This is a genomic window from Bartonella sp. AC535YNZD (assembly GCF_042196625.1).
Taxonomy (GTDB): Bacteria; Pseudomonadota; Alphaproteobacteria; order Rhizobiales; family Rhizobiaceae; genus Bartonella.
The window spans coordinates 176,582-222,670 of record NZ_JBHIQP010000003.1; the positions used below are offsets into that span (position 1 = coordinate 176,582).

Sequence of the window (46,089 nt, forward strand, 5' to 3'; positions counted from 1 at the left end):
ACTGAAAAAATGTGTTATTTCAAACTCATAAGCAAGAAAAAATAACTGATATCCCTCTTAAAATTAAGAAAAATTTGATCTTTTTTCTTCAAATACCCACGCTTCTGAAAACATTTCACCAAATTATTTCCTTTTAAAAACACTTTTTAAATATACAACTTAAATATACAATGCATTGATTTATAATGATAATGCTTCTTTCTTCATACTGAATACTCCCCAACATCGTAAGATTCTCTCATTTCAAATCCTTTGATCAAAATCATTCTCTTGCTCCATTACAAGTAAGGAAGATGGATAAAATGATTAAAGAAAAAACATCTCTTATAAACGCTCTCAAGGACTAAGAGCTTTCGTAAGATTAAGAGCTAAAATAATATAATGGTGCCAACCAGTACTTTATAAAATAAAGGTGGCACTCCCTAACAGCTTCTGCATTCATGAAAGCCCTTACATTATATTATTCACGGATAACATCGTAAAATGAATTCGAGCGTACTGAGAAACATTTACTTAAACAAGAAATGTAACAATACAATAATATTCTGTTTTGGTTTCTCTGCTTCGCATGAAAAACGCAACCCCATTAAAAAATGAGGGTAATAAAAGCGTGAAGAACTGGAACAGCTCCATGATAAAAAATATTGCTATGAACGCTTTTAAAAACGATAAAATCAAATAAAAAGATGGTAACGATAGACGCTCATTTTTACCTTTACGCTCCAAAATGAATCTGTGTTCTCATCAAAGATAAATAAAGCAGATATAATATTTTTCACTCTAATTGGGTATAACATCAAAACGACTCGTACAGTACAAAAACATTTTATTTTCTGTTACATGCTGCTGTATGAGATTTGACTGTCAAACAACATCAAAAACACGATCTTCTTAAATCCACACCCTTCATTTTAATATTGCGCAGACTTTAGAAAAAGCTTTATGGATCGATATCAATTTGAACCAGAATAGAACTGAGCATTTTGGAGTATACCGCTAAGCATTGCCCCCTTATACAAAGAATATTGCCCCTAAAATAAAAAAAGCAGCAAAAACTGAAAACGATAACGCCCCCGAACCAGAGCCAAAGGCGCTTCTGCTGGTCCCATAACAGAGATATTTTTTCCCGTGGCGCTGCTTAATGCAATGTACATATATCATATTTTGCTGCTTGGATGCTTATTCTGAATAATAAGAAGAGTTCAAGTAAAGCACCTTAAGCAAAGAGACCTTCGCTTTATGCGATACTGGTTTTAGAAAAAGCTTTGCGGATCAATATCAATTTGAACCCGAACGGAACTGGGCATTTTGGGTATACTACTAAGCATTACACGTATAAACCCTTGTATATCAAAAGAGCGCTGTCCTTTCAGCAAAAGCCGAAAACGATAACGCCCCCGAACCAAAGCCAAAGGCGCTTCTGCTGGTCCCATAACAAAGATATTTTTTTCCCGTGGTGCTGCTTGACGCAATGCGCGCGCATAATGTTCTGCTGCTTGGCGCTGTTGTGCCGACACAATCAAAGAGGCAAGCCGCCCATAGGGGGGCAAATGATAATGCTGACGTGCTGCAATCTCACGTGTGTAAAAATCTTCTGGCTGGCATGCAAGTAAGGCTTTGATGACCGGATGATCTGGTTGATAGGTTTGCAATAATCCTAAACTCTTCAATCCCACACGCCCTGCTCTTCCGGTAACTTGAGAAAGCAGCTGATAGGTACGTTCACTTGCGCGTAAATCGCCATTGGCAAGACCAAGATCAGCATCAATAACGCCAACCAAAGAGAGCTTGGGAAAATGATGTCCTTTAGCGACCAACTGTGTTCCAATAATAATGTCCACATCGCCATTGGCAATGGCTTGCAATTCGCTTCGCAACTGCCCAATTCCCCCTTTAAGATCTGTTGAAAGAATCAATGATCGTGCCTGTGGAAAAAGCATTTTTGTTTCTTCTGCAATTCTTTCCACACCCGGTCCACAAGCTACAAGATGATCTAAAGTTCCACATTCAGGACAGGCTTCAGGAAGCGGTTGATGATATCCACAATGATGACATTTCAGTTGCCCTTGCGCGCGATGTTCTACCAACCAACTTGAACAATCGTTACAATGAAAACGATGTCCGCAAATTCGGCATAAAGTTAAAGGTGCATAACCACGGCGATTAAGAAAAAGAAGAGCTTGTTCACCCTTATCAAGCGTTTGTTTTAAAGCTCTTTCAAGAGCAAAAGAAATAAAGCGCCCCTTTTGCACCCCTCCTTGACGCATATCAACCACCCGCAACTGTGGAAGTGCGACTTCTTTAAAACGGGATGGTAAATGCACCTTTTGATAACGCCCTTTTAAAACATTGGCTTGGCTTTCAATCGACGGTGTGGCTGAGGATAAAATAACAGGAAAATGCTCAAAAGAGCCCCGAGCAACTGCCATATCACGCGCATGATAAAAAATGCGCTCTTCTTGTTTATAAGCGCTATCATGTTCTTCATCGACAACAATCAAGCCAAGCTTAGGAAAGGGAAGAAAAAGCGCCGAACGAGCCCCAGCCACAACACGCACCCGCCCTTCTGCGACTTGCCGCCAGACGCGTTCTCTACGACGTGGCGTCAAATCAGAATGCCATTCTGCTGCCGCAGCGCCAAAGCGCGCATAAAAACGATCTAAAAACTGCTGAGTTAAAGCAATTTCCGGCAATAAAATTAAAACCTGCTTATCGCCTTTGAAGGCTTGAGAAACCGCCTCAAAATAAACTTCTGTCTTTCCAGATCCAGTCACACCATCAAGCAAAAAAACTTGAAACTGAGAAGATAAAACACCTTCCCGTAATACTGTTGCTGCTTCATTTTGCGCTCCCTGCAACTGAGGAGGACAAAAATCAGGATCAGGCATTTCCACAAGGTCAGGAGCAGGAACCATAACATCTTCGAAAACCCCTAGAGCTTTTAAACCTTCAACAACAGAAACCGAAGTTCCAGCCGCATGTGCCAGACCAGAACGTGTCCATATCTTCTCATTACGCACCAATTCCAAAACCCGCGATCGCGCTGGTGTGAGACGTTCTACATTTCCACCACAATATCGCAACCCCAGCATCTGCGCTTCCGGCTCTAAAGCAGCCGGTACAGACAAAACCAATCGCGCTACAAGACCAAAAGGTGCCATTGTATAGCGACTAACAAAACGCAAAAATGTGATCATTTCTGTCTTTAATGGGGGGCAATCAAAAACATGAAGAAGAAAGCGTAATTTTTCACGCGCCACAGGTGCAGCCCCTTGCCCATCGGCTCTCTTTTCTTCAACGTCCACAACAAAACCGCAAACTTCGCGTCCCATCACCGGAACCCGAACAAAAGACCCAACGTTCACCTCCATAGAAGATGGAACTTTATAACTATAAGGGTGAGCAACAGGAAGAGGAACCAATACGGATACAATCTTTTCCTCCATCATGTTTGAATTCATCTTTTTAACCAATCTACAACCCCTCTAGCACCAACAGGTCTATACGTTATCTTTAAATACTCTTAATTAAAATTCATTGCGGGATTCAATCTTTCCCTCCTATCACAGCACTTTTCTCACAAAAATTCTTTTAAACACTCATCCCATCATCAAAGCACCAACAAAAAACCAATCTCATCCTCTATAGCAAAAAAAACAGCGCCATTCTCCAGTGCAAATAAAGCCCATCACTATAAACATTCAACATGATATCGTAAGTATCCCCCTCCACAACACTATCCCATAGTGCAACTTATTCTTAACACAAAAACTTTTATTTTTTTTGCGCCTCATGTTTCAATTTAATCCTCAATAAACTGATTCATAAAGATAATTCACTTTTTGTATGTTGAATGAAAACCCCTCAATACGATAAATTTTTCTCATTTCAAACCCATCGAGGAACATTTGTAAATCTTTATTAATGAGAGAGAGTACGCCATGTTTTTGAGTACCGGTGGGATAATAGTGCGCAAAACCATCGCAATATTTGTCTTGGCAATATTTGTCTTGCTTCATGCCAAAGCGTGGAAACAATGCGTACATTTTTCAACCTAGTTGAAACTACGCAACAACAATACAAGCAATAAGCCGGTACCAACACACACCTTACCAGCTCGTGGATGTTGCCAACAAGCCCCTTGGCACTTAAAATGATTCATAAAAGGTATCTTCTCTTCTTTCTTGGACAGTTTCACTCTCCACGGCTTTTCCCGTTTGTCACCTGCAAGAAAATGATTTTTATTGATTCAACATCAAACAGGTTTAGAATGAGAGAATCTACGATATTCGGCGTTCTCATTCAACATACAAAAAGTGAATTATCTTTATGAATCAATGCAATGCAGTACAAAAGTATAGGGTTAAAAAATTGTTTATACAGATTTTTATTGTCAAAAGATCTTTCCAATGAAATTTCTAAGACATTAAACGCTATTTTAGCCCATTTTTCTCATCATCTTATGGAACTTCCAATGATCATAAATCAATTGAGGGTCCTCGCCACATTTCAAAAATGAAGATTCTTAACCCCGCCGATCTATAAATAATGTCCTGTACATAATGTTTTGTAAATAATCCTGCTTCCTAAACGGACTTACAACTTCTTTATGTGATTCATATCTCCCTCCTAAAGTAAGCTAATTTATAAGATACAGCTCCTTTCTCTAAATATTTATCAAACTCTCATACAAATCCACGCCCTTTTCGCAACGCAAACCATGAATGGTATAATGATAAATCCACTGATCACCACCATCTTTACGCTTCACAAAGGAGTAAACCAGCACCCATCACATACCTTGCCAGCTCATGAATGTTGCCCCCCCCTTAGCACTTGAAACAATTCATAAGAAGCATCTTGAGTACTTTCTGAAATACTTATTCCCCACATTCCTGCCCCTCTTATGACGTGCAAACAAGTGATTTTAATTGATTCAATATAAAGCAAAATACGTGATGAGAAAATCTTTCTGTCTTTGGCGTTATAATTCAAGTTAAACAATTATTTATCATTATAAATCAATATGTTGACCATATAAAATACTTCATGCGTAAAATTTTACATGCCTTCTTCAATGGTGTTTTATTACGACACAATGAATCCATTCGTTTTCATCAAAAATAAGGTTAAACGTACCGAAGGTATCTTATGATGCACACTCAAATATCAAGAGCAATCGCAAATAAGAAATGAGCAAAGTGTGTGATAATGCTAGCCTATTTTCATAAGTATAAAAATACCGCTACGCAAAAATGTTGGTACGCAATGAATTCTATACCTTATTACGAGCAACACTATGAAATGGGTGTGAAAACGATAAATCGTATTTCTTTACCGAAAACGAGTATATGATTAACATCATAGCATTCTTGTTCTTTACACAGATATTAATTCTTTCTCTTGCTTTTGCCGTCAACAATAGCGCATAACAAAAAATAGGATAAAAGCTAAAAAGAAGAGGTTAGATATGAAGTTTTTTGTGGATAGCGCCAATATCGAAGAAATTCAAGAGTTACAGAATTTAAGCCTTGTTGATGGTGTTACCACCAATCCCTCTCTTATCCTAAAATCAGGACGCAATATTCTTGATGTTACAAAAGAAATTTGTGCTCTCGTTAGCGGACCTGTTTCTGCTGAAGTTGCAGCAACTCAATTTGAAGACATGATGAAAGAAGCGGCTGTTTTAGCAAAGATTGCCGACAATATTTGTATCAAGCTTCCTTTAACACTTGATGGATTAAAAGCCTGTAAAGCCCTCACAGCAGCAGGACTAAAAACAAATCTCACCCTTTGTTTTTCTGCCAATCAAGCCTTATTAGCAGCAAAAGCAGGCGCGACATTCGTTTCACCTTTTATTGGGAGACTTGATGATTGCGGAAATAATGGAAGTGAACTGCTTCATGAAATACGCACAATTTATGATAACTATAACTTTGAAACACAAATCTTAGCCGCTTCAATCCGCACCGTTAATCATGTCAAAGAAGCAGCACTAAGCGGTGCTGACGTTGCAACAGTTCCACCAACAGTCTTAAAAGCCCTGGTCAAACATCCTCTCACCGATAAAGGATTGCAAATATTCCTCGACGACTGGAAAAAAACAGGACAAAATATTGTTTAATGGCTAGAAATTTTATTGGAAAGATCTTTTGAAAGTAACAAAAAGATCTGTTCAGCCAACTCTTCCGCGACACGTTTTTTTGCATCTTCTTCTGCTTGCAGCGTTGCATATTCTTGACGAAGGCGTTCAAAAGATGCATTCATCATTGCTGTTCCTTTTGCAACAGGCATATTTTTCATATCCTGCAAAGTATAAGAAGCTCTGCTCATAACAGTTCCAACAGAAGGTCGTCCCTCTCTCTTTCTATCATAATCAACCTCTATCTGCATCGATTCTCTTGTAAATACGGATGTCTGCAATGCTAATCGATAAGCCGGTAGAGAAGATTTACCCCCATTCCCATACAAAAGAAACAGTAAATGATTGCGCACCATTTGACCAAAACGATCTGAAGGTTCTTCCACAACAATAGAGGCGAGCTTTTGCGCAAGCCCCAAAGAAGCTTGCCCAGAAGAAGAATTCCCATAAGAAGCAGAATTCATCGCCATTGAACTCTGCGACTCCTGACGGTAAAGCGGCTCAACTTTGCATCCACACAACAGTGTGAATACACCAGCTAAAACGACAAGCAGAAAACTTTTAAAGAACGACATTCACAATCCTTTTTGGAACAACAATGATTTTTTTCACGGGCTTTTCAATCAGCTGCGCCTGTACGAAATCTAAAGCTAAAACCGCTTCTTTAATCATCGTCTCACTCGCTGTTGCTGCAACAGTCACCTCACCACGTTTTTTACCATTAATTTGCACCGGCAAAGTATAGCTTTCTTCAACGATTAATGCAGGATCATAAACAGGCCAAGCAAGCGTAGACATTAAAGTCTCTTCCCCTAAAGCCGCATGACATTCCTCTGCTAAATGAGGCATCATTGGTGCAATCATGGCAAGAAAAAAATCCATAGCTTGACGTAAAGAAGCTTTCATTTCATCGTCAACACTTTCTATCCTATTTAACAACGGTGCCATAATATTCAAGAATTCATAAAGGCGTGCAATAGCCCGATTAAAAGCGAATTTTTCCAAATCATCTTCTACAGCATAGAGCGTACGATGGGCTGCTTTTGAGAGTTCCAAAGCCGCTCCCTGATGCCCTGCACAAGGGGATATATCCTTTAAAACAGAAGCACTCAAAGCCACATGGCGCCAAACACGCTGGACAAAGCGATGAGCCCCTTCAACACCAGATTCTGTCCAGATAACATCCCGCTCGGGGGGAGAATCTGACAACACAAACCAGCGCACAGTATCAGCACCATAAGATGCAATAATATCGTCAGGATCAACAACATTCTTTTTTGATTTAGACATCTTCTCAATCAAACCAATCGTCACTTCACTTTGATCGGTTAATTTATAAGCCTGACGCTTTCCATCTTTTTCAACAATCGAAATTTCTGCTGGAGAAACCCAACCCTGTTCATCCCTATAGGTTTCATGCACCACCATCCCTTGCGTAAAAAGCCCCTTAAAAGGCTCATCAACCGTCACATAACCTAACAATTTCATGGCACGCATAAAAAAGCGCGCATAAAGAAGATGCAAAATCGCGTGCTCAATTCCACCAATATATTGTTGCACAGGCAACCATTCAGCGGTTGCGTGTTTGTCAACCGGTTCTGATGCAAAAGGAGCCGTAAAGCGTGCATAATACCAAGAAGAGTCAACAAATGTATCCATGGTATCGGTTTCACGTTTGGCAGGTTGACCACAGATCGGGCAAGCAACATTCTGCCATGTTTCATGCCGCGCAAGAGGATTTCCTGGTTGATCAAAAGTAATATCATCAGGTAATACAACCGGCAAATCAGCACGCGGAACAGGAACAACCCCACAAGTTGTACAATGGATCATGGGAATGGGGCACCCCCAATAACGTTGCCGTGAAATCCCCCAATCACGCAAACGAAATTGCACTGTTTTCTTCCCTTGCGGTTGCCCATTGAACATTTGTTTCTCAAGCCTTTTGGCTGCTTCTTCAAAGGCTTGTTGGGGTGTTAAACCATCCAAAAATCTAGAATTAATCATCACCCCATCACCAACATAAGGCGCTTCAGGTGTGACAAAATCTTCTTTCTCAACTCCTAAAGGCAAAACCACCGGTTTTATTGGAAGGTCATATTTACACGCAAAATCGAAATCTCTCTGATCATGAGCAGGACAACCAAAAACAACCCCTGTTCCATAGTCCATAAGCACAAAATTAGCGATATAAACGGGAATATGCACCGTTGAATCGAAAGGATGAACAGCCAAAAGGGGCGTGAGAAACCCTTGTTTTTCAGCTGTTTCAAGAGCTGCCGTTGTCGTTCCACCACACCGACAATTTTCAATAAAATCACTCAACGCTTTGTCTTTTTTTGCCAAAGCTTGTGCAATAGGATGATCAACAGACAGCGCTAAAAAGGAAGCACCAAAAAGTGTATCAGGGCGCGTTGAATAACAAACAACCTCATCAAATTTTTCACAAACATCACCAGCATCACCTGTCGACTTTAAAGCCCAACGAATCAGCAAACCTTGTGATTTTCCAATCCAATTTTTTTGCATGGTGCGAACTTTTTCAGGCCATTGGTTCAGCTCTTCAAGCCCAGCCAAGAGATCTTCACTAAAGTCGCTAATTTTGAAAAACCACTGGGTCAACTCACGTTGTTCCACCAACGCACCAGAACGCCATCCCCGTCCATCAACAACCTGTTCATTGGCCAAAACAGTATGATCAACAGGGTCCCAATTCACCTTAGCCACTTTACGCGCCACCAATCCCTTTTGATAAAAATCCAGGAACAACATTTGTTGGCGGTGGTAATATTCCACATCACAAGTTGCAAATTCACGCGCCCAATCGAGTGAGAGCCCTAATTGTTTTAATTGCCCGCGCATGACCGCAATATTTTGATAAGTCCAAGTTTTAGGATGCACTTTATTTTGCATAGCAGCATTTTCAGCCGGCATCCCAAAAGCGTCCCACCCCATGGGATGAAGCACATTAAACCCCTTTGCGCGTTTATAGCGTGCAACCACATCTCCCATGGCATAATTGCGCACATGCCCCATGTGAATACGGCCAGAAGGGTAAGGAAACATCTCTAAAACATAATATTTTTCACGAGCATCTTCTTGGACAGTCTGAAAAATTTTCTTTTCATCCCAAATTTCTTGCCATTTTTTTTCTCTCGCACGTGGATTATAGCGTTCGCCTATCTTATAATGCTCAATCGTCATTCCCATTATACTCTTTTAATAAAACAGAACCAAAAACTTGTTTTATTATGCTTGATCATGGATTAACCTCATCGTCAACATTTTCGTGAAATATTTCCCTAAGTATTTTATAAAACTTTAAAAAAAACGACCAACTCTTGAACAACAACGATAAAGCACAAACATATGAAGATACAAACTCCCCTTGATGCCCCTTCCATTGAATCATGGCAAAACCTTCAAAAAGATATTGCAGCAATATGCCAAGAGTTACAACGCCCTGTAGAAGAAATTGAACTTATCGCTGTTTCAAAAACTGTTTCTGCTATTGATATACGACCCCTTTTGCAAGCAGGACAATCTTTGTTTGCAGAAAACCGTGTACAAGAAGCAGCACAAAAATGGCCTGCTTTACGTCAACAATTTGAAAATATTAAACTTCATCTCATCGGCCCCCTACAGTCCAATAAAGCTGCTGAAGCCGTAAAGATTTTTGATGTCATTCAAACGGTTGATCGTGCAAAAATAGCCAAAGTTTTGATGGAGGAAATGCAAAAGCAAAAAAGGCATCTTCCCTGCTATGTTCAGGTTAACATTGGCTTAGAACCGCAAAAAAGTGGTATCGCACCACAAGAAGCTATATCTTTTGTCAACCAATGCAAAAACAACTATGGACTTGATATCATCGGACTTATGGGCATTCCCCCTGTCGATGAAAACCCCGGCCCCTATTTCGCGCTCTTAGCAAAATTAGCAAAACAAGCAGGTCTTCCAAAGCTTTCCATGGGTATGTCCAGTGACTTCAAAACCGCTCTACAGTTTGACTCTAACGTCCTTCGCATTGGCTCTGCTTTATTTGGAAAACGCCCTGTGTAAAGCAATTCCCTCTCATATAAATTCACTCCCCCTTCATATAAATTCCCATTGAAAATTCTACGAACAAGCCCAAAACAGCAGAAATGAGAAAAAATATTTCCTTCAATATCAATAAAAGAGCAATTCTAGCAAAAAAGATTCCAGTCCCTCTTTCATCCTGTTAGCAAAATAAGCAAAAAAGCTGGTCTTCTCAAATTTCTTACCGGCACATCCACAACACATACAATAGCTTCAAGATAGCGTTACAATTTGGCTCTCATATTCTCGCACATTAGCTCTACTTTACTCCCCTCTGACCGCCTCTCCAGCAAAAGCAACGTAAAAAATAAATCCTTATATAAAGGCAAAATGATAAGAGGGGCGTTGCGCATGAATGAAAAAACTGTCGCGAAATAAATAATTACAAAAGAATATTTAATAAGATCATCGCAATGATCTCCATTAAAAACCACGAATTCTCTTAACTTCCCCAACACGCGCACACAATTTCCCCATATGCCAATGGCGTAAAGTAGATAAAAAAAGCTTATGGCTGCATAATACAGTAACAAAACTCTTTCATGTAAGCCACTTGAGCAAAATAAACATCTCAAATACCCAATAGAGCACCAAGAACCGCGCTAAACAACATGATAGCAATCTATAAGGTCCAACGATAGCATAGAGACTTTCTATGCTCTACAAAGCGTAAAATACGGTCAATATCCGCCTGAAAAATAAAAGAACGAATCCCACGCATGTGCGCATAATACATGCAAGAAAAACAATAGCAACAAAGCAGATTTCAATAACGATATCTCTTTATATTTCTCGTAAACAAATAGAAAAAATTCAACTTTTCATATGCGCAATTTTTCTGATTTTAAACTTTAATTAAGGAAAAACAGGGAATATTTCTTATATTTTAAAATATTGTAAATAATATTATTATCTTCTTAAGAAGAAGATTTCATGTATACATATTATAGTTATTATTTATACAGTATTTTTATTGTTATTTTTAAAGTTTATCTTTGACATTTCTCTAAAAATACGCGATAGCCATTTGAAATGTATCATTGTGATACTACTTTTAATGTAGATAATTAAGAAGAATTAATATGTTTGGTTCATTCAACACATTCGGTCATATGGCGACAAAGCCTTCTTTTGGTCATTCGCACAATTCAAGACCTACTCATGGAAATGCATGTAGTCCTGGTGCTTTTATGTCTCACATGAATGCACGTGGCAGCGAAGTAGGATTTCCGGCAGGAGTAGTTGGTGCAATTCAAGGTGGTATAACTGGGGGACCAGTAGGTGCATTTACAGGTGGAATGGGAGCTTTGTCATTGGGATACATAGGAGGTGCTGCTTGGGGCTTTATAGAAAAAGGTCGTGAGTGTTGGTTCTAATTTATAGAGAATAGCGACAAAGATATCTCTGAAATTAATAGTTTTGTAAGTATACTTGAAAGAATATACCAAAGTTAAATATCTACATCTATGGATAAAATATTTTTCAGGGATATCTATTGCGGATCACCTCTTATAATCAGGATTTTGTTATAATGAATATTCTTTATGAAATCATAAGACTGTTTTGCATTCTCATTGTCGTTATCCCTATATATGCTATTGGTTTAAAAAAAATTGGTGGCTACAGTTGGAAACTATCTATAAAAATAGCCTCATTGTCAGTTATTGTGTTTTTTATTCTTGATAGTTTGTGTAGATATTTCGGTTTATATTAATATTTATTGGATGAGTTCCAAGTACACTGAAAAAATAATTTTCAGAGGTATCTATTGATATCACATACTATAACTAGGATTTTGTTATAATGGATATTCACTATGAAATTGTAAGAATGTTTTGCATGTTAATTATAATTACTCCTATAATTGCCATTTCTTTTAAAATATTCAATGGCGTAGGTTGGAGATTGTCTATTATAATGGCATTATCGTCATTTATTATGTTCTTTATTTCTAATTTTTTGCGTAGATATTTTGGTTTATATTAATATTTAGTAAATTTATTCTTTTAAAAAGCATTCTCATTCCCTCTCCTTTATAGGGGTATGTTTTTAATATCTTTATGCTTTTATAAAAAGCTCTATACCGCAATAGCCTTTGCCATATTTGAATATCCTAAAAGCATAAAATACTCTCTTAAAGACAAACGTATCAGATTTAAAAATTGACTATTCTAATCTTTGTCATTTAGTCTAACCTCATAATGAAAAGCTTTTGGGAAAACTCTGCCAAAATATAACCATACAAAAATACAGAGGCAGATTTTTCTAAACAATAAAATGAGGGAAACATGACCGAAAAAATTTATCCAATATCAGAAGAGATCAAAAAAAATACTTTACTCGATGAGGAAACTTATCAACAATGGTATCGAGAAAGCATCGATGATCCAGAAAGCTTCTGGGCAAAACATGGTCAACGCATTGAATGGTTTAAAGCTTTTACAAAAGTAAAAAACACTTCTTTTAACGGAGATGTATCGATTCAATGGTATGAAGATGGGATAACAAATGTAGCTTATAATTGCATTGATCGCCACCTGAAAACCCATGGAGACAAAATCGCGCTCATTTGGGAAGGGGATAATCCTTATCATGATAAAAAAATAACCTATAACGAACTTTATGAACATGTTTGTCGTTTTGCTAATCTTTTGAAAAGTCGTGGCATTAAGAAAGGCGATAAAGTAACCATTTATCTCCCCATGATACCCGAAGCAGCCTATGCCATGCTTGCCTGCGCCCGCATTGGAGCCATTCATTCGGTTATCTTTGCAGGCTTTTCTGCTGAAGCAATAGCAGGACGCCTTGTTGACTGTGAATCAACCTTTATGATTACCGCTGATCACGGCTTGCGTGGCGGCAAACGGATTAACTTAAAAGACAACGTTGACCATGCCATTGAGATAGCCGCGCGCCAAAATGTGCATGTGGACCAAGTCATGGTTATACGGCGAACTTGTGGCCCCATTCAATGGGTAGAGGGGCGTGATTTTTGGTACCACGAAGAGATAGCTCATACCCAAAGAGACTGTCCAGCAGAACCCATGAATGCTGAAGATCCACTTTTTATTCTTTATACTTCAGGCTCAACCGGCAAACCCAAAGGTGTTTTGCATACCACAGCAGGCTATCTTATTTTTGCCTCGATAACTCACCAATATGTTTTTGATTACCACCCCGATGAAGTTTACTGGTGCACAGCTGATATTGGTTGGATAACCGGTCATTCTTACTTGGTTTATGGACCTTTATGCAATGGTGCGACCACTTTAATGTTTGAAGGCACACCAACCTTTCCTGACAAAGGCAGATTCTGGGAAATTGTCGACAAGCATCAAGTCAATACACTCTATACCGCACCAACAGCTATCCGCGCCTTAATGGGAGCAGGAAATTCGTTTGTTGAACACTCAGACAGAACATCGTTGCGTCTTTTAGGCACAGTAGGAGAACCTATTAACCCAGAAGCATGGGAATGGTTTTATCATATAATTGGAAATGACCGTTGTCCGATTCTCGATACATGGTGGCAAACAGAAACAGGGGGGCATATGATCACGCCCCTGCCCGGTGCAACCCCCCTCAAAGCAGGATCGGCCACACGTCCTTTCTTTGGTGTTCAACCCCAAATTGTTGATGCCCAAGGCAATGTTTTAGAAGGTGAAGCAGAAGGCAATCTTTGTATCAGTGATTCATGGCCCGGACAAATGCGCACACTTTATAAGAATCATGAACGCTTTATTCAAACTTATTTTTCCTCCTATAAAGGAAAATATTTTTCAGGCGATAGCTGTAAGCGCGATAGTGACGGCTATTATTGGATCACAGGACGGGTTGATGACATACTCAATGTCTCGGGGCACAGGTTAGGAACCGCTGAAATTGAATCAGCCCTTGTTTCTCATCCCTCTGTATCAGAAGCAGCTATTGTGGGTTACCCGCATCCCATTAAAGGACAAGGAATTTATAGTTTTGTGACCCTCATGGAAGGAACAGCGCCAAGTGAAGAATTGCAAAAAGACCTTATCAAGCATGTGAGACAAGAAATAGGTTCTATTGCCATATTGGATAAAATTCAGTTTGCTCCGCAGCTTCCCAAAACACGATCAGGGAAAATTATGAGACGTATTTTACGAAAAATCGCTGAAAACGATTTTGATACTCTCGGAGATATTTCAACCCTTGCCGAACCACAAGTTGTTGAAGATCTGATTGCCAACCGACAAAACTAAAAAACACGACGAAATACAACATACGGTGGTTTTTGTTTTTTGCTAAAATTATCTCAGCATTATTACGAAAACCACCGAGGATAATAAAAAACAAAACAATTCATGAAAAGCTCAATCATTCTAACAACAAACGCTTTTCTTCATGAGAGGTAAGAAATAATTTAAGCCAAAACCTGAGGATTGGGATACGAACAAGAATAAGAAAGTAAGATAAAAAGAGCAATATAGCTTTTTAAAATCACCCAATGTCCACTCAGTGCAAAAAAACCTCTGAGTAAGAAGGAAAAATAGTTCTGATGTTTATGCTAGAATCACTTTGAAATTCCTGCTAAAATCATAAACAAAGCTAAAAAAAGAAAGTATAAGTGATAATATTCTTGAGCAAAAATATTTATCTATAACGAGGGTGTATAAAAAATATTAAAAACCATGAAATCTAAAATAAGCAAGCTTACAACAAAAATCTAAAGCAATGAAAGTAAGAGTTCTTAGAATAAATGATGCAATATAAAATCAGGAGTAATAATAAAAAGTGATTCATTTTGAAAATGTCGGCCTACGCTATGGAATGGGCCCTGAGGTCCTTCGTGATATTAGCTTTCATATTCCTCCTGGATCATTTCAATTTCTCACAGGTGCCTCTGGAGCAGGGAAAACGTCGCTGATGCGTCTTATGTTTTTGGCACTCAAACCCACCCGCGGTCATATTGATCTCTTTGGAACAGACACAGCATTGCTCAAACGACAAGAGCTCCCTGCGCTACGACAACGTATCGGTGTAGTTTTTCAAGATTTTCGTCTCCTTGATCACATGACCACTTATGAAAATGTTTCCTTGCCTTTACGCATAAAAGGACAAGAAGAAGCAACCTATCGCAGTGAAGTGGAAGATCTTCTCTGTTGGGTAGGTCTGGGAGATCACATTCATGTTTTACCACCGGTTCTTTCCGGCGGAGAAAAACAAAGGGTAGCCATTGCACGCGCGCTCATTGACCAGCCTGAAATCCTCCTTGCGGATGAACCAACAGGAAATGTCGACCCCCCCTTGGCAAAACGCCTACTCCGTTTGTTTATTGAATTAAATCGTTTTGGAACAGCTGTTATCATTGCCACCCATGATATTGCCTTAATGGAACAAGTTGCAGCACGGCGTATGCTTCTCCATAATGGACGGATGACGATTCATGAATAAGTCTTTCCCCATTTTTACAAGTAATAAAAAAAACACAACAGCGATTATTCCCAGTAGCAATATTTCTGGAAAAGCGCTGGTTGCAGTGATTGCAATTATGACATTTCTCTCAAGTCTCACCTTAATCGGTGTTGATTTAGTCCAACATGCCGCCCAAAATTGGAGTAATCAGATTAGCTATGAAGCAACAATACAAATACGCCCCGTTGACAATGTTGATATCAACAAAGCACTCCGTGATGCCGTACAATTGGTTAAAACATTTTCTGGTGTACAAGATGCAAAAATTGTTGACCAAAAAGCTACAGAAAAATTACTAGAGCCATGGCTTGGAACAGGCTTCAATATCAATGAACTTCCCCTTCCCCGCCTCATCATTGTGACTCTGAAAAGAGATGAAAAAATCAATTTTGCTGCCATCAATCATGCCATTAAAACTCAAATTCCAGGCGGTCAATTTGATGATCACCGTGTTTGGGTCCATCGTTTTGCGACCATGGCATACACCACGGTTTTTATCGGTTTTTCAATTTTAGCATTGGTTCTAGGCTCTCTAATCCTCACCATCATTTTTGCCACCCGCAATGCATTGGCAGAAAATACCCATATTATTAATGTGCTATATTTTCTTGGCACTGAAACCCTTTTCATTGCGCGTCAATTTGATTGGCATTTTTTTAAAACGGCACTGCGCGGTGCTTTATATGGTGGTTTCACAAGCATCTTTCTGTTTTCAGCCTTTTGTCTCTGGACAAATTATAACTTGGGAAGAGCAGAAGCCAGCCAAATAACGGCTTTATTAGGACATATTTCCATAAGTTCCGTTCCTTATGGCAAAATCACTCTGCTTATTATTTTCGTTTCTTTTCTCACCACCCTTACAAATCGCATGACTATTTTAGCGCAACTGAAAAAAATCGATCAATGTGAAAACGGTTTATTTTAATTTATGACTCACAACACTTTCAACTCATTGACGCAAAACAATTTAGAACGTCCTCTTCCAAAACGGCCCCACTATAATAGTTGGTCTCCATGGCTTTTATTTCGCTATTTTCCACCAACAACCCTTACTCTTGCAATCACTGTTTTCATTTTCTGGGGCGGTTTTATTATTTTTTCTGAAAAAACCGAACGACTTGTCCCCCCAACGCCTCTCCCCAAAGCGGATGCCATTATCGTGCTTACAGGCGGAGAAAACCGAATAGAGACAGGACTTCATCTCTTACAAAAGGGGCTTGGTTCACGACTCCTCATCAGTGGTGTAAACACCACAACCAACCTGAAGAGTTTCATGCATAACATGCATATTACCCCACGGCTTATCTCCTGTTGTATTGACATTGGGCATCAAGCGATTAACACCAGAGGAAACGCCGAAGAAAGCGCCGCTTGGATCAAAAAGCATCACTATAAAACCCTTTATATCGTCACCCATGATTACCATGTGTGGCGCTCGATGCGTGAACTTAAATATCTCATGCCTGATATCCATTTCATTGCTTATCCTGTGAAGAAGAGCAAAGCTGAAAGCACAATACAACAGATCAGGCAAGCCCGCATTCTCATATTCCAATATATTAAAACACTGCAAGTCTATATCAGAACCGCCTTCTGACCTTTATTCTTGTGACTTTAAACCTTGCCACCCTCTGACTGCTTTACCCTTCTCTCCATACCTTTCCACACGAATTACCGCCATAAAAGCACGCCAGAACTTCTCCCCATACAAAGCACAACGCCCCGATACACGTGTCACTGTCTTGCACATTCACCAAAAAACATCTCTTACATCCCAAACTTGATCTCACAACACGTGATCTATCTAATGCCATCCCCAATATAGAAGACAGCTCTTGTAAATAGAGCCCCTAGACAGCCATAGGATCTACAGACTTGTCATAAAAATCTATTTATACCACTGTCTTACCCTTCATAAAAAATGCAAACCGCCCCACCCTATATTTTGCCGCCTCTCAAGTATTACGATTGCTCTTAAACCTCTTGGGATGATTGGTAAGAGGCATACATTACGCCTTTCTTAAACACGAACATACCAACCTCATATGACATGCAAGGCAGTCATTTTAAAAGCCTAAAAGTAAGAAAATTTATGATCCTTAGAATTCTTGTTCAAGAGAGAGAACGTTAAACAGTCATTATAAATCAATATATTAAAAACAATCTCTTCATTCTACAAAGCGTCTTCATAAAAGCATTTTAGATCACAGATAGGAATAAGTTCAAAACGAACACTGCCACGAACATCCCACACTTTTTATAGCAATATATTTTGCATAAATCATTTCGCTCTCTAAGATCACTTTTTGTCTGGTTTCCTCCCCAAAAAAGAACGAAAATTTTTAAACTCTATCGATCTGTAAACAATAACAATCCAGATTCTTGTCTAACGCGTTCTCCCTGCTCACTTCAATATCAGAACACCTCAAAGGACAGATTTCATGAAAATTGTCATGTCCTCTCAACATCTCAAAGGACGATGATTCCTATCAGCAACGATTTGTAAACAATCCACTTTCTCTGGACAAGTTCCTCTCAGCGTCCCCATTTATATGGTTTACTCACATAAAGCTCGACAAGAAAACCCTGCCTGAGAATATTCATCACTGCCGCTAAAGCTCATGCGTCATAATTTTAGCGACCTCACTGCCTAAGGTGCTTTATCACATATAACATATTGATTTATAATGAAAATTTATTACACTACAACTTGAATGAGAGCTCTCAATATCATCAGATTCTCTCATTTCAAATCTGCTCTCTATTGAATCAATCAAAACCATTTTCTTGCACATCACACAGGACTTGAACATCACAAAGGAAGAGAGCCTGCGCAGCGTAAAACTGTAAAAGAAAGACATGCCTCTTATGGACTTGTCTCAAGTGCCAAGGGCTATCGCAATACCCACGAGCTGCTAAGGCGTGTAAGAGAGCCAGTTTGTGACAACTCAACACTTTTTTACCGCACAATGGATAATTTAACCTTTTCAGTTTCTCTCACTTCCAATTTTGGAAGGCTGCGCACAATTTTCATAGTTTCTAAACTTACCGTAATAACCCGCTGAAACAATTCCAATGGATAAGCTGGATTACCCACCGTTTCAACAGCATAGCGATTGGCATCATTAATAAGTCCGCTCGCTTTATCCGTTTTGACAACCTGCCGCTCCATAACCCATTCAAGAGCAGGCCTGCCATTGACCACATACTCATAAGCTTCAAGAGGAATATTCTGCATCGTGATATGCGCATTATAAACCACAGTGCTTTTATCAATAGCACCACGCTTACCAGCAAATTTCATCGCCTCAACACGATAAAAACTCTTCTCATCAGAAATCACCCAAGTTCTTGGATCACCCTGTTTATAGGTAACGGAATAGGGTTCAACCTCTTCATAATTCATATGCAAATTACCAAGCTTGCACCCCGCTGTCACAAAAGCCCAAAAATCCTCTACCTTTTTAACTGTTGGAATACGCGGCAATTGTTTAGATAAATTATGCGCATAACGAGCACGATAATCTTCAGAATGCAAAATCCCATAAACATAATAAAACAAATCATCCTTTGTTATCATTTCACCAGGATAAGCTGCCTTAAAATAAGCCAATCCTTCATCCGTAAGAGCATCACGCCGCTGCAGACCAGCTTTTTTGCTTTCCTCTACAAAATTTGCAAACAAATGAACCTGATTCTCCTCCTTTCTCAAGGATGCAATATCTTCATAAACATACCGTGGAAAACATTGACCAGTATCCATTGCATGAAGATTAGATAAATTCTTAGTCATTAGAACAGAAAATCCACTGCTTGCTCCAATTCCCGTAACTTGTATCACCTTATTTTCAGCCGCTTGTTCCAGAGGAAAAATACGTGGCATTTGTAAAACTCTATGGTTAAAAACACGATTGTAATAGAGCCACTGTTGTGTAAAAGGACGATAAAGGCTCTGAGTAATATACGTATCTTTAAATTTAAAAGCCTTTCCCCTTATTAATTCTTCTTTAAGGCTACTACTCCAACTAATCTTTCTAGAATCTGTATTGACAAAATCGTTCACAGCATTTGCACGTGCTTTGCGATCAGAATATAGATACGCAGCATTAAAACGCTCTACTTCACTGTTATAAAAAGCAATCATATTGCTCATATTCTTTGCTAAAGCTTCACGACTTGAGTTATATGTCCAAGCATCACGACTAGTTTGTATACCGCCAGAAAAATTTTCAAAGAGCCTTTTATCACTGCCTTTCTTGTCACCTAAGGCTAGAAATTTTTCAAAATCATTATTGCGCTGATTCAGCCAATCGCCATGCTCATCAGGTGTAATCATCTGCCAGCTGTGTTCACGTGTGACACCACCAATACTCCCCAACCTCTGAAGTTCACGGAGCTTTTCTTTTGCTGTGAGATAATCTCCAATATCACGAAAATATATTTTCCCATGCTGTTGTGCATCTGGATTTTTAACCAAAATGGAAATCGCAATAGGTGCGCGAGACCCAGAACCAAAAATCTTTCCCCCCTCCTTTCGAGAGAGTTCTCCAGAAGTTCTTTGATTCCCCCGCAAATGGAAAATATAAAGGCTGCTAAATTCCTCGATTAAACATTTTCGTAAACCATCCGTAGAGTGACTACTGATAAAACCTGCATTTGTTACAAAGCCAATAACACCACAGTCTTTTATGCGATCACTTGCCCACCGAATGGCACGAATATAACTGTCATAAAGCCCATTAACATTGCTCGCTTTGGATTGAGCGGTATAGGTTTCACGAATGCGACGATCCAATTTAGGATAGCCAATATTCTGCGCATTGTCGTTTTCACTTTTTTGTCCAGAAGAATAAGGGGGATTGCCAACAATAACACGAATATCCAGTTCCTTCTGGTGCGCCCGACGTGTACTGTTATCCACCAGCAAATCACTGATCAGGTCTTTTTCTTGCTCATAAAGCTGGAATGTATCGGTTAAACAAATTCCCTCAAAAGGAATATAATCGCCCCCCATCAGACCATGATAAGTTGTCTCAATATTAATGGCTGCAATATAATAGGCTAAAAGAACGATTTCATTGGCATGAATTTCATGACAAAATTTATGCTTCATCTCTTCTGGTTTTATCAAACCCGATTGTAAAAGCCGCGTGATAAAAGTACCCGTTCCAGTAAAAGGATCCATGATGTGCACACCCGATGAGCCAAGCGTTTGCCCAAATTCTTGCTCTAAGACATCATTGACAGAGTGCAAAATAAAATCCACAACCTCGACGGGGGTATAAACAATGCCTAGTTTTTCTACAGTGCGTGGAAAAGCATAACGAAAAAACTTATCATAAAGCTCTACAATCAACCTCTGTTTTGCTTTTGGATCCGTAATGCCACTGGCTCGTAATTTTACACTTGCATAAAATTTCTCAAGATCTTTAGATTCCTTATCAAGATTCGCCTCATCAAGCACATCAAGCATACGCTGCATAGCACACGAGACAGGGTTCTCACGTGTGAACTGATACCCCTCAAATAACACCTGAAAGACAGGACGCGTAATAATATGCTGTGCCAACATCTCAATCGCATCAGCTTCTGTAACAGCATTATTTAAATCATCACGCAGTTCTGCCACAAACCTGTCAAAGGCTTGACGCGCCTCAGTATCTGGCTTTGCCAGAATACCTGTTAAGCGTGCAATATGATTCTTAGCAATTTCCGCAATATTGCTCGCCCAATCCTCCCAATAATCTCGTGTCCCACACTTTTTGACAATCTTTGCCATGATGGCACGCGAAATCTCATCCACAGGGAAAGCAAGCTCCCCTTGTTCATCTGTAAAAAGGACATCACGCTCCGCTGTACCAATGCCCAATCGTGCTGGTTGTGCGCGTAGTGGAAGATTGTCTACAACAGCCGTAATAGCCTTTAATTCAGTGCTCTGTGTGACACCAATAATCTCAATCACATTGCTAATATCTTGCCCGAGGGATGCCTTATTAATCGTTGCATCAAAACGATCATCATGTGCACGCAAAGCATTTAAAATTTGCCAGATAACCCGATATTTATCATTGTTGTTCAAAGCCTGTTCCGCTGGAGTATCAAGAGGAATACCAATTGGCAAAATGACATATCCCATCTTTTTACCCTCAGAGCGACGCATCACCCGCCCAACCGCTTGCACAACATCAATCTGGCTCTTGCGTGGATTTAAAAACATGATCGCATCAAGAGCCGGAACATCCACCCCCTCAGACAAACACCTTGCATTGGTTAAAATACGACAAATATCATCCCCACTATCAGCTTTCAGCCAATCAAGTAATGCACCACGATCCTTTGCATTGAAAGTGCCATCAACATGCTCAATTTCACACTTCAGAAAATGTTCATTTTCTGTATCCTCTTTCGTATAATCAAGATATTCTCTAACAACCGCAGAAAACTCATCACGAACGAGTTTAGAACTTTGAATAGTTTTACAAAACGCTAAAGCACGATGCATAGGATATGAATCCGTACCAACATCGGCCTTCATATTTTGTTTTGTCAAAGCCTTATAACAGCCAATAATCTTCGTTGCATCATCAAGAATAAGCTCAGAATCGCTATCACTAAGGCGCTTCTGAACAGCGGAACTGACCAATTTTTCGTCCATTGCTAAGACAATAACCTTATAATCTGTTAAAAGATCATTTTGTACTGCCCATGAAAAACCCCGATAAAAAAGTGTTTTACCAAAAAGCTTTTCATCATCCATCGAAGCAAGAACAGCATTAACTTCATTCGCGCGACTTTTTGCGTTATCACCAAAAATACGTGGTGTCGCTGTCATATAAAGGCGCTTCTTGGCGCGAATAACATCATTGGAATGCACCTTAACAAAATTGGATTCATCCTCTCCCACCAGCGTTGCCCCTGTTGTACGGTGCGCTTCATCACAAATGATAAGATCAAATGTTGGCAAACCATAGTTTTTCTGAGCATCAGCAATCACCTGAATGGATTGATAGGTTGCAAACACAACGGTCATCTTATCTGCAACACTCTTCCCCACCTGATCTGCAAGTTTAGCCGCATTAGTTGTCGCCGGAAAAGCAAGATCAAACACATCAATTTCAGCAACATCATCACTATTTTTACGACGCTTTCCCACTTGTGTATCAGAACAGACAGCAAAGGATCTCAATCCAATTCCTGCATCCGTTGTCCATTCACGCACCGTCTGTGACATCAGCGCCAAAGAAGGAACAAGAAACAAAACAAACTTGCCTTCACCTGCCAAATCCTCAGCAATTTTAAGACTGGTAAATGTCTTACCAGTCCCACAAGCCATAATGAGCTTACCCCGATCTGCTTGAGCAAGCCCAGCACGCACATCACGCAATGCCTCCAGCTGATGTGGACGCAGCTTCTTTTTATCCTCCAAAACAACTTTGCCCTGGGCTGCAAAAGTTTCCCAACGGATCGGACTTTGTTGTATATCGGAAAGATTAATCCGTATAACAGGAATATCCTGCCCCCGTATCATTATTTCAGCGTTATCACTCCAAGCACGTTCAGTACTATCTATAATAACACGCCGCTTGAACGGAGCTTTTCCTGATGCCGAAATAAAACTATCAATATCTGCTTTTCTAATTCGATATGCTGCATCATAAAATTTACATTGGATTGCTGCAAACCCCTCTTCATCACGCATCTTTGCCACAAGATCAATACCAGTATCCCGACCATCCCAACCATTTTCATGCGCCCAATCTTTAAAGGTTTGAACTTTTTCATAACACCCAAACTGAAGAGGATCATGTGTCAGATAAGCAAGAGCAAAACGCTCAAAATACGTTCCTTTATCTCGTTCGGTACGCGCTTGATCACGATAGGTCTGTAAAAGCGATTGCAGCGTCATGCTTCCACCCCAATGAAAAATACCTTCAACTATCGAATCTAAACCAATTCGTCAATGCCTCTTGTTCTACCCAAAAAACTTAAAAAAAGCTTAAAATTGCTTGATTTTAAAACATTTCTTCTATGTTTAATTAAACCAACAAGAGAAAATCTTTTGATCCTTTTGAGTATCCCCCAAATCATATGATGCATTTACTGATGTCTATATCCCTATGGAAATAAACGGTAAGGCGTGATGATTTTGAAAATATTTTTTGCCTTTTGTAAGAATACAAAATAAAGTGCACAATAATTTTAGGATTTAGCTTAAGAATGAGAGGGGGGAAATGGATACGACACCTGCGAACACACAAGACACCAAGGAAGAAACTCCACACACAAAACAGCGCATTTTACGAACGATCATGCATATAATTTCCCTATAATATGCAAAATATTAGTCGTGATATTCAAAATATTGATTTTTGAAATATTTCTTTGTCTTTTGTTCTTTCGTAGACTAATTATTCGCTTCTTATACTTTATAGCGGGTGGTTTTAGAATTCTTTTTTATCTGTATCGGACTTGTAGCAGGAGGAAGAATACCATACCAACTAGACATACCATTGCTCATCACTAGCGCCATTATGTTCTTTAGCAACATAACTGCAGCTTGGTATTACGATGTTCTCTTACTTCATCTCACACCTGCTGAATATGAGCTTATTCTTTTTCAATAAATGAAAGCCCCTTTCATTCATACATCATTCAACATAAGAAGCCATCCGCCTCTCAAACTTTTTGTCGTCCTCACCAAACTCATGAAATCAAACCCGCATCTCACGGTATTAGTTCTTAAGATCACGCCCCCTACCGAGTATCTGACGGCATCCTTACCCTAGAAACTCAAATGGCTTGTTTATCCTTCAGCTCCAAAATCATGAGATATGGCAGAAAAAAGCGATGCCTTAAACAAAATATTCTAAAGAAGCTAAGCTACTCGTATAAAGGAACAGAAAATGGCTGTATCTTAGATCACATTTTAAAACTTAAGCACGATCATAATTTATTTGCATAAACCTAAACACCTATAATTTGCACCACCCTCTGCAAAACTAGAAGTGAGAAATCCTCATAACCTCTTTTCCGAAAATCTTAAAAATACTAAACGAAACCTCTTAAACTGCTCAGCTATCTCGATACCAGTTCATTTTTTTGGAAGAACGGAGGTTTAAGCTGTTTTTGGCATCAACCTTCTTTTTTGTTCTTTTGTTTGTTAGCAGATATACTATTCATTTCCCCCGCCTCTTTTTAAATTAAATCTTAAGAATCGTCGCACCATATATTTCATTTGTCCTCCTCTTCACATTTCAGAAGAGGAGGGTTTTTAACAAAATTCAGTCTGCAAGCAATCTCGTTTTAACGGGTTCCATTTAACTTCTCCTTAATAGGATTTACTTCCATAAGACTCGACAAGAAAGATTTAAAATATTCATCATGCATTCTCAAAACATTTAATGCCTCAAGAAGGCTTATATGCCTACCATATCTCACATGATGTGGTGCGCTATAAAACGCTTACCTCTAGTGATACGCTCCACTTAATGAACAAAGCGTTTTCTAAAATAGAGCAGCAAATAATACTAAACTTTTCCCATTCATTTTTTGCTTCATAAACGCTTCATCTAAGTATAAAGCATCTCCACAAACATGCCCAAATTAATAAAGCTTAATCGCGTGAAAGAGCGACAACAGGGTCAAGCCGTGAAGCTTGCCGCGCTGGAGAAAAGCCAAAACATATTCCTATGAGGGTTGAAAAAGTAAGAGACATAATGATCGATTCAATAGTATAAACCAAATGGATAGGTGCCTTAAACAGAAGAAACAAGCCACCGATAGAAAGTCCAAGCAAGATTCCCAAACCACCACCAATCACACAAACCAAAATCGCCTCAATGAGAAATTGCTGTAAAATATCACTTTGTCGTGCACCAACTGCCATACGCACGCCGATTTCATTGATCCGCTCAGAAACAGTGACCAACATAATATTCATCACCCCTATACCCCCCACAACCAGGGAAATAGCTGCAATTGAAGAAATTAAAAGTGTTAAAATATTTGTACTCTCCATGATACGTTCACGGAAAAATTCAGAATTTCTAATGAAAAAATCCTCCCCGCCATGCCGCATAATGAGAAAACGTTTTATCATAGTCTCCGCTAAATGTGAATCAATATCATCAGCAATCCTAACGGTAATTGCACGAACTTCTGTTGTACCAAGAAAACGCGTCTGCACTGTTGTATAGGGTAAATAAAGCTGTAAGGTATTTGATGTATCTCCACTTGCATTATTTTGCGAATCAACAACACCAATAATACGCGCTGGAACATTACCCACATGCACCACCTTTCCAAGGGGGCTTTCATGGCTATGGGGGAAAAGAACAGACAACGCTTCTTTCTCGATCACGAGATCAACCGCCCGATCATGGACACTCTTGTGATCAAAAAACTGTCCTTTGAAAACTTTGAGCCCCTGTGTCTGAAAAAATTGTTCTCCCACCCCCGCAATGACAGCATTGACTTCAACTGCACCAAAACGTACTTTCGAGCTTGCTGAAATCTGTGGTGTTACACCAGAAACATAAGGTAATCCAGATAAAGCTTCTGCATCAGCTTCAACCAAACTGGTTATTTTTTCTGCTTGTGGATCAGAAAAACTTTTGCCAGGAAAAATGGTTAATGTATTAGCACCTAAACTTTTAAAATTTTCCAGAATTTTCTCTCGTGTACCATTCCCTAAAGCTACCATAGCAATAATCGCCCCAATACCGATAATCACCCCAAGCATTGTTAGAAAAGTCCGCATGCGATGTGCATTCATGGCCAACAAAGCCATCACAAACGCCTCACGGAATCGCTCAACAAAAGAACGAAAAAAGCCCAGTTTTTGTTGGCCTTTTAGATTTTGTTGTTCCTGAAGAGATTTTCTACCAACTTTTGTTTTTCCAACCCTTGACCGCTTATCAGCAATAATTTCCCCATCACTGATTTCGATAATACGCTCTGCTCTTTCAGCTACCTGCATATCATGGGTTACAATGATAATAGTACGCCCTTCTTGATGAAGTTCATCCAAAATATGCAATACTTCTTGCCCACTCTTTTTGTCCAATGCACCAGTTGGTTCATCTGCAAGAATGACCTCCGCATTATTCATGAGCGCCCGAGCAATAGAAACACGTTGTTGCTGACCACCAGAAAGCTGATTTGGACGATGATTTATCCGATCACCCATGCCCAAACGCGTTAAAAGATCCTGTGCCCGCTGTTTCCTTGCTTCCACAGCACATCCTGCATAAATAGCCGGAATTTCAACATTACCAAGAGCTGTCAGTTCATTCAACAAATGGTAACGCTGAAAAATAAAACCAAAATGATTACGTCGCAAAGCCGACAATTCATCCGCAGAAAGGGAAGCTGTTTCTTTACCAGAGATCCAATAACGGCCAGAAGTTGGACGGTCAAGACAGCCTAAAATATTCATCAAGGTAGATTTACCTGAACCGGAAGCACCTACAATTGCCACCATTTCACCACGTTTAATGGTAAGATTGATGTTTTTCAAAACGGTAACAAACGCTTCGCCGGCAGGAAATTTGCGCACAATATTTTCCAAGACGAAGACGGCATCTGCTTGATTTGTGCTCATGCTTTAACTCTCGTCTTCGCTATGCATGTTAGAAGACTCTGGCATCACTCCATCAGACGAACTGGTGACGACGACATCACCCTCGTTAAGTCCTGAAACAATCTCTGCCATAACCTTATTATTCAACCCAACGCTCACCTGTTTAGTAACCACCTTATTTTCCCCCACTAAAACAGAAACCCATGCTTTACGCTCTCTTGTCTCATCGCGTAAAGCATCACTTGGAACCAACAAGACATTCTGCGCGCGCCCTAAGATAATATGAACTTGAGCAGTCATATAGGTTCGCAAAAAATTATCCGCATTATCAACATGTAGAATTCCATTGTAATAGATCGCCGATGATATTAAAGCACTAGAACCACTCACCATACCAGGATTAATACTCACATCAGCACGAATTGCTTCAGGAGCCGGCTCTACTTTTTCTAAAACGCCTTCATAACGACGCTGTGAATTACCTAAAACTGTAAAATAAAGTGGTTGTCCAGCTCGGACTTTAAGAATATCTGCTTCTGAGATTTGCGCCTTGATCGTCATCTTTGATAAATCACCCAAAATAACAATTGTTGGCGCCGACTGAACCGCATTCACATTCTGCCCTTCTTCCACAACTGTTGCCAAAACCGTTCCTGCTGAAGGGGCAGTGATGCGTGTATAACCTAAATTAACCTCTGCACTCTCCACATCAATTTGTGCTTGCACAATCTGTTGACGAAGTTGTTCAATTTGCGCCTCGCGTATTTTCACCTGTGTCGCAGCCTCATCGAGGTTCGCCCGTGAAATCGCTCGTGTTTCGATCATTTTTTTCTGACGCTCTAAATTTTTTTGTGCAAGAGAAAGATAGGCTTCTTGTTCTACCAAACTCGCATAATAATGCGATAATGCTGCTTTTTTTCTTTTTAAATCATTTTCCTGATCTGTAGGATCAATTTCTGCCAAGAGATCGCCTTCTTTCACAACACTCCCAGGGGAAACATGCATTGACACCACACGCCCTGTTGCTCGCGCACCAACAGCCACCAACCGGTAAGGACGTACAAGACCAGAAGCTAAAACACTTTCCTCAATATCCCCACGTTTCACCACCGCGGTTATATAAGTTGGAGTAGATGTTCCAAAAAAAACAGAACGTAACCATAACAACAAGAAAATGAGAAATATAGCAGTTAAAAAGAAGGAAAGTTTTTTGTGTTTTGTAATGAAATTTTTGAGTAAGTTTTTTTTCATTTCCCTACCTTTGCACGCGAACGAGGTGCATTATCAACGACTTCTGGACGCGATACATCAACAACGCCATCCCAGCCCCCCCCCAACGCTTTCATCAACGTGATATATTGCGTAACCAAAGAAACACGGCTATCTTTAAGCGCCATTTGTGCAGAATAATAAGAGCGATCAGCATTTAACAATTCAAGAAAACTAGTATTTCCATTCTCAAAAAGGCTCCGTGAAAGTTTTAAGGAATGAAGAGAAGCTTTATTCGCAACGATTAACTTTTCTAAGCGTTGATGTTCCTTCGTCAATCTTACAAGCGCATTTTCTACATCTTCTAAAGCCTCCAACACAGCAGCTCGATAAGTAATAAAAGCTTGATCACGCTGCGCGCGCGCTACCGCAATAGAAGCCTCGACCTGACCTCCATTAAAAAGAGGAAAACGAAGACCAGGTCCAAAAGACCAGCCAATCGTTGAATTTTTCCATAACTGATCAATTGCCGTTGCTGCTGTCGAAATATTACCTGTTAAAGTAAGTGATGGATAACGATCTGCTTCACGTTGACCAATCCGTGCTGTCGCTTGCGCATATTGACGCTCTGCCCGTCGTAAATCTGGACGTGTTAACAAAATATCGGCTGGAATTCCTGCTGGTATCGGCCAGCGTGGTTGTGGAATCTTTGCATGCTTAGCATTTTTTTGTAAAAGATCCTTCAATGCCGTAGGCACACGACCAGTTAAGACAGAAAGGCGATGAACGCTCATTGCTAAATTCGCTTCCATCTGTGATATATCTGCTTCTGTATTTGCCATTTGTGCTTGCGCATTTGAAACATCAAGCTCAGAAACATCACCAGCTGTTAATCTAGCGCGCATCAATTCATAAGTTTTACGTTGTGATACAGCAATTTGCCGCACAATAAACAACTTTTGTTGCCAACCACGCATTTGCACATAATTTGTTGCCACATCTCCTAGTAATGTCACCATGGTAGCGCGCATATCTTCCACAGCCGCATCAAGGCCATAACGCGCTGCTTCAACCGCACGTTTATGCCCACCAAAAAAATCAAGCTCCCAGCTTGCATCAAAACCACTACTATACTGGTTGAATAATGCATCAGACTGTCCAGAACGACTACGGGTTCCTGAAATTGAATTGGACACATTTGGCAAAAGAGTTCCCACAACCTGTCCTAAACCCGCACGCGCCTCACGTACCCGAGCTTTAGCAACAGCAACATTATTATTTCCAGAAATCGCGTAATCCATTAACGCATCTAGAACAGGATCATTCAAATGCCGCCACCATCCGGCAAGCGCAACGGGCTGCCCTGCAGTCTGTGCAGATTTTTCTCCCCAAACTGCTGGAACACGAAAAGATGTTTTCTGGTAATTAGGACCAACCATACATCCTGACAAAAGCAAACACAACAAGACACTAAAAAATAATCCACGAGAAGCGCCCCATTTGAGATTTCTGATATACATCCAGTCTCCCGCATTCTTTCAGAATCATTATTTAATATTAATACTTTATTTACCTCTTATTTCAAACTTGACGTGAAAAATCAAATACAGTTTGCACAGGAATATGATCTGAAGGACGTTCCCATCCGCGCGCATCACGAAAAATCGAAAGATCTACAACAAAAGGGGCTAAATCTTGAGAAGACCAAACATGGTCAAGCCGCCGTCCATAATCGGTAAATGCCCAATCGCGAGCACGATAACTCCACCATGTGTAAAGCTTAGTAGGAACAGGAATATGCAACCGCATCAGATCAACCCATCCACCTTGACAACACAAATCCTGCAAACGCTCGGTTTCAATGGGAGTATGGCTTACAACCTTCAACAATTGTTGATGAGACCAAACATCCTCTGCCAAAGGAGCAATATTTAAATCTCCCACCAAAAGAGAAGAAAGACCATCGCCTTGGTCCGCACGAATGGAGGACATTTCTTCTAAAAAATCAAGCTTATGACGAAACTTTTCATTCACATCAGCATTAGGGATATCTCCCCCAGCAGGAACATAAAAATTATGAATCCGCAAGCTTCTCCCATGGGCTTCCACAATAACTGAGATATAACGGCAATCTTGGTTTTGACAAAAAAAACGTTTTTCTACCTTTTTAAAAGGCAAACGAGAAACAATAGCCACCCCATTATAAGATTTTTGTCCACTCAATGCGATATGCTTATAACCCGCTGCTTCAAAAGCCTCCACTGGAAATAAAGCATCTGGACATTTTGTTTCCTGTAGACACAATACATCTGCGGAAAAGAGTTCCAAATACTGAAAAACCTGTGCAAGACGCAAACGAATAGAATTAATATTCCAAGTCGCAATACGAAAGAACATTTGTTTTAATCCCAATGACGTAACACTCTTTCTTCATTTCTTCGAAGGAAGTGTGAACATCCCATTAGCGAACCGGACGTCTGTCCGCACATTCATAATCTGCACAGTAGTTTCCAAATTTTGTTGGTCAACAATTGTCCACTGTCGCAAAGCAGAGCCTTTAGAATCAAAAACCATCCTTATTTGCCCTGCCCCAATCGTCTGATCACGCAAAACAATCGTCACGGCCCCAGGATCTTCGCGAAAGGCCAACAAACGCCCAGAAGATACATCAATTTTATCATCCAACAGAAATTTCATTGGCGTTTGCGAAAGTTGTGAAAAGTTCCAAGTATTCAAAGCTCGATTGTTAATGCCCACAAATTGACCATCTGCAATAATCTGTAAAGGCATTTTCTTGTAAATAAAACGAATTTTCCCTGGACGCTCTAGATAAAACGTTCCTTGAGTCATCTTTCCCTTTGGACTAAATTGAATAAAATCACCTGTCATTGTTTTGATTGCCGCAAAATGGTTCACAACATTCTGCGCCTTTGCCACTTTATTAGAGGCTTGCGAAAAAGCAGGAAAAGTTAAACACCAAAAGACAATAATCCCCACAAACCCAAAGACTCTTCTTTGCGACAAAAAAGACGTTTTCATAAAAAATGCTCCCAAGCAATACTTAATTGGCTTTATAATTCATAACTTAAGTAATCAACGACGAATAAATACCCTTCTTTATAAGATAAAGATATTGTTTGAAAAAAATATCAAAAGATTTTTAAAAGTATTCTTCTTCGACAATCTCCAAAACTTTTCGCTTACCCATATCATTCGCTGGACTAATAATGATGCCTTCTTCTTCTATCCTTTCGATCAATGTGGCGGTACAGTTATAACCAATGCCTAAACGACATTGAATATAAGAAGTTGAAGCCTTACGATCACGAAGCATAATAGCAACAGCTTGACAATAGGAATCATCTGCTAAAGAAAAAGCTAAAGAAACATCCTTTTTTATTTCTTGCGATATCGTTTCCAAATAATCAGTCTGCGTTTAAGTTTCCGAAAGCATCCAATTTTCCCGCTTTTCTAAACGCATAATATATTCTTTTCCACCCCTAATCTATGAAGCAACATAAATTATAGTCAAGACATAATGGATTAAGGACTAAACATATTACTCGCAAACCTGAAAGCTCTTTTAAGTATCAAAAATACTTTTTTGACTTCCTTCTCGCCCAAAAGAATAAAAAATTTCATCAGAACCGCTCTGTAAACAGTTTGGAGTTTAGCAAATTTCACTTAGCTTCCCACCCCATATAATTCATTTATATTAAAACTCGAGAGATCAGCCTTGCCCTAAATATTTAGAGCGCACTTAAAAAGACACTAAAATATCAAGTCTTACATGCTTTTACACCCCTATACTCGCAATAACATTATTTTATACCAAGATATTGATTTATAATAATTTATCTTTTTAACTTAAATCATAACGCCAAATACAATAAGATTCTTTCATCACATACTCTCTCATATTGAATCAATTCAAATCATTTTCTTGCACGTTACAAGCAAGGTTGGTGTATGGATAAAAGTTATATAAGATAAAGAATCCCCTTATAAGGAGTCTCAAGTACCAAAGAGCTATCGCAAATTGAGAGCTGGTATATGAAAATGCAGACTTTCTACGATACAATAGGATAAACACTTGTTTTACAAGGTATTATAAAAAACAACTATCAAGATTTTTCAAAAGCGCTCTTCTTCAGCAGGCACTAAAATTTCTCGTTTCCCTGCGTGATTTGCTGGACTAATGATACCTTCTTCTTCCATCCTCTCAATCAATGTCGCAGCACGGTTATAACCAATGCCTAAACGGCGTTGAATATAAGAGGTCGAGGCCTTACGATCACGAAGCACAATAGCAACAGCTTGACTATAGGGATCATCTTCTGAAGGAGAAGACAAAGAAACATCAGCACCATCCTCTTCAACTTCTTGCGTAATTGTTTCTAAATAATCAGGTCGTGCTTGCGCTTTGAGATGCGCAACAACCTGCTCCACTTCATTATCCGCAACAAAAGGCCCATGCACACGCTGAATACGTCCTCCTCCCATCATAAAGAGCATATCTCCTTGTCCCAATAATTGCTCAGCTCCCTGTTCGCCTAAAATTGTTCGGCTATCAATTTTGGAACTCACAGAAAAAGAAATGCGTGTAGGAAAATTGGCTTTGATCGTACCAGTAATAACATCGACGGAAGGACGCTGTGTCGCCATAATTACATGGATACCGGCAGCACGTGCCATTTGTGCTAAACGTTGAACCGCTCCTTCAATATCTTTCCCAGCAACCATCATCAAATCAGCCATTTCATCAATAATGACAACAATATAGGGCATAGGACTAAAATCAAGTGTTTCCGTTTCATAAAGAGGCTCACCGGTCTCGCGATCAAATCCAACTTGAATTGTCCGCACCATTGTCTCTCCCTGACTTGCAGCTTCTCTAAGACGCGCATTAAACCCATCAATATTACGAACGCCTAGTTTTGACATTTTACTATAGCGCTCTTCCATTTCACGAACAGCCCACTTTAAAGCAATGACGGCTTTTTTAGGATCTGTCACCACCGGTGTTAATAAATGAGGAATGCCATCATAAACCGAAAGTTCAAGCATTTTTGGATCCACCATAATGAGACGACATTGCTCAGGTGTCATCCGATAAAGCAGAGATAAAATCATTGTATTGATAGCAACAGACTTTCCCGATCCTGTTGTACCAGCAACCAAAAGATGAGGCATTTTTGCTAAATCTGCAATAACAGCTTCTCCCCCGATTGTCTTACCCAAAGCAAGTCCTAGCTTTGCTTTGCTGTCAATAAATTCTTGCGCCTGCAACATTTCTCGTAAATAAACCATCTCACGCTTTGCATTAGGCAGTTCTATTCCAATAACATTACGTCCTGGAACCACCGCAACACGCGCCGAAATCGCACGCATCGAGCGTGCAATATCATCTGCCAAACCAATGATACGGGAAGACTTAATGCCAGCAGCCGGTTCAAATTCATACAAAGTTACTACCGGTCCAGGACAAGCATCTATAATTTTTCCTTTTACCCCAAAATCTAACAAAACCCCTTCAAGCTCCTGAGAATTTGCTCTTAAAACAGCAGGAGAAAGTTTTGCATCCCTAACAGACGGTGGTGGAACTGAAAGATAATCTACAAGTGGAAGAACAAAGCCACCATTTGAAGAAGCTGTTAAAGACTTTCGATTTTTAACAGGAGAAACATAAGCTTTATTTTGATTTTCCTCACGCTTTACTTTTTCACCTAAAAAAGTTGGCTCAATCCGATCAAATGGCTTTCCTTGCCCTTTACTCTGAAAACGCCTTTTGAAACAGAATAAACGAAAAAAACGCGCTTGTAAAAAATAAAAAAGATGCAAAAGAGCGCCACAAGTTGTCGCAAAAAAACCATGATTTTCACGATCCTCCTCTGCGGCATATTCCGTATCTTCTTCCAACTCAAAGACTGGATTAATGATTTCGTCTTTTGGAATGTTTTTTTCTTTTCTTTTCTTTGTTCGACGCCGCCATATTACATTACCAGCAAAAGCAGCGGTGAAAAAACCTAAAAGAATAAAAACAACACTGAAAAACACCGTGTAAGGAGGAGAAAGAAAAAGAGGAAAGACTGAAGAAGCAACACTTAAAACTTTATCTCCTAAAACCCCTCCCAATCCCATTGGCAATGGCCAATAAGTAAAAGAAGCAATAGGTGACATAAGAGCAAAAGCAATTAAAAAACAAATCGTTGATAGCACCCATAAAAAAAAGCGCAAAGTCAAATTGTAGATATTCTTTTGCGCCAACAAGAGAAAAGACCAAAATAACGGTGGCAACAAAACAGAAAGACTTGCCAAGCCAAAAAACTGCATAATAAAATCTGAAAAAATTGCCCCCATCCACCCCATAAGGTTTGTAACCTCATTTGTACTTGCATGAGTTAAAGATGGGTCCGCAACATTCCACGTCGCCAAAGCAAACACACAAAAAATAATAAAGCCCAAAAGCCCGAGCCCAATAAATACTCCTATCTGACGCAAAAACATCTCAATAAGACGCGAACCTTGAGAATTTCGCACTTCTAATGAATCATAAGGAGAAGAACTTCGGTGCATCTATCAATTCCAAATACAAAACTTTCATATTTTAAAGAGTTATAACTCCCTCTCTCTCTTAAAAAAGGATGAAGCTTAAACTCTGTACCAATTTGTAAACAAATAGCCTGTAAACAATCCGACTTCTTATCTAGCGCGTTCTACCTTCTAACCACTTCATATCATTCATATACCACCACCCTAAGAGATAATCCTTCATAAGGCGCACAAAAAGCTCTCCCTGAATATTTATCACACGATCAACCAAAAAACACCTTATGTGTAAAGTGTTACATGGGTGCTATAGGCACCTTCTTAAAAAAATAATATTTTTTACGCTACATCATGATAATGGCGAAATATGAATACTGTTTTAACCATCACGAATGACCACAATTTTTATCTATTTTTATCTATCATACTAACGAAATGTCCCCCTTCAGGACAAGCATACTGAAGTAACTCACACAACTTAAAAAAATACACGACCATCTTTGTTTATTTTTAGTTTTCTTTTTTATCAACCAAGTGTAAAAAGAATTGAAGAAGATATTTAAAAAAGCTTATCCGATAAATCTGTAAGATGAATCACATAAATGATTAAGCAGAAAAACTCTGAAAAACCAATATGTTATCAGATTGGCGTTAAAAAGAAATCTCGTTTTTGTAAAGCAGAGAGAAAAGTAAAAGTTAAGATATTTTAGGCAATGTAAAAAGATATTCTTTTTAAAAGAAAGCAAACTATAAACAATGGAAGAAGTATTGTGTGTTCTAATCGCAATAAAAATGTACAACCCAATAAAAAAATTAAATCTCATAAAACTAAACAATGTGATCTGCTCATTGCAGGAGGGGCGGCTGTCGGTTTAGCCCTAGCGATAGCACTCAAGCAAACAGCCCCTAATCTGAAAATAAAAATCGTTGATGCTGCTCCACAAGGAGATACCCCTGCTTCTAACATACGAACCATTGCCCTTGCTGCTGCTTCTATTCGTATGTTAAAACAATTACAATGTTGGAAATCTGTAAAACCCTATGCGCAACCCATTCATTCAATGATCATCACAGATACAAGCACAAATGATCCGGTCAAACCCACTCTTTTAACCTTTGAAGGCGACATTAATCCCGGTGAGCCCTTTGCTGCCATGGTAGAGCATAGAGAACTCATCAATACTTTAAAAAAACGTGTCAAAGATCTCAATATCCCTGTTATTACAAACACACGTGTCATTGATTTTCATCAAGAAGACCAACATACAACCGTCACTTTAAATAATGAAGAGGTTTGGCAAACAAAATTGCTTATTGCAGCTGACGGAGCCCATTCGAAATTACGCCAAAAAGCAGGTCTTAAAAACTTTTCTCATCCCTATAAACAAACAGCAATCATCTGCACAGTTGAACATGAAAAACCCCATAATGGTCAAGCAATTCAACATTTTTTACCTGCCGGTCCTTTTGCTCTTCTCCCTCTTAAAGGCAACCGATCCGCCATTGTGTGGAATGAAGATCATAAAACTGCGCAATATTATCTCAAAGCGGATGCACTTATTTTTGAAACAGAACTCGAAAGACGTATTGGCCATCGATTAGGCAAACTCTCTTGGAATGGCGAACGTCAAGCTTTTCCTTTGAGCCTTTCTTTAACACGTCAATGCGTTAAACCACGTTTTGCTCTCGTTGGCGATGCCGCCCATACCATCCACCCCATTGCAGGACAAGGACTCAATTTAGGATTACGCGATAGCGCTGCGCTGGCTGAAGTGATTATTGAAACAGCACGACTAGGTCTTGACATTGGCTCTCTCACAGCTTTAGAGCGCTATCAAAGCTGGAGACGTTTTGAAATTGTCCGTATGGCTTTAAGCAATGATTGGCTTAATAAACTCTTTTCTAATGATAGCCTTCTTTTACGGATGCTCCGCGATACCGGCCTTGGAATCATTAATCAAGCGCCAAAAATAAAAAAATACTTCATTCAAGAAGCTGCCGGACTCACTCCAAATGCCCCACGTCTTCTACACGGCTTCCCACTTTAAGCGAAAATTCATACTATTTCACTTTTTTTACAACCTTTGCCTTCCTCCTTTAAAGAACAAAAAATTCCTATCTCATCCAATCTGTTTACAAACCGGATTCCTGTCGAGTAATTTTTTCTTGACTTCCTCCCCCCATATTTCACTCAACATAAGACTCGACAAGCAAGCTACATTCTAAGAATATTCACCATGCACTGAAAAAAACGTTTAATGTCTCAAAGAGGTTACCTTATATCACCACTTAAAAGAAGCCATTTCACAGCATAACAAAATAAACAAGACTTTTTAGTACACAACACTTTTATTTATAATAATAAATTCATTGTTCTCATATTGAGTGAAAAGTCTAAAGATCATAAAATACCCTTGTTTCAAATCTCTCTCATGTTGAAGCAATCAAAATCATTCGCTTGTACATCACAAGTGAGAGTATCGTATAAATAAAAACAATTAAACAAAGCAATACAAAGACTCCCTCTCTCAAGGACTAAGGGCTTTAGCAACATTGGAGGCGAGTAAAGTGTATAATGGCACCGGCATACACTTTTTATCGAAGTAAAAATGGTGGTGTACAATGGATTTTATATGATCATAGGGACTTTTACGTTATACTATTCAAGAAAAGCGCCATAAAATAAGCTTAATTGCATTGAAAAATTTTTCTTTTAAAAAAGCACGTAAATTGGAAACATAAATGTATTCGGTTTGGGACATTCTGCTTCTCAGATAAACTCTTTAACTTATTGTGGAATGCCACACGACTTTAGAAAAAATATTCCAATATATAAAAAGTGTTCCGTACACTATACCGTCACACACAATTGTAAACCTGCATATCACCCCCTATTTCACACCATAAAAGAAGATAAACCGCAATAGAAATGATCCAATCCTTTTATTTTCAAATACGCTCTTTATTCATTATTCATAAACGCTCATAAATGAATTTTAATCACAAACGCTCAGAAATATGTCATAAATTCTATAAAACCCATAACAGCCATAAAAATTTTCCATTTTTCTACATACTCACTCATCTCAACTAAACGAACGATAAATAAAGTAAATGCCTCATATATAATCTTACAGAAAAAGACCAAACAAAATCTATAACATCAGGCTTGTTCTAAAAAACAGTATTTCAAAAATATAAGTATGCTAATTTATTAACATATTAATTGCTAAAATTATCATTTTACATATTGAGTTAAAATCCCTATGCAATAAATTATTGTCATTTCGACCATTTTTGTAAAGAATCAATAAAACTATAAAAAGAAGTAAAATATCCCGCTCTCTCAAATGCCAAAAGCAATTACAATATTCCTAATCTGGCATCATCATTATGCTTGCCAGATTATAATAACAAAACTTTTTGCATTTAAATAAACTTTTTCACGCTCCCTATCATTGTATTTTGTAACTCAATACTTTAATATATTCGTTCAGTATGTTTATACAATCAAATTACCCAAAAAAGCATACTTCTTGCATTTACATTCCTTGGTATTCCCTTATCTTGTAAATATCGCATACGTGTTACGTTACTTCGAGTTCATCAAGTGTATACCCATTCTCCAACCACTCTTTAATCCACTTAGGTCTACGTCCACGCCCATTCCATAATTCCCATTGGTTATTGGGATTTCTATAATGGCGCTCTTTGCTCACAAGATCAGCGATATCAATTCCATGGGCATTAGCAATTTCAAGAATTTTTCGTCGCGCATTTTGCTTTTCCTTTGCTTGCCGTTTTTTTAATTCCACATCGATTTGTGTACGCATCTCTTGTAGTTCATCAAAATTCATATTTTTGAGATCATTCACCTTAATTACTCCCCTTGCAAAAAAAGAATTTCTTTTTGTCATATTTTAAACACAATTATAGACAATTTCTGTCCATTTATTATCGAAATTAAAATTACGATACATATATCATTTTGACGGAGATGTGCTTTGAGCCACAAAGAACTGTTTATTGGTATATCAATTACCGCCACTGCATCTTTTTTCAGTTCAGTTGCTGGAACTACTAAATGCAGTGCTCAAACACCATCGCACCTCTCTGACTCTTATGAATCAGTAGTCAAAAGTAAATATAAATCGTCACTCTATAAGTTATGGCAATGCGCAACAAAGAACAAGCCCTCTCTGTATAATGATAGTGTAGTTCATTATGACAGGAAAACCTCCCCTCATACACAACGGCTTTTTACTTCGTATAAATTTTTTTTGAAAAGATTTTTGCAACTAGAGAATTATATAAAACAAGCAGCTTCAATACAGTATCAAAGATTATTATTTTTTAAAAGCAACGCCTTTCTTCGTGATTCCAATAATATTGGTTGGCGTAATGTGCTCTATTTTATTCCACACTTTTATCTTGTTAGTTGGATATTCGCATATATTAGAAATATTCTTAGAAGAGAACAAAGCAATAATCACAAGGAATATTCTGAGCTAAACAATCTCATTCTGCAAATTTATAAAATCAAAAGACAACGAGAAAAAGCACAACACAGAATTAGCATTTGTATTAATAAAATTCTTCATAATAAGGTGTATTGCTAATGATTGTTCCAGATTTCACATTTTTTGCTGCTGCATACATATCCAATATGCCTCCCATGACATTTTCAGTTGTTGCCGAACAAGAAACGCGGGACAATATCTATGTAACAGATGATAAAGATAACTTGTTCTATCAATCATCTCAGTTTAAGGAAACAATCGCAACAGTTAAACAGAGCGAACATAATTTTAACATAATTTTAGGGCAAATTGATGTTGGAAATGTGAAATTGTTTTCTCTTTTTGATGCGTTTGATTTTTGCAGAAATATTACAGCTGTACAAAGCGCTTTAACTTACTGCTATGAACAAACAACATCAAAGTGCATCTTTGAAAAAGCGACTTTGCAGTCTGTGCTGAATTTTTACAATACAGAAAACTCAAACCATACCCGTATGCAAAAAATTACTTCATATATTGGAGTAAAAGCTGCTGTACGAGGAAATGAAGGCTTGCAGGAGCCTATAAAGCTTAAAAAAGAAGAACCAGAACAGACAACTAAAGTAGATTCTCTTCCTCTCTCTTCAAAAGGAGAGGAAGATGCATTTACACATAAAGAAAGTAGCGCCCACGATGCTTTTTCAGCTGAAGATTTTTCTTCATCGAGAAGATCGCTGAGTGATGACTGATATTTTCACGAAACCCCAGAATTTTGATAGGATATTATAATGAAAAGTAGATAAGAAAATGTTAAAGCTCTAATTAGTAAGATTGAACAAAATCTCTTCTAATTGAGGGCAAAGATAATGAAAATGATAGAACAAAACAGCGTTGATATAGCATTTAGTCAAAAAGCAGCACGTGAGATTACAGTCGTGATGCTTTCAGAAAGAGAATGGTATTTCACGTTTATTTCCGATGATCCAATCACCGGAAAGCCAAATAAATATACGTTACTTACACAAAGAGGAAAACTAAGAACTTGGGCTGATCCAAAATATCTTTTTAAGTTTCTTCATGAACGAGGGGTCATTTGTGGGAGTTTTAATCTTAATCAGGATAAAGAACATGAAACAATTAAATATTCTTCACACAACAGCTCGTAATAAAATTGCTGCATTGTCTGCAGCTTTAACTGTATTTTTTATGGCTAGTTCTGCTCATGCACAAGCCCAAGTGAAAACTTTACAAAATGCGAAGACAGCTCTAACAGATTTACAGACAGATTTAAAAGTGATTATCCCTATCGCTGCTGCCGTTATACTGTTGTGCTTAGCAATTGGCTATGCAGGGCGCTACATCGGAAAAGACACATTTGTACGGTGGGCAATCGGTGTTGTCATCGCAGGTTCTGCAACTCAACTTGTTACTCTGCTATTTAAAACAGCGTAATAATGGCATCAATTATAAATACAATATGTTTATTTATATAAAAATATTATCTAGATTTTAATAAGAGTGAAATATGCAAAAGTTAATTAGTATTCAATCAAAAAGTAACAACAAAATCATCGCAATTTCTGCTGCTATGACTGCATTCTTTATGAATAATTCTGCTTATGCACAACAAGCAACCATTTTAAAAAATGCAGAGAACGCTCTAAAGGATTTACAGGGCGATATTCAAAAGATTATACCTATTGCTGCTGCTATTATACTGTTGTGCTTAGCAATTGGTTATGCAGGACGCTACATCGGAAAAGACACATTTGTACGGTGGGCAATCGGTGTTGTCATTGCAGGTTCTGCAGCCCAGCTTGTTACTCTGCTATTTAAGCCATAATGGCGCTAATTATAAAATACAATATGTTTGTTTATATAGAAATATTATCTAGATTTTAATAAGAGTGAAATATGCAAAAGTTAATTAGTATTCAATCGAAAAGTAACAACAAAATCATCGCATTTTCTGCTGCTGTGACTGCATTCTTTATAAATAGTTCTTCTCATGCACAAGCCGCAAAAACTTTAACAAATGCAAAAAATGCTCTAACAGAGTTACAGACAGACTTAAAAGTGATTATCCCTATCGCTGCTGCCGTTATACTGTTGTGCTTAGCAATTGGTTATGCAGGACGCTACATCGGAAAAGATACTTTTGTACGTTGGGCAATCGGGGTCGTTATTGCAGGTTCAGCAACCCAACTTGTTTCACTGCTATTTAAAACAACATAATAATGGTATCAATTAAAAATAATATAACACGATACGTTTATACGATAGACAATCAGTATTATTATCGTGCCATCTACAACCAAAGTTAATGCAATATTATTGAAAGGTAATTAAAGGTAATTCATGAATCATGTATAATACGTAATGTTTTTAATATCCATCGATTATAGGTGTGTACTAGTAATAATGTAGCCATACTGAAAAAAGGAATATTAATTATAGCAACTTTAATTAAAAGGGGATAAAGGATATGAAACAATCAAATACGTTTCAAGCGAAGTCGTGCAACAGGATTAATGTTATTATCATCACTTCAATGATGTTATTAATAACGCAATCTGCATATGCTCAGACGGAAACAGAGAGCCTGGATGCTTTCATAGGAATGCAATATGGATTAAGTATACTTATTCCTATCGTCGCCATCATTATTCTTTTATTTCTTTTGCTTATTTATATATTTCGCATCATCGCAAGAGCTACATTTATACGATGGGCCTTCAGCGTCATTATTGCTGGTGCAGCCTTTTATATTAGCCACATATTATTTCACCTCCACTGACAAGAGCACCCCATGAAATCACAAGAACAAAAAGAATTCCCCCTATTCAAAGGAGCAACACGTGTTCCAACGATATGGGGTGTCCCCATGATGCCATTTATCGTTATGGTTATGGGGGTCGCTGTTATTGCCATGACAGTAAGTATCTTTTTGTGGATTATGGCACCTCCGTTATGGTTCATTATGGTGCAAATTACTAAAAACGATGATAAGGCGTTTCGTATCTGGTGGTTATGGATCGATACTAAATTTCGCAATCGCAACAAAGGTTTTTGGGGCGCATCAAGTTATAGTCCCTCTGATTATAGTAAAAGGAGATAAACATGACAGCTGTTGAAAGCAGCAAACGCCTTGCATCAGAGGCACCTGTAAGCCTGTTTCTGCCTTATTCACATCATATTACAGATACGATTATTTCTACTAAAAATGCGGAATATTTGTCAATTTGGAAAATTGACGGGCGTTCACATCAAAGCGCTTCAGAAGAAGATATTTTTCAATGGGTAAAAGAGCTTAACAATACTCTACGGGGTATTGCATCGGCCAATTTATCATTTTGGACGCATATTGTGCGCCGCCGTGTTTATGAATATCCTGATTCAACATTTGATCAAATGTTTTGCTATCAGCTTGATGAAAAATATCGACAAAGCTTTACTGGTTATAATTTGATGGTCAATGATTTATATCTGACTGTCATTTTTCAACCGATAGCGGATAAAATTATGTCGTTCTTTTCTAAGCATGAACGTGAAACGCTTGATCAAAAAAAGATGCGACAAGACACATGTATCAAAGAACTCAATGACATCAATCGTACTTTAGGCCAATCTTTAAACCGTTACGGTGCAGAACTTCTTGGTGCTTATGAAAAAAATGGGCATGTTTATTCTTCTGCACTTGAATTCCTTGGAATGCTTGTCAATGGTGAATATCGCCCTATGCCAATTTGCCATGACCGTTTTGCTGACTATATGTCTGTCAATCGACCTTTTTTCTCAAAATGGGGCGCTCTTGGTGAACTGCGAACAACCAGTGGAATGCGTCGATTTGGAATGCTGGAAATTAAAGAATATGATGCAACAACCAAACCAGGACAATTGAATGTTTTGTTGGAAAGTGACTTCGAGTTCGTATTGACGCAGAGCTTTTCAGTTCTCTCCCGACATGCTGCTAAAGACTATTTACAACGGCATCAGCGTAATCTGATTGATGCACGAGATGTGGCAACGAGCCAAATTGAACAAATTGACGAAGCACTAAACCAGCTTATCAGTGGTCATTTTGTCATGGGAGAACATCACTGCACATTGACGATCTATGGTGATACAATTCAACAAGTTCGCGACCATATGGCCAAAGCAAGTGCAGCATTACTAGACGTTGCAGTACTACCCAAACCTGTAGACTTAGCGATAGAGGCTGGCTATTGGGCACAACTTCCTGGCAATTGGAAATGGAGACCGCGTCCTGCTCCGATTACATCATTGAACTTTTTATCATTTTCATCTTTTCATAATTTTATGTCAGGAAAACCCACTGGCAACCCATGGGGGCCAGCCGTCACAATTCTTAAAACAACCAGTAAAACACCGCTTTATTTCAACTTTCATGCCTCCAAACTTGAAGAGGACTCAACAGATAAACGTTTGCTCGGTAATACCGCACTTATCGGACAATCTGGTTCTGGTAAAACCGTGTTACTTGGCTTTTTGTTAGCACAAGCACAAAAATTTAAGCCGACAACTGTTGTTTTTGATAAAGATCGTGGCATGGAAGTTGCCATTCGAGCGATGGGTGGAAAATATTTAACATTCAAGCCAGGTAGAAAAAGTGGTTTCAATCCTTTCCAACTCCCACCCACACAAGAAAATCTTATTTTTCTGAAACAATTTGTTAAAAAATTGGCAGAAGCTGGTGGTGAAGTCACGCATCACGACGAAGAAGAAATTAACAAAGCCGTTATGTCTGTTATGAGTGCTAACATTGACCGATCACTCCGTCGTTTGTCCTTTCTAGTACAATTTTTACCAAATCCACGTTTAAGTGATTATAATGCTCACCCATCTGTTCATGCTCGCTTACTAAAATGGTGTGAAGGTGGTGATTATGGGTGGTTGTTTGATAATCCCCATGATGCTCTTGATCTCTCAACACACCAAATTTACGGTTTTGATATCACGGAATTCTTAGATAATTTTGAAACTCGCACTCCAGTGATGATGTATTTGCTTTACCGCACAGAAGGCATGATTAGCGGACAGCGATTTATGTATATCTTTGACGAGTTTTGGAAGCCTTTGCAAGATCCGTACTTTGAGGATTTAGCGAAAAATAAACAAAAGACTATCCGTAAACAAAATGGTATTTTTGTTTATGCAACACAAGAGCCTAGCGATGCCTTGGAAAGTAATATTGCCAAAACACTCATTCAACAGTGTGCAACTTACATTTTTCTAGCCAATCCCAAAGCAAATTATGAAGATTATACAAAAGGCTTTAAACTAACAGATGCCGAATTTGAACTCGTTAAAGGACTTGGTGAGTTTAGTCGCCAATTCCTCATTAAGCAGGGTGATCAATCTGCGCTTGCAGAACTGAATCTTGGTAAATTCCATCTGACACGCGATGGAAAAACCATCGAACACGACTTTAGTGACGAGCTCTTGGTGTTATCAGGAACGCCTGATAACGCAGAGTTAGCCGAAAGCATTATCGCAGAAGTTGGTGATGATCCAGCAATATGGTTGCCAATTTTCTTACAGCACGCAAAAAATGACAGGAGGGAAACATGAAAAAAAAGGTCATTTCAATAGTAGTTGTAATAACTTTAGGGATTTCAAACCCAGCGATGGCTTGGGTTTGGGGCGCTGGGGCGGCGGATTTGGGAGCATCAGTCCCAACGACGTGGCCCAATTTTTTTGGAAAGTCATCTTCAAATAGATCAAAGCCTAAAAAAACTCCACAGGAAAAGAAAGCGCCACCTGATGCCCAACTTCTCGATATGCTAAAAAAACAACTTGAGGAAACAAAAAAGATACACGAATCTATAACGGGAAGCCAAAAATTCGACACTAAAAAGCTTAAAAATGTACAAACAGATCACAGTAGCTTTTTTCTCAAAAATCCAGAGAATCTCTACAATAGAAATAAAACTTCTGCTCTATCTACATCACTTGAAAATATTTTAAAAGAAGAAGAAATTCCTGTAACTATCCATGAATCTAGCAGTTTTATCAACAAGCGCATCCAATATGCAGCCATCACTGATAAAGCCGTAAGTTTAAAAACTTTTCAAGAAGCAAACAATCGTTTTCAGCAAATTGAAGAACTATTAAAAGAAATCACGACAACAAAAGATCTAAAAAGTATTGCCGAGTTACAAGCACATATAATTGGAATGCTTGCTATGCTACAAAATGAAACAGCAAAACTACAAATGGTTACACATTTACGCAATGCTGAACATACACTTATCAAACAACAGAAAGATAAGCATAACATAAAAATTTTGAATAGTAAAAACACGAAAATGCCTACCATAAGATTTATTAGGTAAAGCTTTTATAATAACATTTTGTATATTATTTCCCTGTATGCTCGTAAAAAGAAAAAGTTAATGCGTAATACTCAATTTTCTCTCATAGATCAAAAAGGTCTACGAAGTTTAATTTTATCCTTAAAAAGTTCAACGAAAAATGCTTAAAAATCATATAAAAAGTTGAAAATTCATTAAAGAGGAATTCCATGGACTTTACAGTGTTCACGCAACTTTTCAATAAAATTGATC

Annotated in this window: 30 protein-coding genes and 1 pseudogene; 17 read left to right on the forward strand and 14 right to left on the reverse strand. The window is 38.7% G+C overall.

The features are described 5' to 3' along the window. Window positions 1-1,031 precede the first annotated feature (1,031 nt). Both ACFIM8_RS03490 and ACFIM8_RS03495 read right to left on the reverse strand, forming a co-directional pair. Window positions 1,032-1,154: a hypothetical protein gene (locus ACFIM8_RS03490; protein WP_375614522.1), complete on the reverse strand. Its 123-nt coding sequence runs from the start codon at window positions 1,152-1,154 to the stop codon at window positions 1,032-1,034. 99 nt (window positions 1,155-1,253) lie between these two features. Continuing rightward, entirely contained in the window at window positions 1,254-3,461 is a 2,208-nt protein-coding gene (locus ACFIM8_RS03495) for a primosomal protein N' (protein ID WP_375614527.1), read from the reverse strand. A 2,009-nt stretch (window positions 3,462-5,470) separates the two neighbouring features. On the opposite strand from ACFIM8_RS03495, the gene fsa reads away from it, so the two are divergent. Further along, window positions 5,471-6,124 carry a fructose-6-phosphate aldolase gene (fsa, locus tag ACFIM8_RS03500; RefSeq protein ID WP_375608607.1) on the forward strand — a complete coding sequence of 218 codons (654 nt, stop codon included), beginning with the start codon at window positions 5,471-5,473 and terminating at the stop codon, window positions 6,122-6,124. Here the strand turns inward: fsa and ACFIM8_RS03505 are convergent. Together ACFIM8_RS03505 and leuS are read right to left on the reverse strand one after the other, a co-directional pair. Beyond that, complete coding sequence (locus tag ACFIM8_RS03505; RefSeq protein ID WP_375606588.1) at window positions 6,121-6,717, reverse strand: hypothetical protein; 597 nt, start codon at window positions 6,715-6,717, stop codon at window positions 6,121-6,123. The two genes, fsa and ACFIM8_RS03505, sit on opposite strands and share 4 nt — an antisense overlap. After that, window positions 6,704-9,346 (reverse strand): leucine--tRNA ligase, encoded by a 2,643-nt coding sequence (gene leuS, locus ACFIM8_RS03510; protein WP_375614528.1) that lies wholly within the window; start codon window positions 9,344-9,346, stop codon window positions 6,704-6,706. The genes ACFIM8_RS03505 and leuS overlap by 14 nt, the downstream gene beginning before the upstream one ends. Before the next feature lie 165 nt (window positions 9,347-9,511). On the opposite strand from leuS, the gene ACFIM8_RS03515 reads away from it, so the two are divergent. From ACFIM8_RS03515 to ACFIM8_RS03540, 6 genes are all read left to right on the forward strand, one after another. After that, the gene (locus ACFIM8_RS03515; RefSeq protein WP_375606590.1) at window positions 9,512-10,201 is read left to right on the forward strand and encodes a YggS family pyridoxal phosphate-dependent enzyme; all 690 of its coding nucleotides are present in this window, start codon (window positions 9,512-9,514) and stop codon (window positions 10,199-10,201) included. Between the two features lie 1,100 nt (window positions 10,202-11,301). Next, window positions 11,302-11,595, forward strand: coding sequence for a hypothetical protein (locus ACFIM8_RS03520; RefSeq protein ID WP_375606591.1), 294 nt, complete (start codon window positions 11,302-11,304; stop codon window positions 11,593-11,595). A 912-nt stretch (window positions 11,596-12,507) separates the two neighbouring features. Next, window positions 12,508-14,451, forward strand: coding sequence for an acetate--CoA ligase (gene acs / locus ACFIM8_RS03525; RefSeq protein ID WP_375606592.1), 1,944 nt, complete (start codon window positions 12,508-12,510; stop codon window positions 14,449-14,451). A gap of 532 nt (window positions 14,452-14,983) precedes the next feature. Beyond that, window positions 14,984-15,643, forward strand: coding sequence for a cell division ATP-binding protein FtsE (gene ftsE, locus ACFIM8_RS03530; protein ID WP_273723097.1), 660 nt, complete (start codon window positions 14,984-14,986; stop codon window positions 15,641-15,643). Then, window positions 15,636-16,589: a cell division protein FtsX gene (locus ACFIM8_RS03535; RefSeq protein WP_375606593.1), complete on the forward strand. Its 954-nt coding sequence runs from the start codon at window positions 15,636-15,638 to the stop codon at window positions 16,587-16,589. The genes ftsE and ACFIM8_RS03535 overlap by 8 nt, the downstream gene beginning before the upstream one ends. Window positions 16,590-16,592: 3 nt before the next feature. Then, complete coding sequence (locus tag ACFIM8_RS03540; protein WP_375606594.1) at window positions 16,593-17,261, forward strand: YdcF family protein; 669 nt, start codon at window positions 16,593-16,595, stop codon at window positions 17,259-17,261. A 3-nt stretch (window positions 17,262-17,264) separates the two neighbouring features. Here ACFIM8_RS03540 and ACFIM8_RS03545 read toward each other — a convergent pair whose 3' ends face one another. From ACFIM8_RS03545 to ACFIM8_RS03585, 9 genes and pseudogenes are all read right to left on the reverse strand, one after another. Further along, window positions 17,265-17,402, reverse strand: coding sequence for a hypothetical protein (locus ACFIM8_RS03545; protein ID WP_375614523.1), 138 nt, complete (start codon window positions 17,400-17,402; stop codon window positions 17,265-17,267). Window positions 17,403-18,623: 1,221 nt separating this feature from the next. Beyond that, window positions 18,624-23,570, reverse strand: coding sequence for a DEAD/DEAH box helicase (locus ACFIM8_RS03550; protein WP_375614524.1), 4,947 nt, complete (start codon window positions 23,568-23,570; stop codon window positions 18,624-18,626). Window positions 23,571-25,277: 1,707 nt separating this feature from the next. Beyond that, entirely contained in the window at window positions 25,278-27,266 is a 1,989-nt protein-coding gene (locus tag ACFIM8_RS03555) for a MacB family efflux pump subunit (protein WP_375606597.1), read from the reverse strand. Window positions 27,267-27,269: 3 nt separating this feature from the next. Next, window positions 27,270-28,496 carry an efflux RND transporter periplasmic adaptor subunit gene (locus ACFIM8_RS03560; RefSeq protein WP_375606598.1) on the reverse strand — a complete coding sequence of 409 codons (1,227 nt, stop codon included), beginning with the start codon at window positions 28,494-28,496 and terminating at the stop codon, window positions 27,270-27,272. Continuing rightward, window positions 28,493-29,974, reverse strand: a complete 1,482-nt coding sequence (locus ACFIM8_RS03565) for an efflux transporter outer membrane subunit (protein ID WP_375606599.1) — start codon at window positions 29,972-29,974, stop codon at window positions 28,493-28,495. The genes ACFIM8_RS03560 and ACFIM8_RS03565 overlap by 4 nt, the downstream gene beginning before the upstream one ends. A 61-nt stretch (window positions 29,975-30,035) precedes the next feature. Then, window positions 30,036-30,851, reverse strand: a complete 816-nt coding sequence (locus ACFIM8_RS03570; protein WP_375606600.1) for an exodeoxyribonuclease III — start codon at window positions 30,849-30,851, stop codon at window positions 30,036-30,038. Between the two features lie 33 nt (window positions 30,852-30,884). Then, window positions 30,885-31,493 (reverse strand): outer membrane lipoprotein carrier protein LolA, encoded by a 609-nt coding sequence (locus ACFIM8_RS03575; protein ID WP_375606601.1) that lies wholly within the window; start codon window positions 31,491-31,493, stop codon window positions 30,885-30,887. 121 nt (window positions 31,494-31,614) lie between these two features. Continuing rightward, window positions 31,615-31,881 (reverse strand): annotated as a pseudogene (locus tag ACFIM8_RS03580) (DNA translocase FtsK); the annotation flags it as partial. Window positions 31,882-32,588: 707 nt separating this feature from the next. Beyond that, complete coding sequence (locus tag ACFIM8_RS03585) at window positions 32,589-35,030, reverse strand: DNA translocase FtsK 4TM domain-containing protein (protein ID WP_375606602.1); 2,442 nt, start codon at window positions 35,028-35,030, stop codon at window positions 32,589-32,591. Window positions 35,031-35,773: 743 nt separating this feature from the next. Between ACFIM8_RS03585 and ACFIM8_RS03590 the strand changes: the two genes are divergently transcribed. Next, the gene (locus ACFIM8_RS03590) at window positions 35,774-37,051 is read left to right on the forward strand and encodes a ubiquinone biosynthesis hydroxylase (RefSeq protein WP_375614525.1); all 1,278 of its coding nucleotides are present in this window, start codon (window positions 35,774-35,776) and stop codon (window positions 37,049-37,051) included. A 1,539-nt stretch (window positions 37,052-38,590) separates the two neighbouring features. Here the strand turns inward: ACFIM8_RS03590 and ACFIM8_RS03595 are convergent. Next, window positions 38,591-38,878, reverse strand: a complete 288-nt coding sequence (locus ACFIM8_RS03595) for an H-NS family nucleoid-associated regulatory protein (RefSeq protein ID WP_015857007.1) — start codon at window positions 38,876-38,878, stop codon at window positions 38,591-38,593. Window positions 38,879-39,621: 743 nt separating this feature from the next. Here ACFIM8_RS03595 and ACFIM8_RS03600 point away from each other — a divergent pair. From ACFIM8_RS03600 to ACFIM8_RS03640, 9 genes are all read left to right on the forward strand, one after another. Then, window positions 39,622-40,251 (forward strand): TrwN protein, encoded by a 630-nt coding sequence (locus tag ACFIM8_RS03600; RefSeq protein ID WP_375606604.1) that lies wholly within the window; start codon window positions 39,622-39,624, stop codon window positions 40,249-40,251. Between the two features lie 117 nt (window positions 40,252-40,368). Beyond that, window positions 40,369-40,668, forward strand: a complete 300-nt coding sequence (korA, locus tag ACFIM8_RS03605) for a KorA family transcriptional regulator (RefSeq protein ID WP_015857010.1) — start codon at window positions 40,369-40,371, stop codon at window positions 40,666-40,668. Then, window positions 40,631-40,954 (forward strand): VirB2 family type IV secretion system major pilin TrwL, encoded by a 324-nt coding sequence (gene trwL, locus ACFIM8_RS03610; RefSeq protein WP_375606605.1) that lies wholly within the window; start codon window positions 40,631-40,633, stop codon window positions 40,952-40,954. The genes korA and trwL (ACFIM8_RS03610) overlap by 38 nt, the downstream gene beginning before the upstream one ends. Window positions 40,955-41,027: 73 nt before the next feature. Beyond that, window positions 41,028-41,345 (forward strand): VirB2 family type IV secretion system major pilin TrwL, encoded by a 318-nt coding sequence (trwL, locus tag ACFIM8_RS03615; RefSeq protein WP_375606606.1) that lies wholly within the window; start codon window positions 41,028-41,030, stop codon window positions 41,343-41,345. Between the two features lie 71 nt (window positions 41,346-41,416). Beyond that, window positions 41,417-41,737, forward strand: coding sequence for a VirB2 family type IV secretion system major pilin TrwL (gene trwL / locus ACFIM8_RS03620; protein ID WP_375606607.1), 321 nt, complete (start codon window positions 41,417-41,419; stop codon window positions 41,735-41,737). Window positions 41,738-41,987: 250 nt separating this feature from the next. Then, on the forward strand, window positions 41,988-42,299 hold the full coding sequence (locus ACFIM8_RS03625; protein WP_375606608.1) for a conjugal transfer protein: 312 nt from the start codon (window positions 41,988-41,990) through the stop codon (window positions 42,297-42,299). Window positions 42,300-42,311: 12 nt separating this feature from the next. Beyond that, on the forward strand, window positions 42,312-42,620 hold the full coding sequence (locus ACFIM8_RS03630) for a type IV secretion system protein VirB3 (RefSeq protein ID WP_375606609.1): 309 nt from the start codon (window positions 42,312-42,314) through the stop codon (window positions 42,618-42,620). Between the two features lie 2 nt (window positions 42,621-42,622). Further along, window positions 42,623-45,094: a VirB4 family type IV secretion/conjugal transfer ATPase gene (locus ACFIM8_RS03635; RefSeq protein WP_375606610.1), complete on the forward strand. Its 2,472-nt coding sequence runs from the start codon at window positions 42,623-42,625 to the stop codon at window positions 45,092-45,094. Then, window positions 45,091-45,858: a type IV secretion system protein gene (locus ACFIM8_RS03640; RefSeq protein ID WP_375606611.1), complete on the forward strand. Its 768-nt coding sequence runs from the start codon at window positions 45,091-45,093 to the stop codon at window positions 45,856-45,858. The genes ACFIM8_RS03635 and ACFIM8_RS03640 overlap by 4 nt, the downstream gene beginning before the upstream one ends. Window positions 45,859-46,089 lie beyond the last annotated feature (231 nt).

What these genes read in the sequence shown, in the direction of transcription:
- ACFIM8_RS03630 (WP_375606609.1), top strand. Translation starts at nt 42,312, where the DNA reads ATGAAATCACAAGAACAAAAAGAATTCCCCCTATTCAAAGGAGCAACA.
- korA (WP_015857010.1), top strand. Translation starts at nt 40,369, where the DNA reads ATGAAAATGATAGAACAAAACAGCGTTGATATAGCATTTAGTCAAAAA.
- ACFIM8_RS03540 (WP_375606594.1), top strand. Translation starts at nt 16,593, where the DNA reads ATGACTCACAACACTTTCAACTCATTGACGCAAAACAATTTAGAACGT.
- ACFIM8_RS03560 (WP_375606598.1), bottom strand. Translation starts at nt 28,496, where the DNA reads ATGAAAAAAAACTTACTCAAAAATTTCATTACAAAACACAAAAAACTT.
- ACFIM8_RS03565 (WP_375606599.1), bottom strand. Translation starts at nt 29,974, where the DNA reads ATGTATATCAGAAATCTCAAATGGGGCGCTTCTCGTGGATTATTTTTT.
- ACFIM8_RS03625 (WP_375606608.1), top strand. Translation starts at nt 41,988, where the DNA reads ATGAAACAATCAAATACGTTTCAAGCGAAGTCGTGCAACAGGATTAAT.
- ACFIM8_RS03490 (WP_375614522.1), bottom strand. Translation starts at nt 1,154, where the DNA reads ATGTACATTGCATTAAGCAGCGCCACGGGAAAAAATATCTCTGTTATG.
- trwL (WP_375606605.1), top strand. Translation starts at nt 40,631, where the DNA reads ATGAAACAATTAAATATTCTTCACACAACAGCTCGTAATAAAATTGCT.
- ACFIM8_RS03555 (WP_375606597.1), bottom strand. Translation starts at nt 27,266, where the DNA reads ATGAGCACAAATCAAGCAGATGCCGTCTTCGTCTTGGAAAATATTGTG.
- ACFIM8_RS03535 (WP_375606593.1), top strand. Translation starts at nt 15,636, where the DNA reads ATGAATAAGTCTTTCCCCATTTTTACAAGTAATAAAAAAAACACAACA.
- ACFIM8_RS03515 (WP_375606590.1), top strand. Translation starts at nt 9,512, where the DNA reads ATGAAGATACAAACTCCCCTTGATGCCCCTTCCATTGAATCATGGCAA.
- ACFIM8_RS03520 (WP_375606591.1), top strand. Translation starts at nt 11,302, where the DNA reads ATGTTTGGTTCATTCAACACATTCGGTCATATGGCGACAAAGCCTTCT.
- ACFIM8_RS03600 (WP_375606604.1), top strand. Translation starts at nt 39,622, where the DNA reads ATGATTGTTCCAGATTTCACATTTTTTGCTGCTGCATACATATCCAAT.
- ACFIM8_RS03505 (WP_375606588.1), bottom strand. Translation starts at nt 6,717, where the DNA reads ATGTCGTTCTTTAAAAGTTTTCTGCTTGTCGTTTTAGCTGGTGTATTC.
- ACFIM8_RS03640 (WP_375606611.1), top strand. Translation starts at nt 45,091, where the DNA reads ATGAAAAAAAAGGTCATTTCAATAGTAGTTGTAATAACTTTAGGGATT.
- acs (WP_375606592.1), top strand. Translation starts at nt 12,508, where the DNA reads ATGACCGAAAAAATTTATCCAATATCAGAAGAGATCAAAAAAAATACT.
- trwL (WP_375606607.1), top strand. Translation starts at nt 41,417, where the DNA reads ATGCAAAAGTTAATTAGTATTCAATCGAAAAGTAACAACAAAATCATC.
- fsa (WP_375608607.1), top strand. Translation starts at nt 5,471, where the DNA reads ATGAAGTTTTTTGTGGATAGCGCCAATATCGAAGAAATTCAAGAGTTA.
- leuS (WP_375614528.1), bottom strand. Translation starts at nt 9,346, where the DNA reads ATGACGATTGAGCATTATAAGATAGGCGAACGCTATAATCCACGTGCG.
- trwL (WP_375606606.1), top strand. Translation starts at nt 41,028, where the DNA reads ATGCAAAAGTTAATTAGTATTCAATCAAAAAGTAACAACAAAATCATC.
- ACFIM8_RS03585 (WP_375606602.1), bottom strand. Translation starts at nt 35,030, where the DNA reads ATGCACCGAAGTTCTTCTCCTTATGATTCATTAGAAGTGCGAAATTCT.
- ACFIM8_RS03550 (WP_375614524.1), bottom strand. Translation starts at nt 23,570, where the DNA reads ATGACGCTGCAATCGCTTTTACAGACCTATCGTGATCAAGCGCGTACC.
- ACFIM8_RS03635 (WP_375606610.1), top strand. Translation starts at nt 42,623, where the DNA reads ATGACAGCTGTTGAAAGCAGCAAACGCCTTGCATCAGAGGCACCTGTA.
- ACFIM8_RS03495 (WP_375614527.1), bottom strand. Translation starts at nt 3,461, where the DNA reads ATGAATTCAAACATGATGGAGGAAAAGATTGTATCCGTATTGGTTCCT.
- ACFIM8_RS03570 (WP_375606600.1), bottom strand. Translation starts at nt 30,851, where the DNA reads ATGTTCTTTCGTATTGCGACTTGGAATATTAATTCTATTCGTTTGCGT.
- ACFIM8_RS03575 (WP_375606601.1), bottom strand. Translation starts at nt 31,493, where the DNA reads ATGAAAACGTCTTTTTTGTCGCAAAGAAGAGTCTTTGGGTTTGTGGGG.